Annotated in this window: 38 protein-coding genes and 5 pseudogenes; 18 read left to right on the plus strand and 25 right to left on the minus strand. The window is 65.8% G+C overall.

Annotated elements, in window-relative coordinates:
• Positions 1 to 105: pseudogene (locus I7S92_RS20545) on the plus strand (IS5/IS1182 family transposase); the annotation flags it as partial.
• A 6-nt stretch (positions 106 to 111) separates the two neighbouring features.
• Positions 112 to 2,496 carry a GcvT family protein gene (locus tag I7S92_RS20550; protein WP_197647385.1) on the plus strand — a complete coding sequence of 795 codons (2,385 nt, stop codon included), beginning with the start codon at positions 112 to 114 and terminating at the stop codon, positions 2,494 to 2,496.
• A gap of 116 nt (positions 2,497 to 2,612) precedes the next feature.
• Here I7S92_RS20550 and I7S92_RS20555 read toward each other — a convergent pair whose 3' ends face one another.
• The gene (locus I7S92_RS20555; RefSeq protein ID WP_197647386.1) at positions 2,613 to 3,389 is read right to left on the minus strand and encodes an RES family NAD+ phosphorylase; all 777 of its coding nucleotides are present in this window, start codon (positions 3,387 to 3,389) and stop codon (positions 2,613 to 2,615) included.
• The gene (locus I7S92_RS20560) at positions 3,349 to 3,729 is read right to left on the minus strand and encodes an MbcA/ParS/Xre antitoxin family protein (protein ID WP_197647387.1); all 381 of its coding nucleotides are present in this window, start codon (positions 3,727 to 3,729) and stop codon (positions 3,349 to 3,351) included. Before I7S92_RS20560 ends, I7S92_RS20555 begins: the two co-directional genes overlap by 41 nt.
• 300 nt (positions 3,730 to 4,029) lie before the next feature.
• Here I7S92_RS20560 and I7S92_RS20565 point away from each other — a divergent pair, with 300 nt between their 5' ends.
• Positions 4,030 to 4,668, plus strand: coding sequence for a hypothetical protein (locus I7S92_RS20565; RefSeq protein ID WP_197647388.1), 639 nt, complete (start codon positions 4,030 to 4,032; stop codon positions 4,666 to 4,668).
• A gap of 521 nt (positions 4,669 to 5,189) precedes the next feature.
• Here the strand turns inward: I7S92_RS20565 and I7S92_RS20570 are convergent.
• The 13 genes and pseudogenes from I7S92_RS20570 to I7S92_RS20630 all read right to left on the minus strand — a co-directional run.
• A complete protein-coding gene (locus tag I7S92_RS20570; protein WP_197647389.1) occupies positions 5,190 to 6,047 on the minus strand; it encodes a nucleotidyl transferase AbiEii/AbiGii toxin family protein in 858 nt (285 codons plus the stop codon).
• The gene (locus I7S92_RS20575; RefSeq protein WP_197647390.1) at positions 6,040 to 6,627 is read right to left on the minus strand and encodes a type IV toxin-antitoxin system AbiEi family antitoxin domain-containing protein; all 588 of its coding nucleotides are present in this window, start codon (positions 6,625 to 6,627) and stop codon (positions 6,040 to 6,042) included. Before I7S92_RS20575 ends, I7S92_RS20570 begins: the two co-directional genes overlap by 8 nt.
• A 263-nt stretch (positions 6,628 to 6,890) precedes the next feature.
• Positions 6,891 to 7,127 carry an addiction module antitoxin gene (locus tag I7S92_RS20580; protein WP_242070318.1) on the minus strand — a complete coding sequence of 79 codons (237 nt, stop codon included), beginning with the start codon at positions 7,125 to 7,127 and terminating at the stop codon, positions 6,891 to 6,893.
• A 31-nt stretch (positions 7,128 to 7,158) separates the two neighbouring features.
• Positions 7,159 to 7,692, minus strand: coding sequence for a hypothetical protein (locus I7S92_RS20585; protein WP_197647392.1), 534 nt, complete (start codon positions 7,690 to 7,692; stop codon positions 7,159 to 7,161).
• Between the two features lie 470 nt (positions 7,693 to 8,162).
• The gene (locus I7S92_RS20590; protein WP_197647393.1) at positions 8,163 to 8,408 is read right to left on the minus strand and encodes a hypothetical protein; all 246 of its coding nucleotides are present in this window, start codon (positions 8,406 to 8,408) and stop codon (positions 8,163 to 8,165) included.
• Complete coding sequence (locus I7S92_RS20595) at positions 8,405 to 9,079, minus strand: YcbK family protein (protein ID WP_197647394.1); 675 nt, start codon at positions 9,077 to 9,079, stop codon at positions 8,405 to 8,407. Before I7S92_RS20595 ends, I7S92_RS20590 begins: the two co-directional genes overlap by 4 nt.
• Before the next feature lie 66 nt (positions 9,080 to 9,145).
• Positions 9,146 to 9,454 carry a hypothetical protein gene (locus I7S92_RS20600; protein ID WP_197647395.1) on the minus strand — a complete coding sequence of 103 codons (309 nt, stop codon included), beginning with the start codon at positions 9,452 to 9,454 and terminating at the stop codon, positions 9,146 to 9,148.
• A 25-nt stretch (positions 9,455 to 9,479) separates the two neighbouring features.
• Positions 9,480 to 11,402 carry a DUF2793 domain-containing protein gene (locus I7S92_RS20605; protein ID WP_197647396.1) on the minus strand — a complete coding sequence of 641 codons (1,923 nt, stop codon included), beginning with the start codon at positions 11,400 to 11,402 and terminating at the stop codon, positions 9,480 to 9,482.
• A 21-nt stretch (positions 11,403 to 11,423) separates the two neighbouring features.
• Positions 11,424 to 15,422, minus strand: a pseudogene (locus tag I7S92_RS20610) (baseplate multidomain protein megatron).
• 9 nt (positions 15,423 to 15,431) lie between these two features.
• Entirely contained in the window at positions 15,432 to 15,863 is a 432-nt protein-coding gene (locus tag I7S92_RS20615) for a C40 family peptidase (protein WP_197647397.1), read from the minus strand.
• Positions 15,860 to 16,744 (minus strand): phage/gene transfer agent baseplate hub protein, encoded by an 885-nt coding sequence (locus I7S92_RS20620; protein WP_197647398.1) that lies wholly within the window; start codon positions 16,742 to 16,744, stop codon positions 15,860 to 15,862. The genes I7S92_RS20615 and I7S92_RS20620 overlap by 4 nt, the downstream gene beginning before the upstream one ends.
• A complete protein-coding gene (locus I7S92_RS20625; RefSeq protein ID WP_197647399.1) occupies positions 16,741 to 17,367 on the minus strand; it encodes a DUF2460 domain-containing protein in 627 nt (208 codons plus the stop codon). The genes I7S92_RS20620 and I7S92_RS20625 overlap by 4 nt, the downstream gene beginning before the upstream one ends.
• Before the next feature lie 9 nt (positions 17,368 to 17,376).
• Positions 17,377 to 19,131 (minus strand): annotated as a pseudogene (locus tag I7S92_RS20630) (phage tail tape measure C-terminal domain-containing protein); the annotation flags it as partial.
• Between the two features lies 1 nt (position 19,132).
• Here I7S92_RS20630 and I7S92_RS20635 point away from each other — a divergent pair.
• Together I7S92_RS20635 and I7S92_RS20640 are read left to right on the plus strand one after the other, a co-directional pair.
• Positions 19,133 to 19,423: a hypothetical protein gene (locus tag I7S92_RS20635; RefSeq protein WP_197647421.1), complete on the plus strand. Its 291-nt coding sequence runs from the start codon at positions 19,133 to 19,135 to the stop codon at positions 19,421 to 19,423.
• A 62-nt stretch (positions 19,424 to 19,485) separates the two neighbouring features.
• A complete protein-coding gene (locus I7S92_RS20640; RefSeq protein ID WP_197647400.1) occupies positions 19,486 to 19,866 on the plus strand; it encodes an ATP-binding protein in 381 nt (126 codons plus the stop codon).
• Positions 19,867 to 20,170: 304 nt separating this feature from the next.
• On the opposite strand, the gene I7S92_RS20645 is transcribed toward I7S92_RS20640, so the two are convergent.
• Positions 20,171 to 21,613 (minus strand): AICE element replication initiation protein, encoded by a 1,443-nt coding sequence (locus I7S92_RS20645; RefSeq protein WP_197647401.1) that lies wholly within the window; start codon positions 21,611 to 21,613, stop codon positions 20,171 to 20,173.
• 371 nt (positions 21,614 to 21,984) lie between these two features.
• Between I7S92_RS20645 and I7S92_RS20650 the strand changes: the two genes are divergently transcribed.
• The 5 genes and pseudogenes from I7S92_RS20650 (at position 21,985) to I7S92_RS20670 (ending at position 25,520) form a co-directional block, all read left to right on the plus strand.
• Positions 21,985 to 22,125 (plus strand): hypothetical protein, encoded by a 141-nt coding sequence (locus I7S92_RS20650; protein WP_197647402.1) that lies wholly within the window; start codon positions 21,985 to 21,987, stop codon positions 22,123 to 22,125.
• 54 nt (positions 22,126 to 22,179) lie between these two features.
• A pseudogene (istA, locus tag I7S92_RS20655) lies at positions 22,180 to 23,820 on the plus strand (IS21 family transposase).
• The gene (gene istB, locus I7S92_RS20660; RefSeq protein WP_197647403.1) at positions 23,753 to 24,481 is read left to right on the plus strand and encodes an IS21-like element helper ATPase IstB; all 729 of its coding nucleotides are present in this window, start codon (positions 23,753 to 23,755) and stop codon (positions 24,479 to 24,481) included. Before istA ends, istB begins: the two are co-directional and overlap by 68 nt.
• A 364-nt stretch (positions 24,482 to 24,845) precedes the next feature.
• Positions 24,846 to 25,094 carry a FitA-like ribbon-helix-helix domain-containing protein gene (locus I7S92_RS20665; protein ID WP_197647404.1) on the plus strand — a complete coding sequence of 83 codons (249 nt, stop codon included), beginning with the start codon at positions 24,846 to 24,848 and terminating at the stop codon, positions 25,092 to 25,094.
• 3 nt (positions 25,095 to 25,097) lie between these two features.
• A complete protein-coding gene (locus I7S92_RS20670; protein ID WP_197647405.1) occupies positions 25,098 to 25,520 on the plus strand; it encodes a type II toxin-antitoxin system VapC family toxin in 423 nt (140 codons plus the stop codon).
• 63 nt (positions 25,521 to 25,583) lie between these two features.
• On the opposite strand, the gene I7S92_RS20675 is transcribed toward I7S92_RS20670, so the two are convergent.
• On the minus strand, positions 25,584 to 25,952 hold the full coding sequence (locus I7S92_RS20675) for an SbcC/MukB-like Walker B domain-containing protein (protein ID WP_197647406.1): 369 nt from the start codon (positions 25,950 to 25,952) through the stop codon (positions 25,584 to 25,586).
• Between I7S92_RS20675 and I7S92_RS20680 the strand changes: the two genes are divergently transcribed.
• The 7 genes from I7S92_RS20680 (at position 25,904) to I7S92_RS20710 (ending at position 45,511) form a co-directional block, all read left to right on the plus strand.
• Entirely contained in the window at positions 25,904 to 26,212 is a 309-nt protein-coding gene (locus tag I7S92_RS20680; protein ID WP_197647422.1) for a hypothetical protein, read from the plus strand. The two genes, I7S92_RS20675 and I7S92_RS20680, sit on opposite strands and share 49 nt — an antisense overlap.
• A 1-nt stretch (position 26,213) precedes the next feature.
• The gene (locus I7S92_RS20685; RefSeq protein ID WP_197647407.1) at positions 26,214 to 27,107 is read left to right on the plus strand and encodes a BrxR family helix-turn-helix transcriptional regulator; all 894 of its coding nucleotides are present in this window, start codon (positions 26,214 to 26,216) and stop codon (positions 27,105 to 27,107) included.
• A gap of 21 nt (positions 27,108 to 27,128) precedes the next feature.
• The gene (locus tag I7S92_RS20690) at positions 27,129 to 30,239 is read left to right on the plus strand and encodes an STY4851/ECs_5259 family protein (RefSeq protein ID WP_197647408.1); all 3,111 of its coding nucleotides are present in this window, start codon (positions 27,129 to 27,131) and stop codon (positions 30,237 to 30,239) included.
• Complete coding sequence (locus tag I7S92_RS20695; protein WP_197647409.1) at positions 30,236 to 36,295, plus strand: DEAD/DEAH box helicase; 6,060 nt, start codon at positions 30,236 to 30,238, stop codon at positions 36,293 to 36,295. The genes I7S92_RS20690 and I7S92_RS20695 overlap by 4 nt, the downstream gene beginning before the upstream one ends.
• A 114-nt stretch (positions 36,296 to 36,409) precedes the next feature.
• Positions 36,410 to 42,283 carry an AAA family ATPase gene (locus I7S92_RS20700; RefSeq protein ID WP_197647410.1) on the plus strand — a complete coding sequence of 1,958 codons (5,874 nt, stop codon included), beginning with the start codon at positions 36,410 to 36,412 and terminating at the stop codon, positions 42,281 to 42,283.
• The gene (locus I7S92_RS20705; RefSeq protein ID WP_197647411.1) at positions 42,283 to 43,311 is read left to right on the plus strand and encodes a hypothetical protein; all 1,029 of its coding nucleotides are present in this window, start codon (positions 42,283 to 42,285) and stop codon (positions 43,309 to 43,311) included. Before I7S92_RS20700 ends, I7S92_RS20705 begins: the two co-directional genes overlap by 1 nt.
• A 754-nt stretch (positions 43,312 to 44,065) precedes the next feature.
• Complete coding sequence (locus I7S92_RS20710; protein WP_197647412.1) at positions 44,066 to 45,511, plus strand: reverse transcriptase domain-containing protein; 1,446 nt, start codon at positions 44,066 to 44,068, stop codon at positions 45,509 to 45,511.
• 163 nt (positions 45,512 to 45,674) lie between these two features.
• On the opposite strand, the gene I7S92_RS20715 is transcribed toward I7S92_RS20710, so the two are convergent.
• The 6 genes from I7S92_RS20715 to I7S92_RS20740 form a co-directional block, all read right to left on the minus strand.
• Complete coding sequence (locus tag I7S92_RS20715) at positions 45,675 to 45,902, minus strand: hypothetical protein (RefSeq protein ID WP_197647413.1); 228 nt, start codon at positions 45,900 to 45,902, stop codon at positions 45,675 to 45,677.
• Between the two features lie 22 nt (positions 45,903 to 45,924).
• Positions 45,925 to 46,380, minus strand: a complete 456-nt coding sequence (locus I7S92_RS20720; protein ID WP_197647414.1) for an N-acetylmuramoyl-L-alanine amidase — start codon at positions 46,378 to 46,380, stop codon at positions 45,925 to 45,927.
• A 166-nt stretch (positions 46,381 to 46,546) separates the two neighbouring features.
• On the minus strand, positions 46,547 to 46,693 hold the full coding sequence (locus I7S92_RS20725) for a hypothetical protein (protein ID WP_197647415.1): 147 nt from the start codon (positions 46,691 to 46,693) through the stop codon (positions 46,547 to 46,549).
• Positions 46,694 to 46,710: 17 nt separating this feature from the next.
• Complete coding sequence (locus tag I7S92_RS20730) at positions 46,711 to 48,594, minus strand: DUF2793 domain-containing protein (protein ID WP_197647416.1); 1,884 nt, start codon at positions 48,592 to 48,594, stop codon at positions 46,711 to 46,713.
• 9 nt (positions 48,595 to 48,603) lie between these two features.
• Positions 48,604 to 49,344 (minus strand): GTA baseplate fiber-binding domain-containing protein, encoded by a 741-nt coding sequence (locus I7S92_RS20735; RefSeq protein ID WP_197647417.1) that lies wholly within the window; start codon positions 49,342 to 49,344, stop codon positions 48,604 to 48,606.
• A gap of 127 nt (positions 49,345 to 49,471) precedes the next feature.
• Positions 49,472 to 50,458, minus strand: coding sequence for a helix-turn-helix transcriptional regulator (locus tag I7S92_RS20740; protein ID WP_242070320.1), 987 nt, complete (start codon positions 50,456 to 50,458; stop codon positions 49,472 to 49,474).
• A 127-nt stretch (positions 50,459 to 50,585) separates the two neighbouring features.
• Here I7S92_RS20740 and I7S92_RS20745 point away from each other — a divergent pair, with 127 nt between their 5' ends.
• Positions 50,586 to 50,864: a hypothetical protein gene (locus I7S92_RS20745; protein WP_197647418.1), complete on the plus strand. Its 279-nt coding sequence runs from the start codon at positions 50,586 to 50,588 to the stop codon at positions 50,862 to 50,864.
• 75 nt (positions 50,865 to 50,939) lie between these two features.
• Here I7S92_RS20745 and I7S92_RS20750 read toward each other — a convergent pair whose 3' ends face one another.
• Complete coding sequence (locus I7S92_RS20750) at positions 50,940 to 51,263, minus strand: hypothetical protein (protein WP_197647419.1); 324 nt, start codon at positions 51,261 to 51,263, stop codon at positions 50,940 to 50,942.
• Positions 51,264 to 51,373: 110 nt separating this feature from the next.
• A pseudogene (locus tag I7S92_RS20755) lies at positions 51,374 to 51,478 on the minus strand (IS5/IS1182 family transposase); the annotation flags it as partial.

Here is a 51,478-nt window from a genome sequence, read left to right on the forward strand (position 1 = left end):
GGCCGGCTGAAGGACTGGAGACGCGTTGCCACCCGATACGACAGATGCCCGGAAACCTTCTTCTCCGCTATCGCCCTCGCAGCAACCGTCATGTTCTGGCTCTGAAACTCAATGAGTCTGGAGCCTAGGATCGGCATCACGGATGTGGTCCTTTTGGAGCGCAAGCAGCTGACCTGCGGCACCACATGGCATGCGGCGGGGCTGGTGACGCAGTTGCGCGCGACGCAGCGGATGACCGAGCTTGCGCAATACACGGGCGAGCTGTTCGGCAGGCTGGAGGAAGAGACCGGGCAGGCGACGGGGTTCAAGAGGAACGGCTCGCTGCGGCTGGCGAAGACCCCCGCGCGCTATGAGGAACTGGCGCGCGGCGCCTCGATGGGGCGCAACTTCGGCCTGCCGGTCGAGGCGCTGACGCCCGGCCAGATCAAGGAGCGCTGGTCGCCGATCAGCACCGAGGGGCTGGTGGGCGGCTTCTGGTTCCCCGACGACGGGCAGGTCAACCCGGCCGACGTGACCATGGCCTATGCCAAGGGGGCAAGGATGGGCGGGGCGAAGGTGCTGGAGGGCGTCGCCGTCACGAAGATCCTGACCGCGAACGGCCGCGTCACCGGGGTGATGACGGAACACGGCCCCATCGCCGCGAAGAAGGTGGTGATCTGCGGCGGCATGTGGTCGCGCGACCTGGCCGCCGGGATCGGCGTCACGCTTCCGCTGCACGCGGCCGAGCATTTCTACGTGGTGACCGAGGCGATCCCCGACCTGCCGCGCGACCTGCCGGTGATGTTCATGGCCGACGAATGGTCCTACTACAAGGAAGACGCCGGCAAGCTGCTGGTCGGCTTCTTCGAGCCGGGCGCCAAGCCCTGGGGGCAAAAGGGCATTTCCGAAAGCTTCTGCTTCGATGCCCTGCCCGAGGATATCGACCACATCGGTCCCTATCTGGAAATGGCGATGAAGCGGGTGCCGGTCTTGGAACGCACCGGGATCCAGCTGTTCTTCAACGGCCCGGAAAGCTTCACCCCCGACAACCGCTATCATCTGGGCGAGACGGCCGAGGTGCGCGGGCTCTTCTCGGCCACCGGCTTCAACTCCATCGGCATCCTGTCCTCGGGCGGGGTCGGCAAGGCGATGGCCTCGTGGATCGCCGAGGGCCATCCGCCGGTCGAGCTGAGCGACGTGGACGTGCGCCGGACGCAGGCCTTCCAGCGCAACCGCAAATACCTGCAGGACCGCTCGGTCGAGACCATCGGCACGCTGTTCGGCATGCACTGGCCGGGGCTGCAGTTCGAAACCGCGCGCGGGGTGCGCCGTTCGCCCTTCCACGACCGCTGGCTGGAGGCGGGCGCCTTCATGACCGAGCTGGCGGGGTGGGAACGGCCGGGCTTCTTCGGCACGCCGGAAGAGGTGGCGAATGTCGAATATTCCTACCATCGGCCCAGCTGGTTCAAGAACGTCGCCGCGGAATGCCGGAACACGGCCGAGAACGTCTCGGTCTTCGACTACAGCTGCTTCGTCAAATACCGGGTCGAGGGGCCGGATGCGCTGGCCGCGCTGAACCATGTCTGCGCGGGCGAGTGCGACGTGCCGGTGGGCAAGATCGTCTATACCCAATGGCTGAACCCGCGCGGCGGGATCGAGGCCGATGTGACGGTGATCCGCGTCGCGGAAGATGCCTTCCTCGTGGTGACGGTGGCGCTGTCGCAGCGCCGCGACATGGCCTGGCTGCGCCGCAACATCCCCGAAGGCGCGCGCGTCCATGTCAGCGACATCACCTCGGGCACGGCGATGCTGGCCGTCATGGGCCCGAAGGCGCGCGAGCTGATGGCGCGGGTCTCGCCCGACGATGTCTCGAACGATGGCTTTCCCTTCGGCACCTCGCGCGAGATCGACCTCGGCTATGCGCGCGTCCGCGCGAGCCGGCTGACCTTCGTGGGCGAACTGGGCTTCGAGCTGATGATCGAGACCGAATTCGCCGCCCATGTCTGGGAGGTGCTGGCCGAGGCGGGCCGGGACCTGGGCCTGAAGCCGGCGGGCTATTTCGCGCTGAACTCGCTGCGGATGGAGAAGGGCTACCGCCACTGGGGCCACGACATCGGCGAGGAGGATACGCCGTTTGAGGGCGGCTTGGGCTTTGCGGTGGCGATGGGCAAGGCGGATTTCATAGGCCGCGAGGCGCTGCTGGCGCAGCAGGCCGAAGGGCCGGTCCGCCGCCGGCTGGTGCAGGTTCGGCTGGAGGGCGGGGCAGAGGCGCCGATGCTTTACCACCACGAGCCCATCCTGCGCGATGGCAGGCTGGTGGGCTCGGTGATGTCGGGCGCTTACGGCCACCGTGTCGGCGCCTCGCTCGGCCTCGGCTATGTCTCGCATCCCGAGGGGGTGGCGAAGGACTGGCTGGAAACCGGCACATGGGAGGTCGAGGTCGCCATGAAACGCTACCCCGCCTCCGTCCAGTTCGGCCCGTGGTATGATCCGAAGGGGGAGAAGATCAGGGGATGAGCGGGACCACGGCGCGGTCGGCCCCCCGCTTTCCGCCCTTTGCGTCGGATCGTGCTCCGTTCCTCCCCTTCGAGCCGGTAGGACAAGACCGCCGTTCCCCGCGCCCGCAACCGTGGTCACCGGGCCCGTGGCCGCTCCCAGACCATGCCTGCCAGTCGGGGATCGTCGGCGAACGAGTCCGGCGGAAACTCCATCCCGAGGCGGGGGTGCTCGCGGACGGCCTGCGCTCCGCTCCGGTTGATGCGGATGCGCCATGTCTGCCGCTCGACCGGCGCGGCGCTGCGGAACGCCCGGCAGCTCAGCACCGCGAAATTCGCCCCATGGGCCGGATCGCGCACCGAGGCGTAGCGGATCACCTCTGCCCCGATCTCGCGGGCCGTTTCCGCAAGGCTCTGGCAGGGGTCGTAATCGGTCGGGTGCAGCCACCGGGCAGCATCGCCCGCCAGCGCGCCGGTGGTGAGATCGAGGGCCACGGGGCTCGCCAGTTCGACCGAGAAGGCGGTGTATTCGGCCGCGTCATCGGGGAATGGCGTCTCCGGGCTCTCGGCGTAGAAGAGGAAGCGGTAGAACGCCATTTCGGCCACGGCTGTCTCCGGCCGCTCCGCGCCATACCAGACGCCCGGCGTGATCCCGGCCCGCCGGAAACGCGACCCCTGCGGATAGGGGCGATAGCGGAACGGCGTCGAAAGCAGATAGTCCAGATGGCGGCATTCGGGCGGCACCGGCGGCTTGCTCTGGTCCAGAATGGCTTCGAGCATGTCCTGCTCGCCAAGGCTGTCGACCAGCTTGAGCGTCGAGACGCGGTGCTGCGCCTCGACCAGCCGCCATGCCGGGCTTTTGAGCGGCCGGGCTTCAGAGCGGAGCGCGGCGGGCGTCCAGATAGGTGACGACATCCACGAGTCCCTGGGCAGAGGCGATCCGTTCGGCGGGCCGGGCGCCGAGGGCGGTGTTGGGGGCGGCCAGCCAGGCACGGGCAACGCCCTCATCTCCGCCGGTGATCGCATCCAGCGAGCGGAAAGCGCGCACCAGAAGGGCTGCAAGCTCGAAAGGTTTGCCATGATCCGCCAAGGCGGCCTCCCCGCTCTTGAAGCGGGACACCTGCGCCTCGGAGACGCCCAGCACCTCGGCCAGGAGACGGCCGGAGATGTCGAGCCGTTCTGCCGCCCGGATGGCGGCCTTGGTCAGGACGGCCCCGCGATCCGGTGCGGTGGAGTGTCGGTGGGCATTCAGCATGACGAGTCCTTTCTTGAGGAAATATAGTGCATAAAGGTTCCGAAGGGAAGGAAAAATTGTCGTGATCTTGCGCCCGAGAGGGAGCGATCCTCAGCGCCCATACCTTCACTCGCGGTCATCCAAACACGGCAAACGGCCTCGGCATGGGCTCAATGCCCGCCTTGCGTGCGATAGCGGCGACTGACCTTTACGCTCGCCGCGACAGCGCCATAACAACGGCGAATTGTGCTTCGATAGGAACATCTAGTGTCGGGGCGCTGGTCGGCCCATATTGATGGGGTTCGGCTTGGAGGGAATACGATGACTGCATGGACGGCAACGGAATGGTCTGCCTTTGGCGGTGTCCTGTCGGGTGTCGGAACCGTAATCGGCGCGGTAGCGGTGATCGTCGCCGCCAATTTGGGGTCCAGCACGTTCAAAAGTTGGCGCGAGCAGAAGCTGTCCGAGCGGAAGATCGAACAGGCCGAGCGTATTCTGACCGCCACCTACAAAGCAAGGCGCGGCCTTGAGTATGTCAGAAGCCCGCTGATAACCGCGCACGAACTAAATGCAGCCGAGAAGCACCTTGAGATGCTGGATTGGTGGGCAACGACAGATCGGAAGCAGAGCCTCATCACCAAGCAGGCTTACTTCAATCGCCTGAATGCTGTTGCGGAGGAACGGAGGGCTGTCGAGGAATGCCTTCCGATGGCACGTGCCTTGTTCGGGGAACAGGTCGAGAAGGCGCTAGAAACGCTCAACCGACAGTATCACATAGTCAATGTCGCTGCGGACATGAATGATGATGTGGGTGACGACCGCGACTTTGCCCGCAAGCTCCGTTCCGACCTGAGCAGCGCCAGCGGGACCAAGATACCCAACGAGATGAACGACATTATCGCTGCGCAGGTGGAGCTGATCGAGGATGCCCTGCTTCCGGTGCTTCGGCTGGAAAAGTGACGCACGGCCAGGACTGGGCTGGCATCTCCTGAATCCCACACGGCAGACCTGAACTAGTCCAGCCACTTGCCGCCCGCGTCCCGCATACAGGGTATATGACGTTCGAGCTGACCGACCGATCAGGTTTGCGGTTGAAGACACTGCCCTAGTTGCCGAGGCGCTGGATCGCTCAGAGAGCGGCGTGGATTTCGCCGATGCCCTGCATCTGGGGCGGTCGGCCGGCTGCGAGGGCTTCGCCAGCTTCGGCCGCAAGTCCGCCAAGGCGGCGCATCCGCGGGATATCATAGCATCTTCGAGCCCTGAGCCTACGCCGCCAGCCTTTCCGGGGCCAGCCAGCTTCCCTGATGCAAAGGCAAGAATTTCTGGAACCGCGCCCCCGCAACCAAAAATCCTAACCTTTTCAGATAGTTAGAACCCGACATAAACCGTCGGGCTTTTGCGTTGCGAATTCTTGTCAACACCTGGTCAACGTTTGACGAGGCCCCCTGCGACGGGGCGAATAATCGTGCAGAAGACGACCATCACGCGGCCGCTCTGCATGCCGGTTCAAGCCATGACCAGATTTCCGCAGTGACCTGCGCAAGTGGCCGTCCTTCGAGAGCCGTGCCCTCTGAGTAGGCCCGCCACTGCGTCATCTTCGCCGGATCGGTCGAGAACTCCGCGGACAGCCCGACAGGGCAGGCGGCTGGAACAATCGTGTCGCGTCGCGCGAAGGTTCCTCGAATCGCAACAGCGAGGTCGCCCATGTCGATGTCGACGGACTTCGGCAGCGTCCACAGATCGTAGAGATCCTTCATCCGGCTGTTCGCCAAGCCCAGCGCCACCACGGCCTGGAACTTCTCGGCGATGACGGTGGCCGGTGAATAGGCGCAGATCGATGCGGCAGGAAAGTCCAGCAGGGAGCCATATTCGATCTCGAACTTCGGATCGGCCAAGGCATCGCCGAAGCCGAGGTCCACGGTGATCGGAATGCGCGTGCTCCCGAGATATGCATCAGTCCGGAGCCGCATCCCGCCATAGATCTGGTCTTCCCGAATAGCGACGGCTGTAAGGCTGGCAACGTCGTAGACCAGCCCATCGCCTCCATCGATGGCGAGGATCTGAGAGAACGCGGTTTTGAGTTCGGCCTCCTCATCCGAACCGAACGCCAGGAAGTCGATGTCCCGGGTGAAACGCCCTGTGTCGGCTGTCCACAAGGTGACGAGCATGCCACCCTTCAGGACGAAGCGGTTGCGATACTCGGAGACCGACAGCCGGTACACCAGTCGTTCGAGACCGAAAGCCACCAGGACGACGTCGAACAGCTGACCTTCCGCACGGGCGAGGTTCAGCAGACGCTGACGCACAGAAGCCGCGATATCTTTCGGCTGCTTAGCCATTGGATGTCAGGGCCTCCAGATAGGGGCGCATCTGGTTCCACGCGCCGTTCTCGCGAGCGGCTGCAGCAAGCTGGCCTGCCGTTGCCTTCCTGGCGCGCAGCGCGGCCTTCATCGCTTCAATGGCAACCGATCGGTCCACGAGCTTCGGGTTCCGAAATGCGTCTGCAATCGTCTTGGCGATGGAATAGACCCGCACTTCCACCTCCCGGATGCGGTGGGTCTCGACGCCATTGGTCAGGTAGGGTTCGCGGAAGCGCACGATGCGGACGCGCGGGTACTCGATCTTCGGTGCCCAGTCCTTGGCACCGATGGCGATCCACACCCGGCGTGGAAGTTGGTCGGTCAGCTGATGAAAGGACAGCGCCGAAGTCAGGCAGATGACGGCCTTGGGAGCGAGTTTGGCGATGTCGATCAGGCCCGCATGCAGGTCTGGTTCGCTATCGGGAAGCTGGTACAGTCCCCGTCCAATTCTTACCACCACGCCATCTGCCACCGCTCGCGCGATGGTGGTTCCGCTCACGCCGATGGATGCCAGATCCCTTGAACGGGCTGGCGCATGGTCTTCCATGTAGTCGATCATGCGGGCGCGCTGGCCCTGATCCATAGCGAGCATCGTTACAAAACCTCAGACGAGATCGCATCTTGTCCTAGGTTTTGTAACATACAGCTCAGCTTCAAGCAACCTGCGCTGACCCGCCCCCCACAGCGTCATCCTGATCAATCACCGCAGATTGTGCGGAGATTAGGCCTGCTATTCTCCGCACGGCCGCCCCGCTGCCAATCCTTGCCGTTCGATGAAGCTTGGAACGGATAGCTCCTGGAGCGCGAGAAGCGGCTGAACTTTCACTGTTGGTTCCGCGCGATCACCTCCGCCGCGGAGGACGGACGGTAGCTGGATTCCGGCGCGCTGAACCCAGCGGCAAGTTCTGCCCGCAGCTGTTTGAACGCGGCCGCCTCCCGGCTTGCCATGTCGCACCGGATCAGCTCCTCAACATAGGCGCTGACAGATCGATAAGGCCCACCGTCGCTCACCCTCAACGCCAGGAACTCGAGCAGTTCCTCATCGATCTCCAGCGTCATAGTTCTGGGTCGGCCCGTCATCCGTCTCTCCCTACTGGCTGTCAGCTTGCGCCTCGGTAACCGCATGGCCGCAGTCGGGACACGCAGAATCTGTCCTTGCAAACGCAAACCCGCACTCGAGGCATGGCTTCAGATCCGTCATGTCCTCCAGGAAAGCGCAACGCTTGCACAGCGTCTTTGTGTGCTTCAGCGACAGATACTCCCTGAAATCAGCAAGCCAAGCGAGGATCGCAACGCGCTTCCAATCGCCGTCCCAATTCGTCGCCTTCTCGCGCCAGGCCATATATTTTCGCGCGCGGATCCCGCGCTTCTGGGCCGCGGTCAGGGCTTCCTTTTTCGCTGGAACCTCGAAAACGTGACCGCAATAGCCCCGCCCGACTGGACTGTTGCAGATCCACGTTCCCGCCTTCTTGCGAAACTGAATCGACAGGCTCGAGCACAGAGGGCAGCAGTCGCGCATTTCCGCGACGACGGCGTCACGGATCGCATAGCATTCCTCCCGTAACTCAGCGCGATAGTCGTGGGCAGGTTCCCGTGCCTCATATTCGGCTTTTGCCTTGTCCAAATAGGGCTGAACGCGGGGTATTCTCACCGTGTGCTGAAGGACGAGCACTGCTTCATGGTCGGCGCCGCATGTTGCTCATTCCGAACCAAGGAATTGAACCCTGGTGCGCTTCCAGTTCTTCCAGTGCCAGGGCGGGCCGTGCTTCCGCCTGGCGACGAAGATTTCGCGCGCAGCTTCCTGGCCCGTAATGGTCCGCCTGTCGAGGGCGTCTTGAACACGCTGGAACTCAAATGGCCATTCAATCATGAGACAATACCACTGATCGAGAACAGCGCGCCTCGGCTAAGAAATTGGTGCCGAGGTCCACGCCTTGGCATCATTGGCACGCTCGCGCTTGATCACGCAAGACAGCGTAGTCGCTTAGCATCCGGACGATGACGGCCCCCTCCGGCAAAGCCTCAACCTCGTCCGCAGCCCGCGCCTGATCGGCCGTCGTGTAGTCGACCACGGGCGGGCAGGGCGCGCGGGCGTCAGAACCGCCCATCACGCAGCCGGTCAGCCACAGCATCGCGATCAGGAGGGCGGCGGGCGGCGGCGTCGAGCATCTGGCGTTGGATGGCATCGTTTCTCTCTCGGGCATCAAGCCGTTCGGCGGCGCGCCCAGCGCGTTCACCGGCGCGGCGCAGGTTCAGAAGGAACAGCAGGATCGCTGCGGCGGCGAGGATCAGGCCCAACGCTTTTCGCGCCGGGCCATGGGAGAGGCGCCAGCCGATCACCGCTGGCCCCGCTTCCAGTCATCGAGCCGGGCGTGGATGGTCGCGGCGATCCCGATCAGCGCGATGGCGATCAGCACCCAGCGCAGCGTGTCGAGGTAGGGCACCAGCGGTTGGATCGTGGACTGGGTTTCGGCAAGAACGTCCTGAAGTATTTCCACCCCGGCCGCGCCGACGGTCGCGGCACCGGCGGCGCCCCCACCGCGGAGCGTGCGGCTTTCGGCCAGGACTTCGCGCGCAGGCGGCAGTTCCGGCGCGAAGGGCACGGGCCGCACCGGGAAGGGATCGCCCCAGGAGCGGGCAGGCCCGAGGTCGATGTGCATGAAACCGGAGCGGGGGTAATAGCCGAAGCCGAGGAACCCGACCGCCCGCGCTGCCGCCTCGAAGGCCGCGGGATCATGGTTCGCCATCGCGATGTCGAAGGCCGTGCCCTGCATGTGTTTCGAAGCCGGGGCGCCACCGACGGCGCGGTTGTGTTCCGGACTGCGATAGGCGGAGCGGATGATCAGCGGCTTGCCGAGGCGGTCGCGCAGGGCCTGCAGCTTGTCCATGGCCTCAGTGTTGATCTTGATCGCGCCGGTGCCGCGGCAGGCGATCTCGGCGGCTGAGAAATTCGGCCAGCGCCAGGCGCTCGCGGGCACGTCGCGCCAGTGCGGGTAGGTCAGGGTCGGCATAGGATCCTCCAAATGAAAAACCCGCCTCTTGGGCGGGGGATGTAGCCGTTGCAGTGGTGGTTCACGTCAGTCGGATCGGCCGCGCTGGAAGGCGTCGAAGAGCATGTCGCGCATCGAGCGGATGTCGGTCTCGATCCGGTCGAGGCGGTCGCCGTCGGCCTTGCGGTCCTCGCTGCGCTGGCGGTCGATCCGGTCTCGGTCGGCGATAAGCTCCCGGTCAAGCCGGTCCAGCAGGGCCTCGTTCGTAAACGCCTTGCGCGTAATCGCCACGATCAGGGCCATGGTGCCGCCGATCAGGGCGGTCAGGGCGGCGGTGATCCCGTGGTCCCGAAAGGCCCGCGCGACCTCCCCGGCGAGAGTGGTCTGGTCGTTCATGATGATCCTTTCGTGGTCCTGCAGTTCAGAAATCGGTTTCGAGGTAGACCCCGGCGCAGTCGTAGGCGACGGCGGCGGCCGTCGCGCCGGTGTTCAGGAACAACCGCGGAGACAGGAACTGCGTCGCGGCGGGAAGGTCGGCGGTGATTTCCTGCTCGAAGACCGCGCCCGTAACCTCGTCGACGACGCGCACCCAGACGGATGACCCGTTCGGCGGCGCGGCGATGAACAGGGTCAGCACGCCGCCGGTGGCGATGGCGAAGCTCGCCCCCATGTCCGTCAGCGCAGGCGCCCCGGTGCCGTCGTTTGCAACCAGCTGCCACCTAGTGTGCGTTCCGCGCTGGAAGCCGATGCCGATGCAGTTGATGGCGGCCGCGAGCGTCAGCGTGGTGGCGAGCGCGGCTGTCGATCCATAGAGACCGAAGAACCCCATGCCGGTGGCCTGCAGGGTCGTCAGAGAAATCCGTGTCACGAAGGTCCAGCCACCGAGGCCCGCCGCGTTGCCGCGCCAGCAGGCCCAGCCTGCGGATCGCTGGTCGGCAACCGAGTCCACGACGGCCGCCGAGGTCAGACGCCAGCGCCGCATCGAGGCGGCAAGGTTCGTGGCGGCCAGCGTCGGGTGCGAGACAGTGCCGACCGAGGTGATCGGCATGCCTTCTGTGGTGATGGTCGTGGTGACCGAAGGCGACCAAGTCGCGATGCGGTTCACCCCGAAATGCGGCTGGAGCGGAAAGTCCCTGCCGGAAGGGCGCATCACATCGATCCACGGCGCCCCGGCGCGGCTGCGGGCATAGACAGTCGCCTTCCCCGCGGGCGGCGGGGTCGGCGCTGCGCCGAGGCCAGGCAGGACCGTCGGCTGCGGCAGTTCCACCTGGCCGCTCGTGCGGTCGATCCGGATCGCATCGAAGAAGGCCGATCCGTCCGGGCTGACCTTGAAGCTGAAGTCATCGTTGCCCAAGAGGCCGATCAGCGCCCGCGCCGAAAACCCGGTCTTGAAGGCGAAGGCGGCATCGTTCGCCGGTGCTGACTTGTTGACGGTCGCCTCGATGCCCGCGCCCACGTTGTTCAGAAGGACGGCCGGTGTGTTCACCGACAGCCGGTTGTAACTGTCGGCCGTCGCCCCGCCTAGGCCCAGAAGCTGCGCCGTCAGGTTGGCCTGGGGCATTCCAACCTGCGTCACGGCATTGGCGAAGGTGACGGTCGGCGTGTTGATGACGGTCGTGCCACCGGCCCCTGCCGTGGCGGAGCCAATGTTGACGACCGTCGTGGACCCGGACGCGCCACCCGTCCCGAGGTTCACAGTCTTGGTGACGCCGGTCGTCGTGGCGCCGGTGCCAATTCCATAGGTCGCGGTCGTCGTTGCGGTGCCGATGGTGGCACTGGCCGCCGAGACCGTCACGGTCCCCGAGGCGGTTAGCGTACCCGAGAAGGTCTTGTTCCCGGTAAAGGTTTGCGTGCCCGCGAGGATCGCCAGTTCCGACGAGGTGTTCGGCAGCGTGTAACTGCGCGTCGTCCCGGCGCTGATCCCCGCCAGAGAAAAGGTGGCCTTCTTCGTCGGATCGGCGTCGTTCGCCAGACTGAACACGGCGTCCGAGACGTCGCGGGGCTCGCCCACTACCTCCCAGGCGCTGCCGGTCCAGACGAGGAGCAGGCCCTCAGCCGCCACCCAGAGCAGCCAGCCGGTGCGCGGGACGAGGCGGATCCAAGCGCCGTCGACCCAGAAGGCGATGTTCAGGTCCCATCCAGCCCAGAGGCCGGTCGCGCCCGAAGCCACCAGATGCCGGTTGCCATCGGCAGAGCTGGCTGGCGGCGCGATGCGCGTGCGGTCGAGAACCGACAACTGCACCATGGCGTCGAGCAGGCGCAGCGCCTCGTTGTGGGTGACATGCTTCTGCGCCTGCGCCGCCAAGAGGTAGGGCAGGCCCAGATGGGTCGTGGTATCGGACATGGGGGTTCCCGCGGGTTGGGATCAGAATTGCAGCGTGACGACGGCGGGCGTGCCGCGACCGAGGCGGTTCGAGAGCTGGTAGATGCGGATCACAATCGTTTGGCCGGGCCCGAGCGGCGCACCCCAATCGGCAGTCTGCTGGGCGGCGGCATAAAGGACGGAGGTCGTGGGGCTGGTCAGCGTGCGCTTGACGGTCGTCCCGTCGAGGATCTGGACGTCGTAGCTTTCTAGTTCCTCGGCCAGCGGTACATCGACCTGCTCCCAGGCATCGGCCACCAGCGCGCGGGACCGGCGCGTCCAGCGGATCGTCAGATCGCCCGGGCTGCGGACCGTCCGCCATGGCTGTTCGACATGGACCGGCGCGAAGGGAACAAGCCCCCGGCCGGTCGGCGTGAAGCCCAGCGCGGCATAGCTCGCATCACTGACCGCACGCGCGGCCGGGCCCACGCGCCAGTTCCACGGCAGTTCGAGGTCGGCTTCTGCGATGGGCAGCGAGGTCAGCGTCGCGTCCAACACCACCACACGGGCACCGGCCGGGGCGGGATTACCCATGGCAGTTTCCGACCCGCGCTGGCCGCGCAGGAGGCGGGTGAGGCGATAGCGGCCGGGGGCAATCAGTTCGGCTTGGCCAGCCTGGACGATCTCCCAGACCCCGGCCGCCGTCTCAACGGCCAGTGCATTCGCCCCGCCGAAGAGCGCGATATCCGTCACGCTTTCCAGCGTCCCTGACTGCAGATCGACCACCAGCGCATTGCCCAAGTCGAATCGCGAGGTCGGCCCGGGAAAGAAGTCGAAGGCCAGTGTGCCGATCCGAGCACGGCTCCCGAAGGTCGTCAGGAGGCTGAACCCGTCCGTCGAGGCGCTGCGGAACACCGCGATCTGGCCTGGCCAGGGGCTGGCATGGGCGGTGATCAGGGGGCGATGGGCGGGCTGGTCTTCTGAGATCTGCGGCAGGTCCAGCATCACCACTTCCGGTGTGCCAAAGACAACGGGGCTGGCCAGCGAAGCGGGCCGAGGATCGCCGGGCGGGAGGTCATAGGCGGCGCGGTCCTGCCGCACCGCCTCGATGCCCCGCGCCTCAGCATCTGCCACAGAGACGAGGCGGAACTCGACCTCCCGGCCGTCATGGGCGAGCTGGACGACGTCGGCCGGGTCCAGCGCCAGTCGCGAGGGCGGCAGGCGGAAGGTTGCGCTTTCCCGGCCGATCCAGGCTTCCATCAGTGCGCGGCGGCAGCGGCGCTCGGCCTCCTCGGGCGGGATCGCCATCGGGAAGCTTTCCGAGGCAATGCGCGTCGTGTCGACAGTGATGCGCCGCGCTTCAACCAGCGCCGCGTCGTAGTCCTCATCCGCCCGTGCGACCTGCCACTTCAGGGCCTGGGGCAGTTCGGTCTCCTGGCCGCGGGTCAGCTCAAAAGCCTCGCCATCGCGGCTGGCGACGAGATCGTCGATGGCGAGCGTCGCGACCGAGGCACGGCCGCGCATCACGAAGCGGATCATGCCCTCGGTTTCGATGGCGTCGAACCCGAAATGCCGGGCCAGCGTGGAAATCGATGCGCGTGGGCTTTCCAGCGCGCCGATCACATAGCCTTCGACCGCGCCCCAAAGGCCGGAGACGTCGATCAGGCTTTCCGCCAGCCCAGCGCGCAAGCAAAGATGGCGCACGATGGCGGCCAGAGACACAGCGCCGAGGCGTCCGGTCAGCCAATGGCCAAGGCGCCAGTTGGGGCCATCGGTCCAGACACCGGTCAGTTCGGGGAAGAACGGATAGGGCCGCGCGTCCCAGGTCCAGGCGGCGCATTCCGGAACATGCACCATGCGGCCGCCATAGACCGACGACGTCGGGTTGTTCGCGCTCTGGCCCCACCAGAGATAGCTGGCCTCGAGATGGGCGCGCTGGATCGCGTCGTCGCGCCAGCCGCGCGAGAAGTACGGGGTGAAGCTCTCGGACGACTTCGGATCGAAGAAGACGTTCGGCTGGTTCGTGCCGCGGTCGATGGCGGGGCACCCGAGTTCCGTGAACCAAACGGGCTTGGACTGCGGCACCCAGGACGTGGGCGTGCCGCTTTCCACCCCACCGGGCCGGTTGAAATGCGCGTTCGACCACCAGGCGCGCAGATCCTTGTAGCGGAACACCCAATGCTTGCCTGCGGCACCGTCAGAAATGGGCGTGCGGATCTGGGCCGACCGATCTGCGGCCGAGGCATAGAACCAGTCAAACCCCTCGCCGCCTGCGATGTTGACCTGCAGGTAGCCCCGGTCATGGATCGCGGACCAGCCTTCGAGCGCATCGGCATGGTCGAAGCCGTCACGCCAGTCGGAGAGCGGCATGTAGTTGTCGATGCCGATGAAATCGATGTTCGCGTCCGACCAGAGCGGGTCGAGATGGAAGAACACATCGCCCGTGCCGTCCCCGGGTTGGTGACCGAAGTATTACGACCAGTCTGATGCGTAGCCCACCTTGGTGCCCAGCCCGAGGACCGACTTCACATCCGCCGCCAGCGCCTTGAACGCAGTGACGGCGGGATAGGCGCTGGTGCTGGACCGGATCGTCGTCAGCCCCCGCATCTCGGTGCCGATCAGGAAAGCGTCGACGCCGCCCGCCACCGCGCAAAGGTGGGCATAGTGCAGGATCATCCGGCGCAGGCCCCAGTCGCCCGAGGGGCCGCTCCAGCTCACCGTGTCGCCGGAAATCGCAAACTGCGCCGGGGCGGCCGCGCCGAAGAATGCTGAGGCCTGCGTAGCCGCCGCAGCCGTCTTTTCCACCGTGCCAGTGTAGCCTGCCGCTGGGGAACAGGTGATCCGCCCGCGCCATGGGAAACTCGGCTGGCCCGGTGTCGCGGCATTCGCGCTGTAAGGGTTCGGCAGGGTGTTGCCGGGCGGCACGTCCATCAGCAGGAAGGGATAGAAGGTGACGCGCAGCCCGCGCGCCTTCATCTCGCGGATCGCCTGCACCACCGCGAAATCGGCAGGCGTTCCGCCATAGACCGGCCGATCCTCGGCATCACGGCTGACGAGATGGGCCGCAGTGCGGGAGACCCCATTGACCGTCCAGACCTTCGGGCTGGTGACCTTGGTCGCCACTTCCACACCCGGCTTGATCGCGCAGTTGCCCGCGCGCAGATCATTGCCGAACCAGGCGACGACCAGGCTGACGCTTTCCACGGCCGGGGCCACGGCCTGCAGCCGGTCCAGCGCCACGACGATGTCGGCCTCATCGGGCAGCGCGTTCAGGTTCTCAGCCGAGGTCGTGCCGCCCGTCGTCTGGCCGAAGATGGTGGTTGTCGCCCCGACCGTCTTGCGCACGGCTTCGGTCGCATAGGTGAACTCGCCCGAAGCCGGGATCATGGTGACGGCCTTGACCAGCCCCTCGGCAGTATCCGGGTCGGCCAAGGGCCGGAACACCTCGAACGACAGCTGCGGCAGGCGATTGCCGTAGGTGGACAGCGGCAGTTCCTCGAAGACGACATAGGCTGTCCCGCGATAGGCCGGGGTATTGGCCGCCCCCATCTTGGCCGCGATGAACGGGTCGGCGGTCTGAGTCTCGTTGCCTGGATACCAGCGCCAGGTGATGCCGGTCATGTCGAGCGGCTTGCCGTCGGCCCAGATGCGGCCGATGCCGGTGATCGGGCCTTCGCACAGGGCGACCGCGAAGGACGCATAGTAGAGGTATTCCGTCGTCTGGACCCTCCCGCCGCCCCCGCCCTTGCCGCCGCCTTGCGTGGTAGTCTTGGTCTCCTCGCGGAAATCCGTGGCCCAGATGATGTTGCCGCCGATCCGCATGCGCCCGTAGAGGCGGGGGATGATGGCGCCTTCAGTGGCCGAGGTGATGCGCAGGGAGTCCAGTCGCTGGCCTTCGATCTTCTGTGCGGGCGCCAGCGAGGACACGATCCAGCTGTCGACCACCGACCCGATGGTCGAGCCGATGAAACCGCCGATGGCGGCGCCAGAGAAGCCGAGGATCGCGCCGCCAAAAGCCCCGCCGATGGCGGAACCGACAGCGCCGAGGACGAGCGTGGCCATGGGGGAATCTCAGCGTGCGGGGAAGAGGAAGGCGAAGGCTATACGCCGCCGCCAAGCAGGCGTCAGCGGTTCCTCGATGACGCCCAGCCGTTCATAGGCGTGGAGGAAGGTGTCGGGGCCGGTGAGGATGCCCACATGCTTGGCGATGGCGCGCGGGATCAACCGGAAGAGGATCAACGAACCTGGTCCCGACGGCACGGAAACCTCGGGCATCATCCGTCGCGCCCCGTCAGCCAGCACCTCGCGCGGGCCGGTCTCGCCCCAGTCCCGGCTGTAGGGCGGGATCGGGAATGGTTCCGGCCCGACGACCTCGCGCCAGACGCCGCGCGCGAGGCCGAGGCAATCGCAGCCGACCCCGCGCAAACTGGCCTGGTCGTGGTACGGCGTGCCGAGCCAGGATCGCGCGACGGCGATGACAAGGGTGAAATCGGCGGCCCTCACAGCACCGCCCCTTCATGCCCGCCATCCTTGGTGGCATAGCGCAGAACCGCGTCCTGCCCCGGAATGTGCGGGAAACCCCGGAAGTTGGCGACATTGGCGAACTTCGCGCCGCAGGTGGCGGTCCGCTTGTCGCAGCCTGCCCGGACCACGAAGGTATCCGTCGCCGTGATCGGGCGCACCGGGGCTTCCAGCAGTGTCAGGATGGCAATGCCGTCAACGAGATCATGCGACAGCACCTCGACGCGCCGCCCGACATTCGCGCCGGTCGACCACTCGACCAGACCGAAGGCGAACCAGACCGCCGCGAAGGTGCCGAGGCCGGAGGCCGTGAACGCCCGGTCGCGCAGCACATCGATCACCGCGCCGGTGCCCTCGAAGGCCGGGGCCTCGAGGTTCACGCCGCAGCGCGCATCGCCCAGCGCCGCATCGCAGCTGGCCTGAAACGTCCGCCCGACCGTCTGGCCGAGAACATGGGCCAGTGACCGCACCTCCGCCACGAACGCGAGCCGCCCGCGCCGGATCTGGCCGATGGCGCCTCGGCGCAGGAGAACGCGCTGCGCCGGGGCCGACCAGTTCACCCGCCAGACCTCGACCGCTGCATTGTCCCACCGGCCGTCGAGGATGTCGGTCTCCGTGATCCTGTCCGACGATAGTACCCCTTGGGCATCCTGCGCGTCCACCGACAGGTCCGACCCCGACCGCACCTCGGAAGCCGTCAGCCCGCTTTCCGGTTCGAACTCGGTCCCGTCGAACGACAGCGTCCGGTCGTGGTCGGTGAAGCCGAAGGTCACACCATCGGCGCGGGTGATGCGCCAGCACCAGGACAGGGTGGTGGTGCCGTCGTCGAGATGGGCCTGCAGCGCAGGGTTCAGGGACTTCATGTGCGGATTTCCAGAAGCGGGATCGAGGTGATCGACCCGAGGCGTTCGAGATCGAGGGTGACGTCGAGGGCGTCGGTGTCGAAGCGGACGGGCACGTCGAACTCGAAGCCCGCGGTGATGGCCACGCCCCCGGCTGGCGCAGTGGTGAAGGTGATGAGGCCGGTGGCCGTGGAAACCGACCAGCCGGAGGCTTGCGGGGTGCCGTTCAGGGCGATGGTGACGGTCCCGACGACGGGCTTGGTGATCGCGCGCGTCCACGTCTGCGCGCCGGAAATGTAGCGCTTGGTCAGCTGAAACAGGGTGGCCGCCCCGTTCCCGGTGCCAATGGGCTGATCGGTCGGACCTGACGACTGCGACGGCAGGCAAGACTTGAAGTCGGCCCAGTCCTTGAAGCGAAAGCCATGCAGTCGGCCGTTGCGGGCCTCGAAGAAGGCCACGACCGCTGCCAGATCATCGGCGCGGCGGATGCCATAGGCGACGTCATAGCGGCGGCGGCTGTTGGCCCAGCTGGCATTGCGCTCCTCGGCCCCGCTTGCCAGTTCGACGATCTGGGTGCGCCGTTCGGGACCACCGCGCGCCCCGCGGCTGATGTTGTCTGGAAACCGGACCTCGTGAAATGCCATGGCGGTTCCTCACATGCCGCGGCGGCCGAGCGACACGGCGCGGGCGATGTCGCTGGCGACCTGCGTGCGCGACTGGCGGAAGCTCTCGGCGTCGCGCGCATTGATCGTGACATTGACGGTCCAGACGCTGGCCTGGCCGTAACCTGCCGCCTCGCGCCGGGAGAGAACGCGCTCACCGCGTTGCAGGATCGCGGGCACCTCATCCGGACGCAGACCAGCCCAGCCACCGTTGTGCATGCGCGGCGCGCCCGCGAAGGCCAAGGCGGGGACCATGCGTCCGGGGCCAGAGGCGCCGACCACGCCGCCCGCGTGCAGGATGTTCGCGAAAATCCCGCCCGCGCCGCTCAGCGCGCCGGAGAGCGCATTGGCAATCGGGCCGAGGATGAAACGTCGAGCCGCGAGCTTGGCCAGATCGGCGATCATGGAGGTGACCAGGTCGCGGAAGTCGAGCTTGCCGGACTTCACGAAGTCGCCGATGGCGTTCTCGGCCGAGGTGAAGGCCCCGACCAGCGCCTGGCCGATATCCCCGCCGATGTCGCGCGCTTTTGCAGCGTAGTCTGCAAGTGCGGCCGTGACGGCCTGCCAGCCGGTAAGCGCCGTGTCCGCGCCCTCGGCCGCAGCGGCGCCCGCGTCTCGTGCAGCGCCGCCTGCGCCATCTGCGGCGGTGGCAGTATCGTTCAGCCCGGCCGTCAGGGCATCGGCCGAGGCGGCGGCATCCGCCAGCGCGGTTTCGGCTTCGGTCCCCGTGCCGGTCACCGCATCCTTCAGCGCTTGCCAGCTGGCCAGCGGCCGACCTGCGGCGTCAGCCAGCATGCCTGCCGCCTCGCGATAGCCGTCGGCCCGGGCGCGGGCATCGTCGGCGATGGCTCCGAGCCCGAGATCGGGCGGCTCGAGATAGGTCCGCGACAGCGCGGCCGAAAAGGCATCCGCCGCTGCAGCACCGGCAGCGGTCGCGGCCCCCTCGAAGGGATTGCCGATGCGGCCGAGTTCCACCGGGTCGAGGATGCCGATCCGCACCCCACCTTCGCCGGTGGCCCATTCTGGCAGCAATGCCAGCGCCACGTTCAGGGTCTCGATGAAGTTGTTGATGCGCGTGACCACGCCGTTCAGCATCGCCTCGACGCCGGAGATCAGCCCGTTTGCGGCCTGGAACGCGAAGTCACCGATGGCCCCCGGCAGGCTGCCCCAGATCGCCACCGCGGCGTCATAGGCTCCCTGGAACATCGCCGCCGTCCGGTCGCCGAAGCTGACGACGCCCGCGATAGTGCCCTCAAGGGCCGAGAGCCCCGCCGCCTTCAGCCCTTCCCATCCGGCCGCCATGCGGGCGAGTGCCGCATCGAGCGACAGGCCGATCCGCGACCAGACTTCGCGAGCGAGATCGCCGAGCAGGCGGAAGGCTTCGCCCACGCCGCCGACCCGGGCGACGAGCTGCGAGAACTGGTAGATCAACTCGCCAGCGCCGACGATCAGTGCACCGATGCCGGTGCGGATCAGCGCCCCGCGTAGGAACACGAGCGCGGTGGCGAGGCCGCGCACCGATAGCGCCGCGGCCGCGAGCCCCGCCACCCAGCGACCCGCCATGACCGCGGCGAAGGTTGCGGCATAGGAGGCGAGACGCCCGAGGTTGCCGATCAGCGTGTCGATGGCAGACCGCAGGATCCCGCCATCGGACGCCAGCGCCACGAAGGCATTGGCCAGCGCCTCGATGGTCGGGGCGACCGCCACGGCGATGCGGTTGCGCAGGCCGTCGAACACAAGGGATACGGTGGCGCGCGAACCTGCGCTTGGCGCCAGTCTGGCCGCTGCCGAAGCTGCCCTCGACGCCTTGCGCACCGCTGCCTCCGACCTTGCCACCGCCGAGGCGCGCCTGACCCGCGCGAAAGGCGCCGTCGACCAGGCCCGCGGCACCGAACAGAAGGCGCGCGAGGAGCTGGCCGGCCTGAATGCCCATATCGCGGCTTTGGCCGAGGAAGGGATCGAGGAACGCCTGTCCGCAATCGCCGGCCAGCGCGCCGAGGCCGAGGCGCGCGCTATGAAGCCGAGGTTCGGGCGCTGACCCGCCTGCGCCGCGCGCTGGACGAGGCGCGGACCAGGGCCCGCGACGCCTATTTCGGACCGGTGCTGCGCGAACTGCAGCCGCTGCTTGCCATCCTCCACCCCGGGGCGAGCCTCGGCATCGACGACAGCACGCTCTTGCCCGCGACCTTGACCCGCGACGGCCAGGCCGAGGCGCTGGAGATCCTCTCGGGCGGCACCCGCGAACAGGTGGCGATCCTGACCCGCCTCGCCTTCGCGCGCCTCTTCGCCGCCTCGGGCCGCCCCGTTCCCGTCATCCTCGACGATGCCCTCGTCCATTCCGACGACGACCGGATCGAGGCCATGTGCGACGCCCTGCACAGGACGGCCCGCGACCAGCAGATCCTGGTGCTCACCTGCCGCCAACGCGCCTTCGCGGCGCTGGGGGGCGAACGGGCCGAGGTCCGGGTAGAGAGTGTGTGAGTGGGTGCCGTGGCGTATCGAAACCGGGACTGTCGGCTCCAATATGCGCATCTGGATAAAGGCTTGCGCTATGGTTTCGGTGGCCGAAGAAGTGGCGTCGGATGGCGACGCGGGCCACATGATGCCTTCAGGAGATGGCGGTCGATAGCCGAGCAAGAAAACCCGCCAGCTTGCGCAGCCCCGATGACTCGCCGATTTCCTCGAATGAGGAACAGATATCTTCAGCATGATAGTCTGTTAGACCCTCCCTCCTGGTTTGTGGCTGCTCCGCATTCTGCGTCCGCATCGTCCGCACTGACCAAGGTCACAGTTCTTCCCGGCAGAGCCGAATGATGCGCTCCCGGCCATGGCCGCGGCGGTCGAACCTCAGGCTGATCCCGATCCTGCTCAGAGCCGGTGCGATCCGCCGGAGGTGATCCGACAGGAGCCTGGCAGACCGCGGCCAGTCTTGCGGCACCGGCAGGCTGGACGTTCCCCGCAGGGTTTCGTCCAAGCGCGTCGCGGTGCCCTCCCAGATGTCGCGGCGGGCAAGAATCTCGCAGATCCGCGGGGCAAGCGGATCTTCATCGATGGTCGCCTCGTTGATCTGGCGAATGTTTCGCTGGTAGGCAGAGAGGAAGGCGCCCTCCTCTTTGGCATAGGCAGGCTCGCAGGCAATTCCCCAGAGCGCAAAATCGGCCATGCGCGGCAGCGGGGTCGACTGCGCGATGCTGTTTTGCCGGCCGAGTCCGGTCGACAGCGCCGCGCACAGAGCCCCAAGCAGAGAAGGGCGAGCCGCTTCGAAGGCGCGCATGACCGCCGCATGTGGTTGCCGTTCGTCGTCCGGGACCTTGCTGAGGGTCACGGTGATGGTCCGGTCTGCCAGGTCAGGTCGGACGAAGGAATGACCAATGCCGTTGCAGATGATCGGATTGCACGCAGAGAGGTAGACCTCGTCCGCATCCGAGTAATTCTTTCGTGTCGCGAATGTTGCTCCCGTCGCCAGGCGGCAGAGGGCATCGGACATGGAGTGGGTGATGGTCGACACATTGTCGAAAGTCAGCAGGTGCCCATGTTGGGCCGCCAGGAAAAGGTCGCGCTCCGACTTGGGCATGGACCGCACGCCGCTCACGCGCGGGTCCACCAGGCTTCCAAGAATCTCGGTGGCTGTCGTTTTTGCGGTGCCTTGGCTCCCGAACAGGTACAGCAAGGGGAATGGCTGCACGCCGGCCAGCGTCCCGAGCAGATGTGCGATAACCAGGAGGCGCTCGCCAGGGTCGTCGATCCGCAAAAAGTCCCACAAGGCGTCCAGGCTACCACTCGGAACCGGATCGGGGAGGGGCAGCATGCCCGCGGTCCGGCGAAAACGGATCGGCGAGTGTTCCAGGATGCGCCAGCCGGTCGCATCGATTTCGATGACGCGCCAGTCCGGGTCGCACAGGTCGATATAGATGCGATCTGCAGCCCTGGCGACGCGAAGATGGACGTCTTCCACGACATCACCGAATTGGGCTTCCGCCTTCAGCGTATCGATGAATCTGGTGAGGTCCTTCTTCGGGAAGATCTGTCCGGTCTCCTTGCGCTGGAGCCGTTGGATCAGTTCGGCAAACTTATCGCCGTTGATCGGCCAGATTTCGCTATGACCGTCCTGCATGACTTCTGCGAAGAGGACACCTGCCGGCGTGCGAAAAGGCATGGCAATTTCTGCCAGTTGGTCAGATGGCGCTTCATCCTCGGCGATATCTGGCATGGCGTTTGCGTGGTTCATGCGGCGTCCTTCATGATGCCCGATCGCCCGGCGCCGAGACAGCGGCGCCCGTGCAGATCGAGGGGTTGCGGGAGATGCATGAAGGATAGAGGAGCCAACCCTGTCCGACGACGGGGGCACCCCTTCAGAATGTGGACAACCGGGTTCCATGTCGTCCAACCCTGTGGACAACGGCGAATACTCTCTCGCGCGGACGATGCGGACGCAGACTCCACTGTCTATGCGGCTCACCCTGTTTACACAGTAGTTCCGGGATGTGTGTGATGTGGATGCTGTCCCTGGGTGTGATGTAGGTTCTGGCAGAGGTGGGCACCGGCGATGTTCCGGTAGGGTCTGGTTGCTGACACCAACCTGGACCGGAGATTCCACCGATGACCACCGACATGATGAACCTGCGTGACCTCGTCGAGACGGCCCCCGACGCCGATCTTCTGCGGGAGATGATCGGCTATGCCTGTGTTTCGGCGTGCAATTTTGACCCCCTAAGGCGGGGTATCGGCGTCCAATTTTGACCCCCCTGATGTTCTGTCGGACCGTCCGTTGCGAGGCAGCGGACGGAGGGGGAGTTGAAGCGGGTGGATACGATCGCGCGGGTCCGGCGGGCCTTCTATGTCCAGGGCTGGTCAGTGAAGAAGATCGTGCGGGAACTGCACGTGTCGCGGAATACCGTCCGGAAGATCCTGCGGTCTGACGAGACGGACTTCAGCTACGGGCGGGAGCGGCAGCCGATGCCGCGGATCGGGCCATGGCAGGGACAGCTCGAGCAATTCCTGTCGTCCAATGCGAGCAAGCCTTCACGGGAACGGTGACCCTGATCCGCATCTTCGAAGAGCTGCGCGGGTTCGGATACGAGGGCGGCTACGATGCGGTGCGCCGGTTCGCGAAGAGCTGGTCACAGAGCCGTGGCGCGGTGACGGCGGAAGCCTATGTGCCACTCTATTATGCACCTGGCGAGGCTTACCAGTTCGACTGGAGCCATGAGGTCGTGCTGATCTCGGGCGTCACGGTGACGGTGAAGGTGGCACATGTCCGGCTTTGCAACAGCCGGATGATGTTCGCCCGGGCCTACATGCGCGAGAGCCAGGAGATGGTCTTCGACGCGCACGACCGGGCCTTTGCCTTCTTCAAGGGCACCTGCACGCGCGGGATCTACGACATCGAGCCATGAGCCGCCACTGGTTCAAGGCCATGGCGAGGGAAGACGGCGGTGGAGGCGGTCTTCACCGGCAAGGAACGCCATTACAACCGCCGCTTCCTGCAGATGTGCAGCCACTACTTGGTCCAGCCAGTCGCCTGCACCCCGGCATCGGGCTGGGAGAAGGGTCAGGTCGAGAACCAGGTCGGGCTGGTGCGGGAGCGGTTCTTCACGCCACGCCTGCGAGTGAAGAGCCTGGACGAGCTGAACGCCTGGCTGATGGACAAATGCGTGGCCTATGCCAAGGCGCACCGCCATCCCGAAGAGGCCGACAAGACGATCTGGGAGAGGTTCGAGGATGAGCCATTGTGCGCCATTGGTCCGAGCACAATGGCGAATGCGCCCCCATCTCGTGCCCTATGTCGGCCCCTTCGACGGCTTCCACAGCGTGCCGGCTTCCGTATCGAAGACCTGCACGGTGCGGTTCGACAACAACAAATACTCGGTGCTGGCCACGGCGGTCGGGCGGCCCGTCGAGGTGCATGCCTATGCCGACCGGATCGTCATTCGCCAGGACGGCGTCATCGTCGGTGAACATGCCCGCGCCTTCGGCCGCGGCCAGACTGTCTATGATCCATGGCACTATGTGCCTGTTCTGGCGCGCAAACCTGGAGCGCTGCGCAATGGTGCTCCGTTCAGGGACTGGGTTCTCCCGCCTGCGATGACCGCGATCCGGCGCAAGCTGAAGGGCAGCGACGATGGTGACCGGCAGATGGTGCAGATCCTGAGCTGCGTGCCGGATGACGGGCTGCAGGCCGTCGAGGCCGCCTGCCGCGAGGCCGTCGATCAAGGTGTCCATTCTGCGCCGGTCGTCATCAACATCCTTGCCCGACGACGCGACCCAACCCCGCCGCCACCTCTACTGACCCCCACCGCGCTGCGCCTGACCCACGAGCCCGTGGCCGATTGCGCCCGCTACGACAGCCTCAGGAGAACCAGCCGACATGGAACGCACCCAAATCCTCGACCTGATGGGCAGCCTCAAGCTCTACGGGATGCGCAGCGCCTATGACGAGGTGATGGCCGCAGGTATCAAGCGCCAGCACGAACCGCCTCGCATCGTCGGCGACCTGCTGCAGTCCGAGATTGCGGAGAAGCAGGCCAGATCCATCCGCTACCAGATGACCGTGGCAAAGCTGCCGCTGGCCAAGGACATCGAAGAGTTCGACTTCACCGGCACGCCGATCAACGAGGGCTTGGTCCGGGAACTAGCCAATGGCAGCTTCGTCACCGACCAGCGCAACGTGGTTCTCATCGGCGGCACCGGGACCGGCAAGACCCACCTCGCCATTGCCATCGCCCGTGCGCTGATCCGTAACGGCACCCGTGGCCGCTTCTTCAACGTCGTCGATCTGGTGAACCGGCTGGAGACCGAGACCCGCGGTGGCAAACAGGGGCGGTTGGCCGACTACATGACCCGCCTCGACTTCGTCATCCTCGACGAACTCGGCTATCTGCCCTTCGCGCAGTCCGGCGGCCAGCTCCTGTTCCACCTGATCAGCCGCCTCTACGAACGAACCTCGATCATAGTCACCACCAATCTTGCCTTCGGAGAGTGGCCGACTGTCTTCGGCGACGCCAAGATGACCACGGCACTCCTCGACCGCCTGACCCACCACTGCGAGATCATCGAGACCGGCAACGAGTCCTGGCGATTCAAAAACCGCGCCTGAGCCCGATCAGGGCCTGACCCGCCTCCACTCTGTGATCAGTTCCGTCGGCTCAGGCCCTGATCTCAACGTCGCAAAGGGGGTCAATTTTGGACGCCGATACGGGGTCAGTTTTGCGCGCCGATTTGACAGGATGATCTTCAACCACAGTTCGGCGGCGGCCATGGTGTTGTAGCGGGGATCGACGGCGAAGACCGCCATGAGTTGCCCGGCATCGGCTCATCGTCGGTGACGGGGGAGCGGTCTTGATCATTCATGGCCGTTCTTTCCGTTGTTTCTGTGGACCTGAAATCCGAAGATCAGGGAGGTTTGCCTTGATAGCAATGCTAGCATCGCCTATCTGGAAGGGACAGGTCAGGAGGGTCTCATGGCGAACATCACGATTCGAAATCTGGATGACTCCGTAAAGCACGGCTTGCGTCTGCGGGCCGCAAGGCATGGCCGTTCGATGGAAGACGAGGTGCGCCATATTCTGCGGGATGCGGTGGATCGGCCTGCCCGGCCCGTCGATCTCGCGGCGCGCATCAGGGCGCGGGTCGAAAAGTTCGGCGGGGTCGAACTCGACCTTCCGCCGCGCGAGCCGCTGCGCGAACCTCCGGCTTTCGGGCAGGTGTGATCGGTGATCATTCTCGATACCAATGTCATCTCGGAGCTGTTGCGCCCCGCCCCGGAAGTGCGGGTCGAACGCTGGCTTGCCGCCCAGAATGGCATCATGGTTTTCCTGACTGCCATAACCGAGGCCGAACTGCGCTATGGAATCGCGGTGATGCCTGATGGTCGACGCCGCGCGGGTATAGCGATGATGCTGGACAGCATCCTGCGCGAGGATTTCGCTGGCCGTATCCTGCCGTTCGACAGCCCTGCGGCCGAGGCATTCGCGGCAATCGCCGCCGCCCGCCGCTCGGCAGGCCGCCCCATTGCACAGGCGGATTGCCAGATCGCCGCCATAGCCCACGCCGCGGGGGCATCTCTAGCCACCCGGAACGTCCGGGACTTCGCGGACTGCGGGATCCGGATCGTGAATCCTTGGGAGGCGGAATAGGGGATGACCGGCTTTCAAGCATATAAGATGCGGCAGCCGGAGTTAAGTCGCGTGAGCGCAAATTCACCCCAAACTGGTCCTGCCGGTCTCGACTACGCTTTTGCCGCCGCCCTGCTTGCACACCGCGATATGGGTAGGAATGCGATCTTTTATCGCCTCGACATGGCTGATAACGCCGACCTGGCGACCTCGCGATTGCAGGCTTTCCAGTGCGTCGAGGGCCAGATCGAGGCTGCCCGTGTCCAAGGAGCCGGAGCCCTCGTCGATGAACAGGGTGGTGGCCAGCTCTCCCTGGCCGCCCATCCTTGACAGCGCCAGTGCAAGTGTCAGCGAGACGAGGAAGCGTTCGCCGCCCGACAGGCCGCGGGTGTGCGGGCCATGTCGTGGCCCTCGACTTGAAGCGCCAGATTGGCGGCGCGGCGCAAGCGGCAACGCTGGTTCAGGTCGGCCAGCTGGCGATTGGCGTGATCTACCGGCATATCCAGCGCAATCGACTGCGCGACTCGCGCGAAACGGTCGCCATTGTGCGAACCAACGGCGCGGTTTGGCCGATGTGCCCGTTGGCAAGGATGCGCGTCGGAGCTCCGCCGGTCGAATCCGGGTGGCTTGACAGCCTGCAGTCCGTATGTATAAAAACTATATGGGACCTACAAGGCATCCCATATAGTTTTTACTCTTATTCGGACGACTGATGTGAAGTGGAGCGTCGAGCGACGGCTGGAATTCCTCGAGTTCCGCCTGTTCTGGGAGGGCGGTGTAAATCGCGCCGACCTGATCGAGATGTTCGGCGTCTCGGTCCCGCAGGCGTCCAAGGATCTGACGCTTTATCAGGAAAAGGCTCCCGGCAACGCCTTCTATGACAAGAGTGCCCGGCGCTATGTCGCAGGGGCGGGGTTCCGGCCAGTGTTCCTCGACCCCGACCCGGACGCCTGGCTTTTGCGGCTGCGCTCGGCGGCGGAGGGGTTTGCGGATGCGGGTGCCAACTGGCTCGCCGCCCCGCCCGAAGCCGACATAGCACTGACACCGCGCCGCAAGGTCGATACTGCGGCGCTGCGCGGTATTCTGGCGGCGCTGCGCGAAGGCGCGTCGCTGGAGATCCTCTACCAGTCGATGAGTCCCGCGCGGCCCGATCCGGTGTGGCGGCGCATTTCTCCGCATGCCTTCGGCTATGATGGTTTCCGTTGGCATGTGAGGGCCTGGTGCCACGAGACGGGAAAATTCAAGGATTTTCTGCTGCCGCGTGTTCTCGATATCGGAGGGCGCGGTGCCGCAGGCGCCAGCGGGGAGCAGGATCGGCTCTGGCATGACCACTTCGATATCGTCATCACGCCACACCCAAAGCTATCCGCGGGCCAGCAGGCGGTGGTTGCTCGGGACTATGGTATGGTGGATGGGCGCGCCGCGCTTACCACACGCTACGCCATGCTGTTTTACGTTCTCAAACGTCTCGGTCTTTTGGAGGATGCGCGGAGCCGCGATCCTCGTACGCAGCATATCGTAGCAGAGAGCGATGCGGCGGTCGCCGCAGCCCTCCGTCGGGCGAATTTTGAGTTCGACGAGGCGGGGCAGACAGGCGGCGGGTCATGATCTTGGCAAGAGGGTCGTGCGATGCCGGATGAGGTATATCGGGCAAAGGAGCTGCGGGAGTTCTGGCGCAAGCGCAACTGCCCGGGGCCGGATGCGCGGCCGATGCACCTCTATCTCTGCGACGACGACGAATATGCGGCTCTGGGACAGTGGCTGAAACCCAGGCTTCAGTCCCGCGCGGTCTCGTCCGGCGTGGCGGGATGGTTTGCGCTCTGGGCGGTGGAGAGGATCAGGCGTTTCTACGCCGGTGGAGGGCTGACCTGGGCCTTCGTGTTCGCCGGGGTGAGCGTTGAGCCCGATCAGAGGCAGGCCGCGACGCTTGCGGAAAGAGGATTGCTCTTCTGGCGCCGCCCGCTACGCCGCAGCGCCATGGGCGGCGGCCGGCATTTCCTCTATTCCCTGATGGCCGAGGGCGGACTGCCGGATGCGCTTCTGGCACGCGAGAGTGGCTACAGCGCGGCGCTGCTGGGGACCATCGCCGACATCGGCGCCATGGGGGCCGCCGCGGCTCTGACGATCGCGCGCAGATGGCTGGGCGCCTTGCCGCAGGTTTATCAGGAGGACCAGGCGGCAGAGCTCTTGGCCGAGTTGGCGCAGGCCATCATCGGCCTGCGGGCCGAGTTGCCCGAAGGCGTCGCCGGCGCACTTGCCGAAAACTGGCTGAACCTTCACCGCCCCGGCTGGGAGGCAGGGCTTCCGCTTCGGCTGTCTGAGCCGGCGCGCGTCGCGCTGCTGCGGCCGGCCTTATCCGAAGACGACGCCCTGCTTCGCCATCGACGGCAGGTGTCGCAGCGCCTGCTGCATCGCCGGGCGGACGGAGTTGGCTGGGCCGGGGCGATCCGTATCCCGAACGGGGTGCTGCTTCCCCACGCGATGCTGCCCGTAGCCGCCGGCCACAGGGTGCTGCGGCTGGTCGCCGAGCAGGGGCCGGTGTTCCGGGCCGTGGCCGAAGCCGAGGGCTGGAGCATCTCTGGCGGCAGGCAGGCTGCGCTGCTGGCCTTGGCTCCCGACCGTGCCTGCATCCTTGCCGCCTATGCGGATGGCCGGCTGCTGGGAGAGTGCGTCCTGGCTGCCGGCCTGCCATCGCCCGAGGAGGCACCGACGCTCTGGCGTGCCTCCGCCCCCGGCGATCAGGCGGTGGAGCTGGTCCCGGCATCTTCGCGCGGAACCGCGGCTGGGCGGCTGTGGCTGCTGGCGCCCGCGGAGGCCGCTCCGGTCTTTTCCGAGGGAGTTCAGGCCGGTGAACCCGAGCCTGCGCCCAACGGGCGGCTGTGGCCGGTCTCCGGCCAAGGCACGATCCGCTGCGGCGAGATCACCCTGAAGGTCGAAACCGGCTGCGGCAGGGATCAGGACCCTGCGACACTGCTGCCGCTGGCCGCGACCCTGCGGGGCTGGACCGCCGAAAACGGGCTGCCGGTGTTCTGCGGCACTCTGCGCTTTCTCGGGCTGCGGGGAGAGCATCCGGCCCGGGATTTGACGCAGCGGGTCCGGCTGCGCGACATGCGCGGGACGCTGGCCGGCCGGATCGTCGAATGGCCGGATGAGGACGGCGCCTCCCAGGCAAGGGTGGCGCTTGTCGCGCTGCCCACGGGGTTCTCGTTCGAGATGCGTGAGGCCGGGACTGGCTGCGCTGCGATAAGGGTCGAGGGGCTGCCGGCGGGATGGCATGTCCGCGCGAACGCGGGTGGCCTGGCCGTCGATCTCGATCCGGCGGTAGGGTCCTTGCTGCTGAGGGCAGGCGACGGCCTGCCCGCCATGGTCACTGCAGTCTTGTCCGATCCTGCCACGGGCCGCACCCTGCACCTTTCGGCGCCCTGGCCGTCGCGCGATCCGGTGTTGATCGATCCGACCGGCCAGCGGCTGGCGCAGAGCCGTGCGGCTTCCCTCTCCTCGCTCACGGGATGGCGCGGGGTGGTGCCCGCCGCCGGTGGCGCGCTCGAGCTGCGGATGGCGGGTCGTGCGGTCGGCTTCGGCATCGGCGGAATGCAGCGCCTTTCGGCCTGGTCCGGTCTCTTGGCGCAAGCCATGGCTCTGGCGGGGGCGGATGGAACGGTCGAGCTCTGTCTGGCCTGCGGGGTGCAGACGCCGCGCCTGGACCTTCGGCGTTATGACTGGCCCTCCACGCTGCGCGGGGACCGGCTGGAGTTGGGGATCGATCCGGTTCGGCTTCGCGCCATCACCCTTGAACCACCGCATCTGCTGCGGGAAACCGAAGCCAACGGCGAAATCCGCCTGTCTGACTGGCTGGGCGACCTACCGCAACTCTGGTTCATTCAGGGACGTTCCGAGCGGGGCGTGATGAGGGCGGAAGCCTGGTCGGCACGGCCCCGGCCGCGGTCCAGCCGCCCGCATCGCATCGCAGCCTATCACGCCGAATTCCGCGCTATGCTGGAGGATGTGTCGCATCCCGGCTGGGCTCAGTTGATTGCCCTGATCCGCCTGGCGCGCGAGGCGGGGGACGCTGGCGCGCTGGATCAGCTTCAGGCGCTGCCCGGCGTCCCGGCCATCGCGGTGGCGCTGCTGTTCCGGATGCGGCCGGGCGAGATCGTGCAGACCCTGGATATAGAGACCGAGGCACCGTTCTGGTGGCCACTGCTGCCGTGCAATGCCTGGTCGAAGGGCCTGGCCCATGCCAGACGCCATCAGCTGCAACTGCTGGTGCAGGCAGGCCTCGTTGGGCGCGAGACCGAGGCCTCTGTGGCGGAGGCTGTTCAACGCCGCATCGCCTCGGTCCTGCGGCATCGGCCCGAGTTGAAGGCGCATTTCGGCGTTGCCCTGTTCCAGGCCGGTTTCTCACCAGTGGCGGGGTCGGGCGACATGCTCCTGCTGGCCCGTGACCCGGAGGCGCGCCTGCTGGAAGCCGCCCGCTCGCTTGCTGCCCGCGCGCCTGCGATTCCCCAGGGCGTGACCGGAATCTCCGCTCCCCGGATTGCGGCCCTTGAGGACTTCTCGCCTGATCTGCGTCCGATCCTCGACGCGCCGGTGGCCGCCGCAGCCATGGCCGCAAGGGACACACGGCCCGCCGCCGAGGATGTGCTGCGGCTTCTCGCACTCCGCCATGCCGATCCGCAATGGTTCGACGATGCCTTGCCCCTTGCCCTGCAACTTCTTGCCATGAAGATGTCCGCATGACTGCTGCTCCCCGCTCCTCGAACCTCACCAGGGCGCTGGCGCGCATGGCGCATCGTTCGGCCTCGGCCGCCGTCGCGCGGGCCAGGGTCGCCGATCCGGTGTTGAACCGGGTGCTGCTGCGGCGGCTGGCGGCCGACCCAGGGCATCCCGATTCCCTGCTGGCGGAACCCATGTTCGAGGCGGCAAAAGCCTGGCAGCCGGCGGAGGCCAGCCTGGACCAGCTGTCGGGCACCCTGCTGGACCCGCTGCTGGTCGATGCGCTGGACCGCGCGCCCTCCTATCGCATGGAGCGGTCGCTCAGGCCCTATTCCCACCAGCTCGCGGCGTGGAAGGCCAGCCTCCAGGACGGCAAGTCGGTGCTCGTCACCTCGGGCACCGGCTCGGGCAAGACCGAATGCTTCCTGATCCCGCTGCTGAACGATCTGTTGGCGCGAACCCGGCCGGGTGGGGGAGTGCAGGCGATCATGCTCTATCCGCTGAACGCGCTGATCGAAAGCCAGCGAGACCGCCTGGTCGCCTGGGCCGAGGGGCTGGGCGGGCGGGTGCGGTTTGCACTCTACAACGGCGATACGCCCGAGACCGCCCGCAAGGCCGGCGAGAAATCGACCACCGCCGAGTTGAAGAACCGCCGCGACATCCGCGACAGGCCGCCGGATATCCTGGTGACCAACATCACCATGCTGGAATACCTGCTGCTGCGCGAACGGGACCGCCGCCTGCTCGATGCCTCGCAGGGGGCGTTGCGCTGGATCGTCCTGGACGAGGCGCACTCCTATGTGGGCTCGCAAGCGGCTGAGATGGCGCTTCTGCTGCGGCGGGTGCGCGCGGCCTTCGGCGTGCGACCCGATCAGGTCCGGCTCATGGCCACTTCGGCGACGATCGGCGGTGAGGCGGATGCCGCCGGGCGGCTGGCGGATTTCGTGGCTGCAATGGCAGGACAGGATCTGGCGAAGGTTTGTGTGATCGAGGGGCGCGAGGCGCCGCTGCCCTTGCCGGACCTTGGCGCGGACGTGCCACTGCTGCCTGATGACATGAGCTGCCAGTCGGACGATGTGCTGTGGTCCCGTCTGGCGCCGCACCCTCGTATTCAGACGCTTCGGCGCCGGATGGCCGAGGGTGGGGTGCGGCTTGGAGATGCCGCCGATGTGCTGTTCGGGGATCGTGGTCGGCAGGGGGATGCCCAGGCAGTGCTGGACGCTATGGCGCTGGCGCAGCGAGACGGGCAGCGGCTGCTACCGTGGCGGGCTCATGTGTTCCATCGGGCGCAAGGCGGCGTCTTCGCCTGTATTGACCCGGATTGCCCGCACAGGGATGCCGAGTTGCGCGAAGCCGGGGCCGCCTGGCCCTTCGGGGCGATCCATCTGGTCCCGCGCCCGCTCTGCGGCTGCGGTGCGCTGGTTTTCGAGGTGGTGGCCTGCACTTCCTGCGGCGCGCCCCATCTGCAAGCCTCGCTGATCCCCGGCGCCCAGCCCCGCCTGGTGCCTCCGGAGGCCGTGGAGGGCGACGATTTCGCCTTGGACGCCGAACCTGACGACAATGAGGAGCCCGTGGCGACTGTCGCGCTGCTGGCGCCATTGGGTGGCGGTGGTTATCCGGGCTGGATCGGCAGGGAAAGTGGGATCGTCCATCAGAATAGTCCGCCGGAGGGGCAGGCGGTCGTTCCTCTTTCGGTGATCGAAAACCCCGACCCACGGACCTGTTGCCTCGAAGCCAGGCATTCGCGGCTTCAGGCCCTGCGCTTCGGGCCGGCGTTCTTCCTGGGTAACGCCATGCCGCAGGCGCTTGAAGAACTCGCCGCACCACAGGGTGAGGCTGGCCTGCCCTCGGCAGGGCGCAGGGCGATCAGCTTCACCGACAGCCGCCAGGGCGTTGCGCGCCTGGCGGCGAAGTTGCAGCAGGATGCCGAGCGCACGCTGACGCGCGCCTTCCTGTGGCACACCGTGCAGGAGAGGCCGCAGGGCGGCGATGCCGGGGAAATCGCCAGGCTCGAACAGAGCATCGCAAAGTTCCGCGACCTGGATGCTGATGCCCTTGCCGAGCAGATCGCGGAGGCCGAGGGCAGGCTTGCCACGCTGCGCGGGCAATCCGTGCCGGTGGTGCGCTGGTCCGATCTCGTCCAGCGGTTCGCGCAGCAAGCGGATTTGCGGTCCTTTGCCGGGGAGGTGTGGCGCGGTCGAAAAATCTCGGGCTGGCTTGGTGACGATCCCGTGGAGCTGGCGCGGATGTTCCTGTTCCGCGAGATGTTCCGTCGCCCCAAGGTGCAGAACAACCCCGAGACCATGGGTCTGGTGCGGCTGGCCTTCCCCGAGTTGGAGAAGGCGCTGGTCGAAGCGGGGGTGCCCGATCCGCTGGCCCAGCGGGGCGTTGATGCCGAAGGTTGGCGCGGGCTGGTGCTCGCCGCGGTGGATTCGGTGTTCCGCGACCGGCTGGCGAGCCAGATCCCGGACTGGATGGTGCCCGTGGTCTCGCCCCGGTTCGGGCGGCTGAACGTCATCCTGTCTTCTTCGACGCCACGGGAGGACCGTGGCGATGACCGCACCACCAGCTATTGGCCCGGCCCGGTGCCAACCCAGCGGCAGACCCGGTTGCAAGGGCTGGTCTACGGTCTGTTGCAAGGCGACCCGGCCAATCCGAGGCATCAGGACCAGGCCGCCGAAGTCCTGGACAGGATGTGGGGGCTGATCACCCGCAACGCCTGTAGCCAGCAGGCGGGATCCGGCAGATGGCGGCTGGACTTCGACCGCAGCGCGGTGACCCGTCTGAACCGCGCTTGGCTTTGCCCCGTCACCCGCCGGCCCTATGGATGGTCGGTAGCGGGTCGCAGCCCATACAATGTGGCGAGCCCCATGACGGAGCTGCGCTTCCCCGCGCTTCCCATCGCCAATGCCGGCGGCCTGACCTCGGCCGACCGGCGCGATCTGGCAGCCTGGGCCGAAACCGATACCGAGGTCGCCGCTCTGCGCGCCGCTGGCCTGTGGAGCGACCTGCACGACCGCATCGCCGGCTACCCGTCCTTCCTGCGCGCGCAGGAGCATTCAGCGCAGATCGAGCGGCGAGTGCTGAAAACCTATGAAGAGGCGTTCGATCAGGGGCGGATCAACCTGCTGAACTGCTCGACCACGATGGAGATGGGGGTCGACCTGAAGGCGGTTCAGTTGGTGGTCAACGCCAACGTGCCGCCCGCGCTGTCCAACTACCGCCAAAGGGTCGGCCGCGCGGGACGCCAGCGCGAACCCTGGGCCTTCGGCTTGACCTTCTGTCGCGACCTGCCGCTGGACCGGCAGACGTTCCTGGCACCCGGCGCGTTCCTGCGGCGGCCGATCACCGCGCCCAGGGTTTGGTTTGGCAGCGGTCCGCTGGTGCAGCGGCATGTGAACGCGGCGCTGCTGGGCGCCTGGCTCGCGGCCATGGGCGGGGGCAACATCAAGGCCAGCACCGGATCGTTCCTGGGGGCCGGCCTCGATGCGGATGCGCCTGCGGTGGATGCAGCGGCGGACCGTTTTCTTGCCGATCTGCGCGGCGACTGGGCCGCGCAGCCGCGACAGCAGGCCCTCGTGCCGCCGCTTGTGCGCGGGACGATCCTGGAGGGAGAAGATCCGCCGCGCCTGATCCAGCGGACTGCCGAGGCGGTGGAAGGGTTCATTACGGCTTGGCGGCGCGAATACCACGAGTTGCTGGATCGCCGCGACGGGGCCGCCGAGCAGGAGGTGGCCGCTGCTTTCCTCCTGCGCGCCAGGCGCATGGCCGGAGAGTTCCTGTTGGGTGACCTGGCACGTCGGGGCTTTGCGCCGGCCCACGGATTCGCCACCGATGTGGTGACCTTCGACCCGCTGGTGTCGGGCAAGGCGGACGACGATCTCGACATCACCTATAACAAACGGGCAGGTGCTTCGCGCGAATTGCACCAGGCGATTCGCGAATATGCACCCGGCAGCGAAGTCGTGATCGACGGGCTTGTCTACCAGAGCGAGGGCGTCAGGCCCGCTTGGGGCGCGGATGCCGACGCCACCGGGCTGGAGGATCTGCAAACCCTGTGGGAGTGCCGCTCGTGTCAGGCTTTCGGTCTGTCGCGCTCGGCGCGCCCCGAGTCGTGCCCGGATTGCGGTGCGGTCGGGCTGCACGGCACCCAGATTCTCCGCCCGGCGGGCTTCCTGACCCGCAAGGCGCCGCATACCGGCTATGAAGCCCTTGCCCATACGCCTTTCGAACCCGCCAAGGTCTCGGCCCGGGGGGCGGGCTGGACTGTGCTGCCGAACCCTTCTGCAGGGCGCTATCGGCACGATCCGGAAGGGCAGGTCCTGTCCCGCTCGTCCGGCCGACTGGGCGGGGGCTATGCATTGTGTCTGTGTTGCGGCCGGGCCGAGCCCATGCAGGCGCCGGAGCAGGGTTTGCTGGCCGAGTTGCCGAAGGCGATCCGTCGGCATTTTCCGCTGGCCCGAAGCAAGACCACCCGGCTGACCCATGATGGCTATTGCCCTGGCGGCTATACTGAGCCGCATCGGCTGCAACGGCATCTCCACCTGGCCCATAATACCCGCACCGACGTGTTCGAGATGCAGTTGCCGCTGTCAGTGCAGGTGCCGTCGGGACTGGCGCTGGCGGCGGCGCTGCGCGAGGCCCTTGCGGAACGGCTGGGGGTGGAAAGCGGCGAGATCGGTGTGAGCGCCGGGCCGCGGCAGGGCGCCAGTGGCGAGCCGCGGGTTTCCATATGGCTGCATGACCGGGCCGCCGGTGGGGCCGGGCTGACGGCATGGCTGGGCGAGGCCGGAATGTTGCGGGCCATGATGCGGCGCGCGGCAGAGCTGCTTGTCTGCCCCGAGGGCTGCCTGCGCGGCTGTCCGTCCTGCATCCTGCAACCGGATCTCAGCCAGTCCGGCATCCGGCTCGACCGTCCAGCCGCAGCCGTGCTTGCGCAGACCATGGCGGAGGGCATCGCCCTTCCGGATGCGCTTTGCGTCTTCGGCCCGGAGACAAGGTTCCTGGGCCAGCCGATGACCGGGCGAATTGGCCAGTTGGCGATGGCCGGGGGGCTGCGCCGGCTCCGCGTCTATCTCCACGGAAACCCGGCCGACTGGGACCTTTCGCGCTGGTCGCTCGCCGATGACCTTGCACGCTGGCGCGCGTCAGGCGCCGTGGTCGAGCTTTGCCTCGACACTGCGGCGCTGACCAGTGCTGGTTTCGATCTGGCGGTCCGGCTGTCGCTTTATCGCCTTGTCGGCGCGGCACGTTTGTTCCGGCTGGAGGCACTGCCCCATGCGGGCGGCCTGCCGGTGGTGGCGGTTCTTGAAACCGCCACCGGGCAGGAAGCCTTTGCCGTCTCGGAGGGAGCGGAAGCCCTGCCCGGGCGGGAGTGGGCTTCGGGCTCGGGTGGTCCGCTGATGGCCGGAGAATGGAATATGCAGGAGGTAGGAGCTGAACTGTCGCTCGACCGGCTGATGCAGCTTGCCACGGGGTCGGGCCGGGTCATGACTCCGGGTCCGGTTCTGGATGGACCGATCCAGGGATTCGGGCAGCGCTTCTGGGCGTGGCTGGCCCAGATGGTTCCGCTCGATCTGGCAGCGTTCCAGCGGCACGGGCTTCAGGAAATCCACTATACCGACCGCTATCTCCTGACGCCGGTGGCGCTGATGCTGGTGGCGCGTGTTCTTGCTGCGGTGCCGGGTGCCAAGACAGCGCGGCTGCGGATCGACCTTGCGCCGAATGAAGACCGGCGCGGGCCGAAGGACCATCCGAAGGTTTTCGACAGCTACGAGGATGACCGGATGCGCGTCGCGGTGCTGCGGGCACTGTTGCCGGCCGCGCAGTTGGAGTTGGCCGCGCGCCGAACGGCGCTTCCACATCGGCGCGAGATGCGGTTCACCTTGGCGGATGGCCGCAGGTTCCGCCTGCTTCTGGATCAGGGTCTGGGAGCATGGCGGGCGGAAATCAGCGGCGGCGGGCAGGATATGCGGCACGATTTTCAGGCTGCGGCGGAGAGCCAGGCGGCAGCCCTGTCCCGGTCCAAACTACACGTCGCTGGTGGGGAAGAGCCCATGGTCTGGGAGGCGCTGCCATGACAATGGCCTGCCATCGCCAAGATCGAGTCATGATCAGGCGCGAAGGGGATACGGGTGGTTGTCGCCCGGCATGGTGTGCAATCTGTGGCCGGACAGAGGGATTGGGAGGTTTGCTTGAATTGGCGTGATGATGTTGATGCCGGTTTGACCCCTGGGCTTCTCAAGGAAATCCTCCAGATCGTTCCCAGCGACCGGCGCACTTTTGCCGAGTATTTCGATTTTATCGACAAATCTGAAAGGATGAATGACGATCTTTTCTACTCTGCCTTGCTCGACCGTATCCAGACCAGCGACGACTGGTGCCGGTCTCTGGAGGCCGCCTTCCAGAAGTCCGCGCGTGAGAAGGAGCGGCAGCGCGCGCCTTCGATGAAGATCGGGAAATGGCTGCGGAACAATGTTCCCAGCTTCGGCTCAGCGCTGCCGGAAGGTGAAAGCGTTGCGGACGGGAAGATAGAAGAAATTCTGGCCACGATGACGCCGCTTCAACGCCAGGTCTTCGATCTGGCGGGCCGGTTTGGCGGCGGCAAAGGCAAGCACCAGGAGCCTGTGTTGGCGGATGCCGTTATGGACAATGAAGGCGTTGGTATGAAAAGGGAGCCGATGCCCGTGGCAGCGGAAAAATGCGGCGGGGGAGAGCCGACGTGGATGACGCTTCGCGACAGGCTTCGATCGGCGCTGGACGGGCTGACCGAGGCTGACACTGATGCAGCCTCGGACATCTTGAACTTGGCCAAAGACCTTCAGGTCGCCTGTGCGGAGCATCAGCGCGAGGCCGCCGCCCGCGACAGGCTGCTGCTACAAGGACGGCGCGCGACTCTGCTGGCCGCCCTTGACAGTCTCGCCGATCTTCCGGGCGGGGCCGACCTTCTGGCGAAGGTCGGCGCGGTCGACGACCCTGACATCCTTGACAGGGCCGAGGAGGCCGTCGCACCCCTGCTGGCGGCAGTTGCCGACTTGGACGTGGCTGCCGTGGCCCTTGCCGACGCGGCCGGGGCCGAGCGCGATGCGCGGGCGGATCAGGGCCTCAGCCGTCCCGAAGTTCGGGCCGCGATGGACAGGCTTGACCGGACCGAAGCGGCCGAACAGACGGCCCGGAGCAGGCTGGAGGCAACCCTGCAAGATACGTTGCGGGTATTGGATTTCTCAAGGACACCGCCCGCCGAAATCCCCGCGGTCGAAGCGGAGGAACTCGTCGCTAAGCAGGACGTTCAGGTCCGATTGCCGGAAGACACCGTGCCGGAAAGGCCAGAAGAACCGATAGCTGAAATCCTGCCCCGGCCGGAGCAGGAGCCCGCAGCCGAACCTCTGCTGCCCGAGGCACTGGCGGGAGGCACGCCGGAAGCGGAGGCCGAGGAGCTTGCCCGGCTCGCGGCGATCTTCGAAGACCCGCCGGAAAGTCCGGTCGAACCCGACCCTTCGGAGGCGGAGGTCGATCTGAAGGATGAGTCCGTGGCAGTCTGGACGGGCCGTAAATCGCTGGACGATCTTCTGGCGGATTACCTTGACAGGGGCGAAGCCGCTCTGGCCTGGCACCTGGCCGATCTGGCCGAGGAGGCGGGGCACATTCCGCCGATCCCGCCGCTGCTGATCCGGGCGCTGGCCGCAGGTCCGGCGATCGCCGGTCCCTACGATCAGTCGACCCAGGCGATGGGCGAACTTCTTGCCGCCGCCATGTCGGCGCTGGAACGGGCGGAAGAGGCCGGACCCGTCGCCAGCCAGCGGGCGCGTGGCATTGCGCTGGCCGCGCTCATCCGCCCGGCCTTGATGGCCCGCGACACCAATGCGCGCGACCTCCTGGCGAACCTGAGGCTTCCCGGCACCCTGTCGGGCTATGCAGGTGTTGTCGCCAGCCTGACGGGGCTGCGGCACGATCTTCAGCCCGGGATCGCGGAACTGGCGGCTTTGGCCGGGGTCGAGAAGCAGCGCCGTGTGCCACAGGCGCTTGCCGATATCCAGGATTGGCTCCCCCGCGCGCGAGCGGCTCAGGGTCCCCATGCGCCCTCCAACACGATCCTGCACATCCTGCTTTCGGCAGGGCGTGATCTCGGCGGCCTGTTCGAGGCCGTGCTTCGCGACGATCTGCACGCCGTCGAGCACGGTCTGGATTTTCTGCAACGGCTGGCTGGCGGTCGGGCCTTCGCGGAACAACTCATCTCTGCCGAGGAAAAGGCCCTCAACCGGCCTCGCAGCGATGCGATCCGCGGCACCGCTCTGGACTGGATCTGCCGCAGGTTGCACGATGGCGCTGAACTGGTTCTCCGCTGGCGCACCGCCCGGCACGAGGACGGCATTGTCGACGACCGCCGCAAGGAGGACCTGCGGCGCCATGTCAGCGGCCTGCGCAAGGAACTGGAGCGGGTGGCGGGCGGCGCGGATGCCGACAGCGGGCTCGATGCCGCTGTGCAGCGTTGCGTGAATCGCGCGGTCCGGGACCTGATCACCATACTCGATGGTCAGGCCGGAAACACGGTGGCGATCCGCATCTCGGACGCACTGGACCTTGCTCTGCTGCGCCTGCCCGGCGACTGCCAGCCTTGCGCCCCCGACGACGACGCCTATGCCACCGAACGGATGCTTCAGCGCTCGCGGCTTCTGGCGGCGCTGTCGGCGCCCGAGACGGTGGCGGCGGATGAGGTCACGGCGCTGCGCCAACACCTTGCGGATCATGCGCTTCGGCCCGCCCGGCAGATCCTCGACCGGCTTCAGCGCGACGGCACGCTGTCCGAGGCGGAGCTTGCCGGTATGCGGCAAGAGCTGGAAGAGGCGCACCACGCCGCCGTTGCCCAGGCGGAAAGCAGGATCAGGTCGCTGCGCCACGAGATGGAACCTCTGCAAAGCATCGACCTCAGCACCTCGCAGGAAATCCAGCGCTGGCTGGACCGGCTGTCGCTGATTCTCGCCGCGCTGTCCCGCAGGCCCGAAGCCGGTCCGGTCCTGCCCATGCGCGACGGCCAGCGTGTACCCGACATTCCCGCCGATTTCCCGCAGCTTGCCGGAGTGCTGGACGACGGGCGCCAGTTGCGCGATTCGGTGCGCGCGCAGATCATGCAGGAGCAGGAGGGGCGGCTGCGCAGCCTGGTCGACCGCTATCAGGCCGAGGGGCGGACCGAACTGGCCGACCAGGCGGACCAGATCATTGCAACGTTGGGTGACAGGGATCTTCTGACCGTCGAAGACCTCCTGATCCGGTTGCAGAATGGTCAGAACCCGGCGCTAAGCGATGAGGACGAGGAGGATCACTTTTCCCGCTTCTATCCCGGTTTCGTTTTGGCACTGAACTCGGCCGATGTGGGTGGCGGAAAGATCCCGCCCGCCATCGACAGCGGCGGCATACTGGGGCCGCTGGATTTCTCGGTGCTGGACGAAGGTGAACGGAAACGCTCGGGGCAGCTGTTTGAGAACTGGCGCGCACTGAAGAATGCCATGAACCCCAATCGGACCGATCTGGGCCAGTCGCTGCGGCAGTTCATGGAACGGCTGGGTTTCACCTCGGTGGGCATCGAACGGGAAACCGTTCTTTCGGCGCAGTTGCGCACCATGCGGATGCGCTGCGACGAGCTGACGGCGCAGCGCTGGTTCCTGCCGCCCGCTTTCGGCAGCGAAGCCCGCGGCAGTTATCCCGTGTTCCTGGCCAGCGGCAATATCGATGACGAGCAGGTGACGCGCGAACTGGCGAAGGTGGGACGTGACGCCCCCTGTATCCTCCTGGTGTTCGGCACCCTCACAAAGGCGCGGCGCGAGAATTTCGCCTTGGCCATGCGCCGCGCGAAACAGACCGTGCTGCTGATCGACGAGGCCCAGGTGCTTTTTCTGGCAATGGGCACCTCGTGGATGGAGCGGCTGTTCTCCTGCGGGGCACCTTTCGGCTATCTGCAACCTTATACGACCAGCGCGGGCAGGATTCCGGCCGAGATGTTCTTTGGACGCGAGGAAGAGATCGCCAATATCGAATCTGCCACGACGGATGGCTGTCTTGTATACGGCGGACGGCAACTCGGGAAATCCGCGCTGCTGCATCATGTGCGCAAGAGGTTCCACCAGCCCCTGACCGGGCGCCACGCCTATTACCTGAAGATCGATGAATACGGCGGTCAGGTGCAGGCGGCCGATCAGATCTGGTCGCTCATCCGGCGCGAACTCGCCTCGGACCAGATCCTGTCCCGCACGGCCGAGAATGCCGACGATATCCGTGACGGCATCCGCGACTGGCTTGACCGGAGCGGCGAGCGCCGCATCCTGCTCTTGATCGACGAGGCCGACATGTTCCTGGCCTCCGAGGTTCGCAGTGGATTTCCGAACCTCAACCGCCTCAAGGACATGATGGAAAGCTCGGCGCGGCGCTTCAAGGTGGTCTTCGCCGGGTTGCATAACGTCCAGCGGATGGCAAAGGCGCCGAACTCCCCGCTTGTCCATCTGGGGAAGCCGATCTGCATCGGGCCGATGAACACCACCAGCAAAAGCAGCCTCCAGGCCCGCCGCCTGGTGACCGAGCCGATGCGGGCGGCCGGCTTCGCTTATGCCTCGCCCGATTTGGTCCAGGCAGTGCTGACGCGAGTGAACTATTATCCCTCGCTGGTGCAGGTGTTCTGCAAGGCCCTGCTGGAAGGCATCTCGAACCAGCCGAGGCCGCGGGGGCAGGGGCCGCGTTGGGTGCTGGAGAAGGACAACCTCTTCGGGAGCAACGAGGACATCAACGACCAGATCCGCGAGCGCTTCCAGTGGACGCTGAATCTGGACCCCCGCTACGAGCTGATCGCCAAGGTGCTGGCGCTGTATCGGCTTGACAGTGCCGAGCGCGACGGTGGTGCCATGGCGCCCCAGGCCATCACCAGGGAGGTGGAGGGCTTCTGGCCGCGCGGTTTCGAGAGGCTGCCGCCAGAGGATTTCCGTGCCTTCCTGGACGAGATGGTCGACCTTGGTGTTCTGATACGGCTGGGGCCGGGTATGGGCACCTATGGATTGCGTGGAGCGCAGGTGGCCCAGATGCTGGGCCAACGCGAGCAACTGGAGCATGAGATCCTCCAGATTGCCGAAAAGGAACCGAGGGTCGACTATGACGCCAGCTTCTACCATCGCCGCTCACGCCCCGATCAGTCGGATCGCCGGTCGCCGCTCTCGGACAATGCCCTGCAGAAGCTGTTCGATACCGATTTGCCTGGGCTCCGCTTCCTCGCGGCGCCTCCGGGCATCTGGGGAACCGATGTGGCACGGGCCGTGGCCGAACTGGCCGAGGGCTGGCAGGACAAGAAGGGGCTTCTGGCCGGCACTATGCTGACAGGAGCCGAGGATGAACTCCGTCGGCAGGTTGAGCGTGGAAACGGGCGGCGGGTGCTGGTGATCCCGGCAGGTAGCAAGGGCGCATCCAAATGGGCTGCCTGGCTGGCTGAGCGCGACCAGGTTCGACAGGGTAATGTGCTTCCCGTATTCGTCGGGTCGCATGAGCAGATTGCCCAGGTCCGGCCCACGGTCGGGTCGGGTATCCCTGCCCAGGTGTTCCACGCTCGACCGTGGGAGCGGAACATGTTGCGGGCATGGCTGGTGGAAGCGGGGCTTCAGGCGCTGGACACCGCCGAATGCCGTGATGCGCTGCTTGAGATTTCAGGTGGCTCGCCCTTCCTGCTGGGCGAGTTGCGCCCTCAATTGGAAGCACTGGTGTCGGGGCGGCGCAGTGAAGGTATCGGGGATACCATTCGCCAGATGGGCGGGGACTTCGACCTTAAACCCGCCGAAGCCGGCCTGCCCGCAAGCTTGGTGCCGGAATTCTGCACCGCAGTGGAGCTGCTGCAGCTGGGCGAGGAGCGGAGCGTTCTGGTTGAGTTGCTGGTCGGGGAAGGAAACGCCGACGCAGACCAGGACCTGAGGCTCATGGAGCGGCTGGGTTTGTTCCACCGGCCCGACCCGCAGCGCCCGGAGTGGATAGCCTGTTCTGCCTTGGGCGCGTTGGTGTTCAAGGCCTGCGAGCGGCCGGTCAGGGGTGGCGGGCGCTGATGTCCGTTTCGGTGCCGGAAATCTGGGCGTTGCCTGCGCCGGGTCAGTTTCTGGCTGAGGCCGAGGCGGCGGCCCTCAGGGGCGGGGCGGTCCTTGCGCTGGATGCCTCTACCCCGCGTGGCCTTGCGGCGGAACTCTCACGCCGGTTCCAGAGCAGCCACAGCGCCCACCGGCTTCAGCCGCAGTCCGGGATTCCGCCGTTGCCTGCGCTGGCGGATCTGGTCGGTTGCGAGGGCGGGCTCGGGGTCCTTGTGGCGGCTGCCGACCAAGTGGTGATCGTCGAGGGTGACGATCTGCCCTTCGCCGATCTCGAGGCGTGGAAGATCTTCCTGCACCGCTTCGGCCGGGAACGGGCGCAGGTGGGAAATGGTCTGGCGATCCTGTTCCTCGGCCCGGCGGGCTTCGGCGCCGAAGGCCTCGGGCGGATCGAATGGACGGGACGGATGAGGCGACTGGATGCGATGATCTGGGCCGAGTTCCATGTGCCGTCTGGTCGCTCGGGCCTGTTCCAAGATCTTGCAGTGAATCTGGCCGCCGAGTTGTGTGGCTGGCGGCTGGACCTCATCGCCGATCTGGTCACCCAGCGCGAGGAGGACATCCTGTCGCCCCTCGGCTGGCTCCGCCGGAATGCCGATCGGCGCCAGGATTTCGAGGTAAACTATGGCACCCGTGGTTTTTACTGCCCGGTGCATCTGCTATTTTCGGGCCAGATGAAAGAAATCGAACTGCGGATATGGCGGGCGCAGCTGTCGGCGTTGTTTCCCTGGATCGAGGAGCATCGGTTGCGGATCATCGACCGTTATCGCAAGTTCCTGCGCATCGACGACCACCTACGCAAACTGCAGGTGAACGACGTGGAAAATATCGAGCTGGGTGCTCTGAGATTTCAATTGCGCCCGTATCTTCCCCGCAACGAGCTTGAACATATCGAGGCGTTGGCGTCGATGCGCAACGACCTTGCCCACCGCAAACCCGTGGACCCGCAGAAGTTCAGGCGCGCGCTGGAGATTTCCGATACGTTACGTTAGACGCTGCGAGACAGGTCGACAACTGCTGCGCCGGTCACAGTCAACCGCTTTCGCCGCGGGAAAGGCTCAGATTGGCGTCAAAAGGCTGAAGCCAAGATCGCGATCTTCGCATATTACGAAATCTATGCCGAAATAGGGTATGGATAAACTTTATTCTGTCTCATTTCGAATACGCTGCGAGTCAAACGTTGCACGGCTATTCTACTCTAGGAGCAATGCCAAGAAGAGTTCGGCGACGACGAAGCAGTTACTGGCCGGTGCATCTTATACTCTGCCCATGTAGCGTACTGATGTTGCGCTTTCCGAGCAAGACCTACGACATCCTGTTCCCGCGCCCGTTCGATGTGGGGAAGGTTGGGCATCTTCAGACGGGGCAGGTCAGCTCGGGTAGGTTACGGCGGTAGCTTGCCTCCGCAACCAGTTTTATACAACGTTCTCAAGACGTTACGAGCCGCCCCACAGGGCGGCTTTTTGCGTTCCACCACGCAGGTCAACAATAGGTCAACAAACGGACGGATTCCGCGTGCAAGATCAGCGCGATAGTGGGTCCGCAGGACGCAGACCGCGCGAAAACTGCAGTAGAGCGCGCTCGACCGGTTTACGGGTAGTAACCCACAGGTTCTCCGTCACTGCCAGATCATCACGTCGCCAAAGAACTCAATGGCGGCTCCGGTGACCGAAGCAACCGGACAAGAATCCTCCACACGACATCTTGAAACCAAACGGCCCCCACCCCAGAATAGGCGGTATATCCATGGTTGCCATGGCGGGGGACGTGAAGCTGGACCTGTCCATGCGGATCGCCCGCCACGGTGACCTCGCCGAAGTGGCGTTTGCTGCCGAGGTGTCTGTCGTCGCGGCCCAGCCGTGCGCAGTGGATGGGTGCCCGTCAACGGTCGGGGCTGTACGAATGGGGGACCCGAACGGAGAACATATGAGAAGTCTATTTGAAGAGGTTCGAAGCGAGCAGAATGTCTTTGCCGCCTGGAGGCACGTTAAGCGAAGCGCTTTGACCTCCGGGAATACTGAAATCAAGGGCCAGGCTGCTGAGTTCGAACATGAACATCAGAAGCACCTCAGAAGACTGATTACCCAACTCAGGGAAGGCCGTTTTAAGTTCGACCCGGTCAAGGGTGTACTGAAGGACAAGAAGAAGAGGCTTTCGCAAGGCAAAGACCCGCGACCTATCGCCATTGCCACCTTACAGAACCGGGTAGTTCAAAGGGCAATCCTTCAGGTGTTGCAGCCTCGGGCTCTACTCGAGCCCAAAGACCCTGATTCCCGATCGGATACGAAGATTGATGACCGCCTCGGCAAGATCAACGACGTGAACCATTCCAAGTACGGCGTCGGGGGCCTTATGAACCCCTACGGCGGTGTTCGCCCGGCAATCAGGTCGATCAGAGAGGCGATCGATGGTGGTGCGAAGTATTTCTACCAGTCGGATATCCGATCGTTCTTCACGAAGATTCCCACTGGCACCGTGGTGGATTTTGTTCGCCGTGAGACACAGGATGACGCTCTGTCTGACCTGTTTGCGGCGGCACTGGAAGTTCACCTTGCCAATCCTGAAGAGCTCGAGGGCTACACCCAACTGTTCCCGAAGGGCGGGATCGGTGTTGCTCAAGGGTCGTCACTTTCAGCATTCGCAGGAAACGTGCTGCTCTACGACATGGATCATGCTCTGAACGATAAGGGTGTGACCGCGATCCGCTACATTGACGACATACTAATGGTATCCCCAAACGAAGCGGACCTAGAAGCCGCAATCAGTTGTGCTGAAAAAACGCTGATCAGCTTTGGTTTTGGACTGTACAACGCCTCGGATGGTTCGGGAAAAGCCGATCGTGGGGAGTGCGCCAACTCGATTACCTTTCTTGGTTGCACGATCCAGCCAAACCGCTGCGTGCCTAGTAAGCAATCGGTGCAGAACATGCGAAACAGCGTGACAGAGGCCCTTTCCAACTCGAAGGCAGCCATTCGGGAAGCAATTCGTAAGGGCGGAGGCCTCGATATAAAGTTATCCCAGAGCGCTATTCTGGACGCTATTGGTAGGCGACTCTATGGAGGGCAAAAGGCGTTTGCGTTCTGCACCGATTTACAGCCGTTCCAGCAGCTGGACGATCATGTCGCCACCCATATCCTCGACTATCAGGAATTCGTGCGGCGCAGCCTGAAAGGCAAAAGCGCTGAAATTTAGATGCTGGTGTACGGCATACCGTCCACGAGAGCTTTGTTTGCTGCCCATGGACGGGGGACCTAAACGGGGCAAGGCTCATCTCCTGGCTGCGTGTGCCATTCAGGAGGATTGGCTGTATCGCGCGCCGCACACCCATCTAAGAAATCGCGGTGCGGTTCGGGCCTCACTCCCTTTCTTTCACGACATACCCTGCCACGAAGTTCACCGCCCCCTGGGCCAGCGCGAGCCCTCCGGCGGCGAGCGAAGCGCCGACCTCTCCACCGCAGGCCTCCGACAGCCCCGGCAGCCAGGGCGCGATGGTCGCGGCCACGATCGGGCCGAGAAGGCTCGTCCAGCCGACGGCGGCCATCTTGCGGGTGGGGCGTAGGGTGGCCTGGTTGATCAGTTTCATGTGGTCTCTCCTTTGGGGTGCTTCAGGCCCGGTTGATCCAAGTGTGCACGACGAAGCCCGGGCAGGCTTTGGCGGCGTGGTCGTTGTGACCGGTGATGCGTGTGATGGCGGTCTCGGCGCGGATGGCCTCGATCAGGCCGCGCAGGGCCCGTTCCTGGGCGGCTGTGAAGTTCCGCTCGAAGGGATCGGTCGCGGATGAACCCGCTCCGCCGATTAGGCAAATGTGGATGACACCGCGATTGTGGCCTTCGACCCCGGCCCCGATCTCGGTCTCCGCGCGGCCGGGCAGGATCGCACCGTCGCGATCGATCAGATGGTGGTAGCCGATCTTGCGCCAGCCGCGTTCCTCGCGGTGCCAGCGGTCGATCTCCTTGCGCTTGGCGGTGAGGGGCTGGCCGCGCATCCAGTCGGGGTGGGTGGCGGCGCAGTGGATGACGATCTCGTCCACGGGGTAGCGGGCGCTGCCCTGGAAGATCATCGGCCCGGCGGCCGCCGCGATCGCCGGTGGCTCCGGGTTTCGGATCGCGCCTCGTTCAGCCGCCACGGCCTTCAGGGAAGCATCGGTGCGCGGGCCAAAGAGGCCATCTTTCGGGCAAAGAAAAACCCCGCCGGAAGGGTGGGGCGTGGGGCGGTCTGGGCGGGGTTCAACCGGCGGCGGGCGGGTCCGGCGGGGGGCTTTGCGCCTCCCGGGCGGCGGCCAGTTCAGCGGCGAGAAGCGCGCAGCGTTCGGAGAGGATCGCGATCTGCTGGCGCAGTTCGGCGACATAGGCGGCGGAAGCGGATGGCGACATGGAGGCTCCTTTCAGTGTCAGAAGTCAGTTTCGAGGTGGAGGCCCGTGCATTCGAACGCGACAGTCGCGGCGGTGGCGCCGTTGTTCAGGAAAAGGCGTGGGGCAAGGAAGGTCGCCGCCTGTGGCAGGTCGGTCGTTACTTCCTGTTCGAATACCGCGCTGGTCAGTTCATTGACCGCGCGCAACCAGACCGAGGTGCCCGCCGCAGGGCACCAGATTGTCAGGGTGATAAGCCCCGCCGTCGCGACCGGAAACCCGGCACCGAGATCCACGAGGGCTGGCGCGCCGGTTGCGTCATTGCTGACCAGCTGCCAGTTCGTGTGCGTGCCGCGCTGGAAGCCGAGGCCGATGGCTTCGATGAGAGCGGAAAGGGTTGTGGTCACGGCGAGGGCGGCCACCGAGGACAGCAGGCCAAAGAAGTCCATCCCGGTCGCTTGCAGGGTGGTCAGGCTGATCCGGGCGACAAGGGTGAAGCCACCGAGGCCCGCGGCATTGCCTCGCCAGCAAGTCGTGACGGCCGAGCGTTGATCGCAGACGGAATCCACCACTGCGGCCGAGGTCACGCGCCAGCGCCGGGAGCTGGACAGAAGTGATCCCGCCGCCAGGGCGGGGTGGCTGACGGTGCCGACACTGGTCAATGCGATGCCTTGCGCGGCGATCGTCGCGGCCGAGACTGGCGCCCAGGCCCCGATCCGGTTCAGGCCCATATGCGGCTGCAAGGGGAAGTCGCGCCCGGAGGGCCGGACTACCTCCAGCCAGGGCGCGCCCGCGCGCTGCCGTCCGTAGAGGGCCAGCTTGCCTGCCGGGGGCGAGGCAGGCACGGCCGAAAGGCCGGGGATCACGATCGGCGCCGGGAACTCCGCCCGCCCCGTGGCGCGATCGATCACGAAGGCATCGAAGAAGGCAGAGCCGTTCGGCGAGACCTTCAGCGACACATCATCGGACCCGAGAAGCCCGAACAGCGCCCGAGCCGAGAAGCCGGTCTTCAGGGCAAGGCTGGCATCATTCCCGGCCGCAGCCTTGTTGATTGTCGCCTCATGCGATCCGCCTGCGTTGTTCAGAAGCGTGGCGGCGGCGTTGACACTGAGCCGATTTGTGGCATCGGGCGAGGCACCGCCGAGGCCCAAGCCCAGCACGGTCACGTTCGCCGCGGCGGCGCCGATCGCGGTCACGCTAGCCGCGAAGGTGACAGTGGGCGTGTTGATGATGGTGCTGCCCAGCGCCCCTGCGGTGTTCGATCCGAGGTTGATGACGGTCGTCGATCCGGCTGCGCCACCAGTGCCGAGGTTCACGGTCTTGGTGACGCCCGTGGTCGTGCCGCCGGTGCCGATGCCATAAGTGGCAGTCGTCGTCGCGGTGCCGATCGTCACCGCCGAATTCGAAAAGGTCGTGGCCCCCGCAAAGGTCTGGGCGGCATTGCCGAGATGGGCGAGCGTTGCGGAGAGGTTCGGTAGGGTAAAGGTGCGGGTCGTGCCCGCCGAGAGGCCAGAGAGATCGAAGGCGGCAAGCTTGGTCGGGTCGGCATCATCGGCGAGGCGAAAAAGGTTGTCAGGGATGGGCAGCGCTGCCTGCCGTACCCATGCGCCACCGAGAAAGGTCAGGGCAGCATCGGTGGCACGATCCCAGACGGACCAGCCCTCGGCCGGGGGATAGAAGGCCCAGGCACCGTCCTGCCAGGCTGCGATCGAAAAGGCTTGGCCTGCCCAAGCGGCCGTGGGTGCCGCGCCTACGACAAAGCGTGCACCATCGACCGGCGATCCCGGCGGAGCGTTCAGTCCGGTGCTTTCCACGGCAGGCTGCACAAGGGCATCGAGAGCGCGGAAGGCCTCGTTGACGGTGATGTGCTTCTGCGCCTGGTTTGCCTCGAGGAAAGAGAGACGGATGTTCGGGGTGTCGGCCATGGGGGCGCCTTACGTCTCGGTGAACTTCAAAGGGTGATGTCGAGAATGGCGCCGCGGCCAAGCACCGGTCTGCGCGATGCGCGCCGCGAGGGGGCCAGAGACTGGGGCGCCGAAGTCGGCTGTTTGCATCGCCGTCGTGTAGGTGAAGGCAGGCGTGGCAAGGCCGGAAACCGTCCGCACCACTTCGGTCAAGGCCCAGTTGTCGCCCGCGAAGGCGCGGGTGCGGCGCGTCCAGCTGAGGGCGATATCGCCGCCGGGGAGGTTCACCCGTCGGGCATGACAGGGCCGCCAGGGCCGCAGACCGCGGGCTGAAGGCGCGAAACTGACCGCAAGATTCGCCGGATCGCCCGCCGGTTTGCTTGAGGCGCCGATCCGCCAGTTCCAGGGTGCGCCATAGTCCGCGCTGCCGATCGGCAGGGGTTTGACCCCGCCATCGAGCACGACGACCCGCGCCCCGGCGGTGGCCGGATTGGCGATCGCATCCTCGGTGCCGAGAAGGCCACGCAGGAGCCGGGTCAGCCGCCAGCGCCCGGGCGATTGCGGGCTGGCTGCGGCGAAGCCGACGATCTCCCAAGAATCAGGCGCGGTCTCGATCGCGAGCCAGTTTGTGCCCGAAAACACCGCCGGATCGCTGACGCTGGCGAACTGGCCCGCGATCATGTCGACCCAAAGCTCGTTGCCGCGGTCGAAGCGGTTGGTCGGCCCGGCATAGAAAGGGAAGGCAAGCGTGCCAAACCAGCCCGGCCGCAAGATTGTAATAGAAGCGCTATGCTTAACCGAAGGGTGATCCGAGACCCCCCCGAATAGCCTGCTGTTTTTCCTCGAGGGTGGCGAAGGTCAAGGTGTCAGGCACCAAACTCATCCTCTCAAATTCGGGTCACGGCATGGCGGCAAAGTCTGAGCGGCGATGCCCCTCTATCATGTCGCGCAGTGCCTCCGGAGAAAGTACCTCGACCTTGTCGCCCCATTGGTAGAGATGCCAGGCCATCTCGAGCCAGCCCGCCGCGTGGAAACGCACAATCAAGCTGCCATCGGCCTGCGGTTCCAGCACCTGCCGTGGATGGAAGCGGAAGCCTGCGGCCCGGTCGGCGGCCTCCGGGGCAAAGCGCCAGACAACCTCGCCGTATTGCGCCGGATCCTGCCAGACGCCAAAGGCCTGCGCGGCGTATTCGGCGATGGTGAATCCCTCCTGCAGTGCGAAGCTTTCGTTCAGCGTTTCGGCCTCGTGGATGAGGTCGATGCGGAAGTTGCGCACTTCATCGGCCTTGGCCGGATCGCGAGCAGCAAGATAGGTCCGATGGCCCAAGAGGACCCCGTGCGGTTCCAGGATACGGGGTGCCGCGTCCTGATTGTAGCGCGCCCGCAGACGGAAAGGGCCACGCAGGGATTCGATGATGGCGTCGAGGATGTCCGGTTGAAGGCTGACCTTCGGCCCTGGCCTGGTGACCTGGCCCATCGCCATCAGTACGGCTTCGGCATCCGCCTCGACCCGTGCGCGGGCCGGCACTCGTGCAAGCAGTCCATCGCGCAGGTCGTTCAAGGCCTTCGCGTGGCGCAGCCGTCCCTCGGCCTCGGCCGTACGGGCCGCAATGTCGAGCGCCTCGACGCCGGTTTCGTGCCGAAGCTGAAACTGCGACAGGCCGGGATTGACCAGCCGCCAGCGTCGCTTGCGGTCCTCTCCATCCGCAGCTTCGACATTGCCGAAGGTCTCCTCAAGCGCATCGGTCATTCGCTGCGCGGTGCGGTGCGAGACGCCGAATTCCTCGCAGATATCCTCCAGACTGACGCCGCCGCGCCGTGCAGCGGCAATCTGGGCAAGACGGATCAGATCTTGGGCCTTGGAAAACGACATGCGGCCTCGCAAGCCTGTCAGAGATTGTCACCCCTGCAGGCTAGGAAGGTTGGTGCGACCTGTCGAGCCGATTCCCGAGTGATTTCCATCACCAGTTCCTTGGCCCAGCAGGCGCACCAACGAATTGAGAGGAAAAACAATGGCTGGTCGTGTCATCAGGATCGAAAGGGTTTCATCGCGAGGCGGCATCGTCGAGGAGCCTGTCTTCACGTCTAAGGGCTATCAGCTTGCCGATCCGGCGCATGGCAAACACAAGCACCACGCCGAACACGCGACCTATGTCCGAACGCTGGACGAGGCGGCCTCGCTTGTCAGTCGTGGCTTTTCGCTGCGCATGGGCGCAAAAGGCAAATCGCCATCCCTGATCGCGCCGAAAAGCCTCCGGATCGTGCGCGATAGTGATGTGTCGTTCGCCTGAACCTGCGAATGGTTCAGTTGGGGCGCGCCGATTTATTGGCGCGCCATGCCCGACAAGAATTGACACCCAAGGTGGTTATTGAAGAACCTGTGACCTGACGAGACGATTCCGGTTCGGGTTGCGCTCACTTACGATTTCAGGGCGACCATGAGGAACCTCGGCGGCAACATCCTTTTCTCGGCGACCGACCTGATGCGGTTCATGGGCTGTGCCCATGCAACGACGCTCGACCTGATGCGCATGCGCGGCGAGGGGCCGGAGCCGGGAGAAGACTCCGAGGATGCGGCGCTGCTGCAGAAACAGGGCGATGCGCACGAGGCAGCGCATCTGGAGAAGCTGAAGTCCGCCGGGAAAGCTGTGTTGGAAATTCCCCGCGGTGATCTGGTCGCCGACGCGCAAGCAACCCTGGCGGCGCTGGCGCAGGGTGCTGAGGTAGTCTTTCAGGGCGCGTTCTTGTCGGGCAACTGGGGCGGCTGGTCGGACTTCTTAGGCTCCAGACTCATTGAGTTTCAGAGCCAGAACATGACGGTTGCTGCGAGGGCGATAGCGGAGAAGAAGGTTTCCGGGCATCTGTCGTATCGGGTGGCAACGCGTCTCCAGTCCTTCAGCCGGCC

The sequence above is a fragment of the Tabrizicola soli genome, assembly GCF_015999335.1.
In the GTDB taxonomy this organism is placed as follows: Bacteria; Pseudomonadota; Alphaproteobacteria; order Rhodobacterales; family Rhodobacteraceae; genus Tabrizicola; species Tabrizicola soli.

Bases quoted from the DNA above. Each gene is read 5' to 3' on its own strand.
- I7S92_RS20550 (WP_197647385.1), top strand. From the start codon at position 112: ATGAGTCTGGAGCCTAGGATCGGCATCACGGATGTGGTCCTTTTGGAG.
- I7S92_RS20555 (WP_197647386.1), bottom strand. From the start codon at position 3,389: ATGTCGTCACCTATCTGGACGCCCGCCGCGCTCCGCTCTGAAGCCCGG.
- I7S92_RS20560 (WP_197647387.1), bottom strand. From the start codon at position 3,729: ATGCTGAATGCCCACCGACACTCCACCGCACCGGATCGCGGGGCCGTC.
- I7S92_RS20565 (WP_197647388.1), top strand. From the start codon at position 4,030: ATGACTGCATGGACGGCAACGGAATGGTCTGCCTTTGGCGGTGTCCTG.
- I7S92_RS20570 (WP_197647389.1), bottom strand. From the start codon at position 6,047: ATGGCTAAGCAGCCGAAAGATATCGCGGCTTCTGTGCGTCAGCGTCTG.
- I7S92_RS20575 (WP_197647390.1), bottom strand. From the start codon at position 6,627: ATGATCGACTACATGGAAGACCATGCGCCAGCCCGTTCAAGGGATCTG.
- I7S92_RS20580 (WP_242070318.1), bottom strand. From the start codon at position 7,127: ATGACGCTGGAGATCGATGAGGAACTGCTCGAGTTCCTGGCGTTGAGG.
- I7S92_RS20595 (WP_197647394.1), bottom strand. From the start codon at position 9,079: ATGCCGACCCTGACCTACCCGCACTGGCGCGACGTGCCCGCGAGCGCC.
- I7S92_RS20600 (WP_197647395.1), bottom strand. From the start codon at position 9,454: ATGAACGACCAGACCACTCTCGCCGGGGAGGTCGCGCGGGCCTTTCGG.
- I7S92_RS20605 (WP_197647396.1), bottom strand. From the start codon at position 11,402: ATGTCCGATACCACGACCCATCTGGGCCTGCCCTACCTCTTGGCGGCG.
- I7S92_RS20620 (WP_197647398.1), bottom strand. From the start codon at position 16,744: ATGAAGTCCCTGAACCCTGCGCTGCAGGCCCATCTCGACGACGGCACC.
- I7S92_RS20625 (WP_197647399.1), bottom strand. From the start codon at position 17,367: ATGGCATTTCACGAGGTCCGGTTTCCAGACAACATCAGCCGCGGGGCG.
- I7S92_RS20645 (WP_197647401.1), bottom strand. From the start codon at position 21,613: ATGAACCACGCAAACGCCATGCCAGATATCGCCGAGGATGAAGCGCCA.
- I7S92_RS20650 (WP_197647402.1), top strand. From the start codon at position 21,985: ATGACCACCGACATGATGAACCTGCGTGACCTCGTCGAGACGGCCCCC.
- istB (WP_197647403.1), top strand. From the start codon at position 23,753: ATGGAACGCACCCAAATCCTCGACCTGATGGGCAGCCTCAAGCTCTAC.
- I7S92_RS20665 (WP_197647404.1), top strand. From the start codon at position 24,846: ATGGCGAACATCACGATTCGAAATCTGGATGACTCCGTAAAGCACGGC.
- I7S92_RS20690 (WP_197647408.1), top strand. From the start codon at position 27,129: ATGCCGGATGAGGTATATCGGGCAAAGGAGCTGCGGGAGTTCTGGCGC.
- I7S92_RS20695 (WP_197647409.1), top strand. From the start codon at position 30,236: ATGACTGCTGCTCCCCGCTCCTCGAACCTCACCAGGGCGCTGGCGCGC.
- I7S92_RS20705 (WP_197647411.1), top strand. From the start codon at position 42,283: ATGTCCGTTTCGGTGCCGGAAATCTGGGCGTTGCCTGCGCCGGGTCAG.
- I7S92_RS20710 (WP_197647412.1), top strand. From the start codon at position 44,066: ATGGTTGCCATGGCGGGGGACGTGAAGCTGGACCTGTCCATGCGGATC.
- I7S92_RS20715 (WP_197647413.1), bottom strand. From the start codon at position 45,902: ATGAAACTGATCAACCAGGCCACCCTACGCCCCACCCGCAAGATGGCC.
- I7S92_RS20720 (WP_197647414.1), bottom strand. From the start codon at position 46,380: ATGATCTTCCAGGGCAGCGCCCGCTACCCCGTGGACGAGATCGTCATC.
- I7S92_RS20725 (WP_197647415.1), bottom strand. From the start codon at position 46,693: ATGTCGCCATCCGCTTCCGCCGCCTATGTCGCCGAACTGCGCCAGCAG.
- I7S92_RS20730 (WP_197647416.1), bottom strand. From the start codon at position 48,594: ATGGCCGACACCCCGAACATCCGTCTCTCTTTCCTCGAGGCAAACCAG.
- I7S92_RS20745 (WP_197647418.1), top strand. From the start codon at position 50,586: ATGGCTGGTCGTGTCATCAGGATCGAAAGGGTTTCATCGCGAGGCGGC.